Below are 57,671 nucleotides of genomic sequence, written 5' to 3'. Positions count from 1 at the left end.
GTGCGGAGGTGCAGAAACCACTGGCGACGGTGGTGATCGGCGGACTGATCACCGCCACCGTGCTGACCTTGCTGGTGTTGCCGACCTTCGCCGCGCGCATCGCCGGGCCGCGCGTGGCGGGCTGACCCGGCACAGGCCGGCGCGCTTCTCGCGGGAAGCAGCGCCGGCCTGCGCGTCGGCCGTCAGGCCTTCTTCTTGCGCGCGGCGATGTAGGCGCGGATCTGCTGCTGCAGCACCGGCAGCGGCACCGAGCCCTGCTGCAGCACCGCGTCGTGGAAGGACTTGATGTCGAAGTCTGGACCCAGCTCACGCTCGGCTTCGGCGCGCAGATCGAGGATGGTCAGCTCGCCGAGCTTGTAGCTCAGCGCCTGGCCCGGCCAGGAGATGTAGCGGTCGACCTCGGTGGTGACCTCGTGCTCGCTGAGCGCGGTGCGCTCGCGCAGGTAGGCCTGCGCCTGCGCGCGGCTCCAGCCCTTGTGGTGCACGCCGGTGTCGATCACCAGGCGGCAGGCGCGCCACATCTCGTAGCTGAGCCGGCCGAAGTCCTCGTACGGCGTGGCGTAGATGCCCATCTCCTTGCCCAGCTTCTCGGTGTACAGCGCCCAGCCCTCGCCGTAGGCGGAGATGTAGTTCTCGCGGCGGAACGCGGGCTGCGCGCCCTGCTCCTCGGCCAGCGCGCCCTGCAGCGAGTGGCCCGGCGAGGATTCGTGCAGGGTCAGCGCCGGCAGGTTGTACAGCGGCCGCGACGGCAGGTCGTAGGTGTTGAGCCAGTAGGTGCCGACGCCGCCACGGCCGGCGGTCCAGAACGGGGCGATGTCCGCCGGCACCGGCACGATGGTGAAGCGCCCGCGCGGCAGCGTGCCGATGAACTTGCCGACCTCCCCGTCCACGCGCTTGGCGATCCACGCGGCGCGATCGAGCAGCTCCTGCGGGGTCTTCACGTAGAACTGCGGATCGGTGCGCAGGAACTGCAGGAACGCCGGGAAGGTCTTCTGCCCGGCCGGCGCCTGGAAGCCGACCTGCTGGATGATCGCGTCCATCTCCTTCTGGATCCGCGCCACCTCGCGCAGGCCGAGCTGGTGGATCTGCTCCGGGTCCATGTCCAGCGTGGTGTATTCGCGGATCTGCTGGCGGTAGTAGGCCTTGCCGTCGGGCAGGGCTTCGGCGGCGAGCGTGGTGCGCGCCTGCGGCATGTACTCCTGACGATAGAAGGTGAGCAGCTGCGCATAGGCCGGGATCACCTTGTCGCGCAGCGCGGCCTGCGCCTGCGCGCGCAGCTGCGCCTGCTCGGCGGCGGGAATCTGCGCCGGCATCTGCTTGAACGGCGTGTACAGCACCGCCGCGGTCGGATCCTTCAGGTCGGCCACGGTGGCGATGGCGCCATCGCGGCCGTCAAGCACCGCACGCGGCACGCTGAAGTCGCGCTTGAGGCCGGCGCGCATGTTGTCGGTCTGCTGCGCGAAGTAGCGCGGCACGTCCTCCAGCCGCGCGATGTAGGCGCGGTACTCGTCGGGCGTGCGCAGGTTGCGCTGGGCCATGAACGCCAGGTCCGACCAGAACGCGCTGTCGGAATTGAACGGCATCTCGTAGGCGCGCAGGCGCACCGAGGCGGCCAGGTTCTCCACCTGCGGCCGGTACACCGCCAGGTTGACCTGGTTTTCGGGCGAAAGCTGGGCCGCATCGAGCGTGTCCAGCTGCCGCAGCACGTCCTCCCACACCTTCAGGCGCGCCGCCTGCGCCGCCGCGCCGACGTCGGGCAGACGGCGGTTGTCGCCGCTGCTGTCGCTGTCCTCGTCGGCCTGGCCGAGCTGCGCCTGGCGCCAGGCCCACTCCTTCTCGTAGATGGCCTGGAAGCGAGCATCGGCGGCGCTGGCGCTGGCCGTGGCCGGCGTTGCGCTGGACGACGCCGACGACGGCGGTGCGGCCAGTGCGGGCGTGGCCACGGCGAACGCGATCAGCAGGGAAATGGCCAGCGGGGTCTTGGCGAGCATCGGCATGGGGGGCACACGGCGGGAACGGATCGTCGATGATCGCATCACCGCCCGGCCTGGCGGGTGGGCCGGAAGTCCTGTGTGGGGCGATGGCATGCGCTGACGGCATCAGGGCATCTGCTAACGCGCTTTGCCGGAACCAGCGGGCATGCCGTCATTTCGTAGGAGCGGCTTCAGCCGCGACGGGCATTCCCGGTAGTGCCCGTCGCGGCTGAAGCCGCTCCTCCCGTAGGCCTTCCGTACTGATTGGATGCGCCTGAGATCCGCTATACATGCACCTCGCCGCTGGCTGGAAACTCCCCTCGGCCACGACTGCCGCTTCACGAGGGAGAAGCCAGCCACACCGCATCCCAATAAGGATAGTCGCCCAGGCGCGGCACCAGGCCGGCACGCAATGGATTGGCCACGATGTAACGGGCGATGTGCAGGACGTCGTCGTCGCGTCGCAATGCATGATCGTGGAAGCCGCGCGACCAGACGCAACCCCCACGGCCGCGCGCGAGATTCACTGCGCGGGCACACCGCCCCTTGGCCCGCTGCATGGCCTGCGCCAAGGTGGCGTCGGAATGCAGTTCGATCAGGCCATGCCAGTGGTCGGGCATCAGCACCCAGCACAGCAGGCGAGCAGCGGGCCAACTGTCTCGCTCAGCCAGGCATGCCGCCGCCGCACGAGCACATCGCCAGTCCGCGAACAACGGTGCGCGCTCGAACGTCACGGCGGTCAACAAGTAGAGCTGCCCCCGGTCGCTATGGCGTCCGGCACGCAGCGCGCGATGGCCTTTGGCTGATTGGATGTGCATGGCACCAGCATCCAATCCCTCGCAGCGTGGCAACAGCGGGGCATGGCGGTGGCGCTTGTCGGAATAGTGCGCGAATCCATGTCGGAACGGCGCTGGCAGAGGAGGTGCGCGTGCTTGCCGACGTCTCTGCGGGGGCGGCAGGATCCTGGTCGCGGCTGAAGCCGCTCCTACGACGGGGCGAGCCGCGCTCGGAAGCTGTTACGCAACGCCTGCGATCACTCAGGCGCGCCGCACGCTCAATGCGAGGCGCGGTCGCGGTGCCAGCCGCGGTGCTTGATGTCCAGGTACAGGCTGTAGAAGGCGGTGAAGGCGGGGAACAGGTTCTGCAGCACACCCACCGAGTCCTGCTTGGCCGAGAACATGAAGTAGCTCAGGGTCATCAGGCTGCCGACCACGCTCATGTACCAGAACAAGCGCGGGATCACCGGCTTGCCGGCGCGCTTGGAGGCGACGAACTGCACCAGCCAGCGGCCGCCGAACATCAGCGCGCCGACATAGCCGATCAGCTTCCAGCCGGTGACGTGCAGCCCGGTCCAGTACAGCGCCTGGATCGGTTCGTTGAGGAAATGCGCGTCCATCTCAGCGCTCCTGCACCGCGGTGCGGCGGCTGCGCGCGATCAGCCAGGCAACGCCGCGCAGGTCGCGGATACCGACCAGGGCGCGGTTGAGGTTGTTGTACTTGGAGACGCCGGAGGTGCGGTGGCGATGGTTCACCGGCACGCTCAGGGTCTGCCAGCCGGCGCGCTGCATCAGCGCCGGCAGGTAGCGGTGCATGTGGTCGAAGTACGGCAGGTCCAGGAATGCCTCGCGCTCGAACAGCTTGATGCCGCAGCCGGTGTCCGGGGTGTCGTCGCGCAGCATGCGCGCGCGGATCGCGTTGGCCCACTTCGACGCCCAGCGCTTGCTGCCCGAATCCTGCCGCGACACCCGCCAGCCGGCGAACAATTTGACCAACGGCGTCGCTGCGGCACGCGCGGCCAGCAGCTTGGGGATGTCGGCCGGGTCGTTCTGGCCGTCGCCGTCGAGGGTGGCGATCCACAGCCCGCGCGCAGCCTTGACGCCGTTGCGCACCGCGGTGCTCTGCCCGCTCTGGCTGACGTGGTGCAGCACGCGCAGCTCGGGGGTGGACGCCTTCAGCCCTTCGAGCACCGAGAGGGTGTCGTCGCGCGAATGGTCGTCGACGTAGACGATCTCGAAATCGATCGTGCCGCGCAGCGCGGCGACGATCTCGGCGACCAGCGGCGGCACGTTGTCGCGCTCGTTGAACACCGGGACGACGACGGAGAGGGAAAGCTGGCTCATGGATTCGGCAGGGCTGGGCGCGGGGGCGCGTGGGGGAAAAAGCGGGGCATTGTGCCGCGGACCGATGATCCGCGGATGAAGCGTCAGGCGGCGGCGCCGAAGTACTCCCGGCACCAGGCCACCACCTGCGGCAGGCCGACCTCGATCGGGGTGCTCGGATCGAAGCCGAACGCGGCGTGGGCCCGCGCAGTATCGGCCATCGTCTCGATCATGTCGCCCGGCTGCATCGGCCGATACTGTTTCTCGGCGCTGCGCCCGGCGGCGGCCTCGATCACCGCGATGAAGCGCTCCAGTTCCACCGGGGTGTGGTTGCCGAGGTTGAACACGCGGTGCGGCACCGCCTCGGTGGAGGGGTGATCGAGTGCGCCGAGCACGCCGGCGACGATGTCGGCGACGAAGGTGAAGTCGCGGCGCATGCGGCCGTGGTTGAACACCTCGATCGGGCGCCCCGCCAGCACCGCGCGGCTGAACAGCAGCGGCGCCATGTCCGGGCGGCCCCAGGGGCCGTACACGGTGAAGAAGCGCAGCCCGGTGGCGCGCAGGCCGTACAGCTGCGCATAGGTGTGCGCCATCAGCTCGTTGGCAGCCTTGGTCGCCGCGTACAGCGAGCGCGGCTGGTCGATGCGCTGGTCCTCGGAGAACGGCGGCGTCGCCGAATCGCCGTACACCGAGCTGCTGGACGCATAGACCAGGTGCTCCACGCCGCGGTGCCGGCACAGCTCCAGCATGTTGACGAAGCCGACCAGGTTGCTGTCGACGTAGGCATAGGGGTTCTGCAGCGAATAGCGCACCCCGGCCTGCGCGGCCAGGTGCACCACGCGGGTCGGCTGCACCTCGTCGAACAGCGCGGCCAGGCCGTCGCGGTCGGTCAGGTCCAGGGTGCGGATGTCCGCGTTCGCGCACAGCGCGGCGACGCGGTCGCGCTTGAGCTGCGGGTCGTAGTAGTCGTTGTAGTTGTCCAGGCCCACCACCAGTTGCCCGGCGGCGCGCAGCGCACGGACGGTGTGGGCACCGATGAAGCCGGCGGCGCCGGTGACGAGGATGGGCATGGCGAAAGTCCTGGAAAGCGTGGAACGGCGTGCGCGGTATGTGGATCGGAACGGCAGGTCAGAACAGCCCGAAGCGCTTGCGGGCGACGTTGGGCCGGGCGGGATCGATCACGTCCTGCAGGCCCTTGGCGTCGAAGCGGTCCATCAGCGCCTCGGCGCCCTTCTTCAGCTTGAGCGCCATCTCTTCCGGATACAGCGGCACCAGCGTCATGAACACGATGGTCTTGTCGGCATCGACGACCAGCTCCCCAAACGCCTCGGGCGTGCTCACCGGCGGCAGCACGATCGCCCCGTCGAAGCCGACGCCGGGCGCGTACGGCTCGGCCGGGTGACCGTTGGGCACGGTGTGGCCGAAGCCCAGCCAGGTGTCGTACTTGTGCGGCAGCCGCGCCAGGGTCTTGAGCAGGCGCACGGGCCAGTAATGGCGTTCGTCCTGGAAGTCGTCCTGGGTGATCGGCCAGTCGGGCGGCAGGGTCAGCATCAGCTCCATGAAGCGCGGTGCCCCCACGCCCTCGGGCACGGCCATCGGCAGGTCGCTCATCCCCGAGGTGACCAGCCGCAGATACGGCACCTCGTCGGTGGCGGGCACCACGTGCACATCCAGGTGCACGGTGTCGGAGATGATCTCGTGCAGCACGCCGGCGACCGGCCCCAGGTGGCGTTCGATGTGCGCGCCGATCTGCTCCAGGCAGGACTCGCCGCGCGCCGGTGCGAACGGCTTTTCCTCGCGGTGCTGCAGGATCGGGCTGCCGCCCGGGCTGATCTGCGTGTCCTCGTTGCTCATGCAATGCTCCGGTTGCTGGCCAGCGCCGCGGCGCGCGGCCTCAGCGCAGGGTCAGCGGCGCGTCCTTGGCCAGCGCCGCCTTGCGCTCCTTGCTGAACTCCCACCACGGGCGCGGCGTCTCGCCCTGCATGAAGCGCACGATCGACAGGAACACGTCGATCACGCAGTGGTCGTGCACCACCCCGGTGCGCAGGCACAGCTGTGCGTACATGTCGTAGGGATCGCGGCCCTGCAGATGCGCCGGCACGCGGATGCCGATCAGGCGCAGGTCCTTCTCGCAGGCCGGGCCGACGTTGGGCAGGTCGGTCAGGCGCAGCAGGTGGTGACGGTCGACCTTGCTGGGATGCATGGCGGAGGCGGTCCTGGCGGACGCGGGCGGCGGCGCTCAGGCCTGCCGCGGGCGCAGTTTCTCGAGCACGCCGTCCAGCGTGTCCAGGTCGGTGTAGTGGATCACCAGCTTGCCCTTGCCGCCGCGGCCGTGGGCGATGGACACCTTGGTGCCCAGCGACTCGGACAGCTCGGTTTCCAGCGAGGCAATGTCGGCCTGCGGCGCGGTACGCGCCGGCTTGGCCTTGCGATTGCTCGGCACCTTGCCGGCGGCGAACTGCTGCGCACGGTGCTCGACCTCGCGCACCGACCAGCCCTGGTCGGCGGCATCGGAGGCCAGGCGGCTGGCCAGCTCCGGCGACAGCGTCAGCAGCGCGCGCGCATGGCCCATCTCCAGGCGCCGCGCTTCCAGCAGCGCGCGGATCGCCGGCGGCAGTTCCAGCAGGCGCAGCAGGTTGGACACCGACGCGCGTGAGCGGCCCACCGCCTCGGCGGCCTCGGCGTGGGTCAGCGAGAACTCGTCGATCAGCCGCTGCAGCGCCTGCGCCTCTTCCAGCGGATTGAGATCCTCGCGCTGGATGTTCTCGATCAGCGCCATGGCGATGACGGTGCGGTCGTCCAGCTCGCGCACCACCACCGGCACCTCGCTGAGGCCGGCCAGCTGCGAGGCGCGCCAGCGGCGTTCGCCGGCGACGATCTCGAAGCTGCCCGGCGCCAGTTCGCGGGCGACGATCGGCTGGATCACGCCCTGCGCCTTGATCGACTCGGCCAGCTCCTGCAGCTTGGCCTCGTCCATCTCCTGGCGCGGCTGGTACTTGCCCGGCTGCAGCTGCCCGACCGGCAGGCGGCGCAGGCTCTCGCCCGGCTGCAGCTCGGCGGTCGGCGCCGGCGCTGCCGCGCCCTTCGGCCCCAGCAGCGCTTCCAGGCCACGGCCGAGGCCGCGCTTCTTCGCTCCGAGGGCGGGGGGCTTGGCACTCATCAGATGGTCTCCATGGCCGGCATCGGCCGATTGCGTTCGTTGCGGCGGCGCACGATCTCGCCGGCCAGTCCCAGGTAGGCGACGCCGCCGCGCGAGGTGCGGTCGTAGCCGACGATGCTCTGGCCATGGCTGGGCGCCTCGGCCAGGCGCACGTTGCGCGGCACGATGGTGCGGAACACCTTGTCGCCGAAGTGGTTGGTCAGCTCCGCCGACACCGCGTTGGCCAGGTTGTTGCGCACGTCGAACATGGTCCGCAGCACGCCCTCGATCTCCAGCGCCGGATTCAGCTCGGCGCGCAGCGCATCGATGGTCTCCAGCAGCGCGGTCAGCCCTTCCAGCGCGTAGTACTCGCACTGCATCGGCACGATCACCGAATCGGCGGCGGTCAGCGCGTTCAGGGTCAGCAGCGACAGCGCCGGCGGGCAGTCGATCAGGATGAAGTCGTAGGCCTCGCGCAGCGGCGCCAGCGCGGTCTTCAGCCGCTGCTCGCGCGCCGGCTGGTCCATCAGCTGGATCTCGGCGGCGGTGAGATCGATATTGCCCGGCAGCAGGTCGAAACCCTCCGGCGCGGTCACCCGGATCTGTTCGGCGCTGCTCTCGCCGAGCAGCACATCGCAGGTGGAGGCGGCCAGCTCGCGCTTGTCGATGCCGCTGCCCATCGTCGCATTGCCCTGCGAGTCCAGGTCCACCAGCAGCACGCGCTGCGACTGCCGCGCCAGCGACGCGGCCAGGTTGACCGCGGTGGTGGTCTTGCCGACGCCGCCCTTCTGGTTGGCGATGGCGATGATGCGGGCCATGCGGGAGCCTCGTCGGCGATGGGGTGGGACCGGGCATTATGCGGTCACAGCCCCCCCTGGCGGAAATCGGGGCCGGCCGCGGCTGGCGCTCAACCGCGCTCGACCACCACCAGGTGGCGGTCGGCGCCCAGGCCGGGGACCTGCAGCGGGTGCACCGTCGGCGCCACCCAGCCCGGCGGCAGCGCGGCGATCTCCTCGTCCGGGCGCACGCCCTTCATCGCCAGCAGGCGCCCGCCCGGGCGCAGCAGGTGGCCGCCGACGGCGACGATGCCGGCCAGGGTGTCCAGCGCGCGCGCGGTCAGCAGGTCGTAGGCGCCGGCCTCGTCCAGCGCCTCGGCGCGCGACTCGGCCACCCGCGCGTTGTCCAGGCGCAGCTGGCGCACCGCTTCGCGCAGGAACCGCGCCTTCTTGCCGTTGCTTTCGACCAGGGTCACCCGCAGCTGCGGCCGCGCGATCGCCAGCGGAATGCCGGGCAGTCCCGGACCGGTGCCCAGGTCGGCCAGCGCGCCCTCCTGGGCGAACGGCTGCATCGCCAGCGAATCCAGCAGATGGCGGGTCACCATCTCGTGCGGGTCGCGGATCGCGGTCAGGTTGTAGGTGCGGTTCCAGCGCGTCAGCAGCGCCAGGTAGGCCAGCAGCGGCGGCGCCAGCGCGGCCGCGTCCAGGCCCTGCGCGTGCAGGCCCTGCTCGAGCGCGACGCGGACGGAATCGGGAAGAGAGGCATCGGTCATCGGCGGATTATCGCAGGTGCCGCCGCTGCACGAAGCGCGCTGCGCTAAGGCGCGGCCTCGACCGGCGCATCCGCGCACCACGCCAGCGCCGCCCGATAGCCGGGCGCGGCCTCCCATTCGTGCAGGTGCCAGGCCTCGGCCGCGCCCAGGCCCGGGTCGCACCAGACCAGGCGCAGCGCGCCGCCGGCGTCCTCGGCGAAGCGCAGCCGGTGCAGGCCGAAGGCGATGCCGTGGCCATGCGCCTTGAGCAGCGCTTCCTTGGCGCACCACAGGCGGAAGAACAGCGCCTCGCGCGCCGGCATCGCCAGCGCGGCCAGCCGCGCGACCTCGTCCGGATGGAAGAAGCGCTGCGCCAGTTCCAGCAGGCGCGGCCGCGGCCGCTGGCGCTCGATGTCCACGCCCAGCCGCGCGTGCGCGGCGACCGCCACAAGCAGGTAGTCGCCGCTGTGGCTCCAACCGGTGTCCACATGCGCCAGCGGTGCATGCAGGCCGGGCCGGCCGCGGGCGTCGCGTTGCAGCGGCAATTGCGCCGCCGGCACCGCCAGTTCGCCGGCCAGCAGGCGCCGCGCCTGCGCCTCGCCGGAGGTCCGCGGCGGATGCGGGCGCAGCCACAGCGCCACCGGGCCGAGGCGCCAGTCCGGCGGCTCGGCGCCGTCGGCCACGGGCGGCATCGGCGCGCTCACGCCGCGCCCACAAAGCGCAATGGCCGCTGCGCGGCGGGGCCGATGCTATACGGCCGCTTCACGGCGGCGCTCCTTAAATGACGCCCACCCCACCGCTCCTGGTGCGGGCCGAACCGAGGAGTCTGACGCATGGGCATCATCATCTGGTTGATCGTCGGCGGCATCGTGGGCTGGCTGGCCAGCATCATCATGCGCCGTGACGCACAGCAGGGCATCATTCTGAACATCGTGGTCGGCATCGTCGGCGCGCTGATCGCCGGCTGGCTGTTCGGCGGCGGCATCAACCAGGCGATCACCCTGTGGACGTTCCTGTACTCGTTGATCGGCGCCATCATCCTGCTGGCGATCGTCAACCTGTTCACTCGCGGCCGCGCGCGCTGACGCAGCGCCCTCGCCGCTTGCGCAAACGCCCGGTTCGCCGGGCGTTTTGCGTTTGCGGCCCCGCTCACGGCGCAGCGCGGTGGGCCGGATGGCGCACGCCGTCCTCGACCGGCACCGCAATGGCCAGCGCATAGGGGTCCACGTCTTCCAGGCAACCGACGTTGTAGCCGTACAGGCTGGGATCGGAGCGGCGCCGGTGATGCGTGTAGATCCCGCAGGTGCCGCAAAAATAATGCTGCGCGGTATGCGTGTGGAACTGGTACAGGCGCAGCGCCTGCTCGCCCTGGCGGACGTGCAGGGCCGCCAGCGGCACCGAGGCGACGATGGCGCCGCGGCGCCGGCACAGCGAGCAGTTGCAGCGGCGCGGGTCGACGATGCCCTGCGGCAGCTCCAGGTCGATCTGCACCGCACCGCAGTGGCAGCTGAGCCGGTGCAGCGGCGCGATGGCGGTGTCGCCGACCTTGTCGATGCAGCGGCGCACGTGGCGCTCGCTCATGCCGCCGGCTCCAGCTCGACCCAGGCCGGCGCGTGATCGCTGGGGCGGTCCCAGCTGCGCGGTTCGCGGTCGATGCCGGCACCGCGGGTGCGCGCCTTCAGCGCCTCGGACACCAGGGTCAGGTCGATGCGCAGACCCAGGTCGCGGCGGAAGCCGGCCTGGCGGTAATCCCACCAGCTGAAGATGCCGCCGTCGGCATGGTGCAGGCGGAAGCCGTCGTGCAGGCCCAGGCCGAGCAGCTTGTGCAGGGCGCCGCGCTCGGCGGTGGAAGTGAGGATGTGGTTGTCGCTCCACACCAGCGGGTCGTGCACGTCGCGCGCGTCCGGGGCGATGTTGAAGTCGCCCAGCACCACCAGCCGCGGATGCCGCTGCAGCTCGTCGGCCAGCCAGGCGTGCACCGCCTCCAGCCAGCGCAGCTTGTAGGCGTACTTGTCGGTGCCCACGTCCTGGCCGTTGACCACGTACAGATTGACGATGCGCAGATCGCCGATGGTGGCGGCGATCGCGCGCTTCTGCTCGTCCTCCAGGTCCGGCACGCCGATCTGCACGTCGCCGATCGGCAGTCGCGACAGGATCGCCACGCCGTTGTAGGTCTTCTGCCCGGCGAACACGCTGCGGTAGCCGGCCTCGGCCAGCGCCGTGTCGGGAAACTTGTGGTCCTCCAGCTTGGTCTCCTGGATCCCGACCACGTCCGGCGCGAACGCGGCCAGCCACTGTTGCAGGTGCGGCAGGCGCACGTTGAGCGAGTTGACGTTCCAGCTGGCGATCTTCAAGGGAAATCCGGGACGGGGAAGCCGGCCGCTATTCTGACCGCAGCCGCCGCGGCGGCCAAACCGCGGGCACCAGGCCGTTCAGCGCCGCGCGCAGCACTGCGCGAACAGCTCAGGCGCCAGGCTCAGCGCCTGCTGGCGCTGCGCCTCGTTCAAGCCGTCGAGCAGCTCCTCGGCACCGAGCGCCTGTTCCGGCGGCGGAAACGGCCGCTCCGGCGCCTGCCGCGCGGCCAGTTGCCAGGCCGCGGCGTACGGCGGATCGGCCACTGCCAGCCACGGCGCGCGCAGCAGTTGCGCCAAGGCGTCGATCGACATGCGGTCGCCGTGCAGCGCGCGGTCTTCCAGTTGCGTCACCACGTCCTCGGCATCGCGCTCGTCGGCGGCCGACAGCGGAGCGCGTTGCCCTTCCGCGTCGACGCTGCCGGCGCGCGCGACCAACTGCGCCACGCGCTGTGCCAGCAACTGGCGTTGCGCATCGGCATCGCCGCGCGCGGCCGCACTGCGCAGCATCGCCTCGATCTGCGCGGCATCGAGTCCGGCAACGCCGCGACAGGCCGCGAGACGTTGCCATTCGGCCGCCCGGCGTGCCGCGGCGGCTGCGGCGTCCTCGGTGTCTGCGCCTGGCAGCACCGCCGGGCGGGACGGCGGCGCTTGCGCGCGTTGCCGGCAATCCAGCGCCAACAGCGCGGTGGCGGTCAGGCGCCGCGCCTCGCTGGTGCCGGCCGCCAGCGCTGCGTCGGGCGGCGTGGTCGCGGACATCGGCGGTGGCGACGTTGCTGCCGAGCGCGGTAGCGCAGATGCCTGCACCTTGTTCGCGGCACCGGCGGGTGCGGCCGTCGGCGGCATCAGCTTCGTCGCGAGCGCGAACGCGACCAGCACCACCGCGCCACCGCACCAATGCAGCGGACGCCGCATCGCCACCATGCTCAGTGCGCCGCGGCCGTGTAGGCGTCGCGATCGAACGCCATCGGCTGCGCCTGGCGCAGGCGCTGCATGGCGTCGGCCGCGGCCTGCTCGCGCAATTGCAGGTCGATCTGCCCGCGCACCGCGTCGAAGCGCGCCGCGGTCTTCGCATCGAGCCGGATCAGGTGATAGCCGTCAGGGCCGCGCACTGGCGCGGAGACCTGCTCCACCGCGAGTTGGCGGATCGGCGCGTCGAAGGCGTCGGCCAGGTAGCGGCCGAAAGTCGGCGACAGCTGTCCGCCCTCGCTGGCGGTGGCGGTGTCGTCGGACTCGCGCATCGCCAGCGTGGCGAAATCGGCGCCGCCGTCGAGCTGGCGCTTGAGCGCCTCGGCGCGCTGCAGAGCCTGCGCCTCGGTCAGTGTGTGTCCGCTGCGCGGCCCGCCCTGCGGATGCAGCGCGACGAACAGATGGCGCAAGTGGTATTCGGTGTAGTCGTCCGGATGCGCGGCGAACTGCCGGCGCAGCATCGCCTCGTCGATGTGCGCGTCGGCGCTGAGCCGTGCCTGCGCGGCCTCGGCCAGGATCGCGTCGGCGGCGCGGCGCAGGCGCGCGGCCACTACCGGATCGTCCTGCAGATGCTGCTGCCGTGCCTGGTCGAGCAGAATGGCGCGGTCGGCGAAACGGCGCACCACCGAGTCATCGTCGATGCCGGCAGCACCACGCGTGGCATCGCCGGCCAGGGCGCGGTACTCGCTGGCAGTGAACTGTTGCGCGCCGACGCGCAGCACCACCGGGTCGGCGGTGGCGGGTTCGGCGGCCGGCGCAGCCAGGGCGGCGAACGCGGCCAGCGCGCAGGTGGCCAGGGTGATGGACCTGACCACGGCGGATTTGGCGAAAGACAGGGACATGCGCTTCTCCAGGAGAGGGCGGCGCGCGACGCCGGAGCGCCACGGCCGCAAAAGGCGGCCGACGCAGGGCCGGCCGCCAGGACATGCAAGGACTCAGTCGTGCTTGCCGCGCGCCTTCAGGTACGCGATCGCCGCCTTCGGGTCGTCGGTGGTGATCAGGCTGAACGCCTCCTGGTTGACGATGAAGTTGAGATCGCCACGGTTGTCGGCGGTGTCGCGGCCGCCGGAGTAGGAGAAGTACAGGTCCGACAGCTGATAGCAGCAGGCGCCGCTGTTCTGGTAGAACTTCCCGGCCAGCGGGCTGTCCGGAATCGCCTGGAACACGCCCACGCGCACGCCGCGCTCGCGCACGCGGTCGGCCTGGCCCTGCAGCAGGCCACCGAGCTGCTTGACGTTGATCTCCATCGCCTCCTTGGTGTCGCTCCAGGCCGATATGGCGTTGTCGACGTTGATCTTGGTCAGCATGTTGGTGGTGAACACCGGAATGCCGACCATGCTGGTGGTGTCGGCGCGGAACGCCGAGCGGCTCGGGTACAGCGTGGCATTGACCTTGGCGGCGACGAAGTTGGACGCACCCACCGAGAACGCGGCATCGGCCGCGCGCGACACCGCACGCACCGAGGCGGCGTCCTTGATGTCGAACACGATGGGCGTCTTCAGGCCATGCGCCTTGAAGTAGGAGAACAGCTCATCCACGCGCGGCACGTGGTAGCCGGTGGTGGTGCGGCGGTCGGGGGTCAGCAGGAACAGGCCGCTCACCACCGACCACGGGGTCACGGTGATCGACGGGTTGTAGCCCTGGTTGCTCATCGGGTCGTACTTGGTTTCGCCGGCACGGCTGGTCCACACGTTGGTGGTGCGACCGAGGTTCCAGTCGTGCAGCACGACCGGCACGCCGTCGCTGGTCATCTTGATGTCCAGCTCCACGCCGTCCATGCACTGGTCGTTGGCCAGCTGCAGCGCACCGCGCGAGTTTTCCGGCATGTCGGGGAAGTTGCCGTACTTGCCCCACAGACCGCGGTGGGCCAGCACGACGGTGTCGCCGCTGCTGTCGCCGAACAGGATGTTGCTCATCTTGGTACCGACGGTGTCGTTGCAGTTGGCCATGGCCAGCTGCGGCACGACGGCCAGGACCGCCAGGGCGGCGAGCGCGCGGCAGGCGCGCGCCAGGGGCGAGGGAACGAATGCGATCTTCATTGGGCTGCGTCCGGTTCTGAAGGAAAGGGGGAGACACGGGGGGACGAGCGCCGGTCAGGTCGACGCATGGCGGCATCTCGTGTGTTGCGCTCCGCACGGACGTCTCGCGCAGGAGCCTGAGCCGCCGTGATCGGCGGCGGCGTCGGGCGAGAACCTAATAACTTACTGTGAATTATTTATTTCCGGGGTGCGACCCGGTGCTGGACTGTGGACTGCGCCGCGATTTGGGGCCGTGGGTGCAGTGCGTCCCGGTGGCGGGATCGGTCGGACATCTGTGGGGGCGACCGACGCTTGCACAGTCCGTCCGGGTCTGGGCCCAGGCTTGGCACTGCATCGGAGGGCTTCGCCGGTCGCGGCTGAAGCACGCCTCTATTGATCGCTTCCTTGGCGAGACACGCATTTCCCTTGTAGGAGCGGCTTCAGCCGCGAGGCTTTACCGGTAACGCGTCGCGGCTGCAGCCGCTCCTATACGCGCGTGCCTCCTATCGCCACGCCATGCACGCGCGCCCTGGACGTCGGCTACGCCCCCGCTCACCGCACCAGGAACGAGAGCATGCGCGCGATCCGCGCGTACGGCGGCTTCAGCAAATCGCTGCCGGCGCGGCGCGACTGCCACAGGATCGGCAGCGCCTTGCTGAAGGCGTCGAAGCCGGCGCGTCCGTGGTAGGCGCCCATGCCGCTGGGGCCGATGCCGCCGAACGGCAGCGCGTTGGCGGCGAAATGCAGCAGGCTGTCGTTGACGGTGACGCCGCCGGCGATGGTGGCGTGCAGGATCGTCTCGATCCGCGCGCGGTCGTGGCTGAAGGGATACAGCGCCAGCGGCCGGTCGCGGCTGTTGATCTCGGCGATGGCCGCGTCCAGGGAGCGGTAGCTGCGCACCGGCAGGATCGGGCCGAAGATCTCCTCCTGCATCAGCAGCGCGTCGTCGCCCGGCTGCAGCACCAGCGTGGGCACGATCAGCCGCTCGCGCTCGGCGCGCTCGCGCGCCACCGTGGCCAGTTCGATGACCTCCAGGCCGCGCGCGCGGGCATCGTCCAGGTAGCCGCGCAGGCGCCGGTACTGGCCCTCGTTGACGATGCGGGTGTAGTCCTCGGCGCTGGCGAAATCGCCGTAGCGCGCCAGCACCTGCGCGCGCAGCGCCTGCACCAGCGCCGCCTCGCGACCGGCGTCGATCAGCACGTAATCCGGGGCGATGCAGGTCTGCCCGGCGTTGAACCACTTGCCGGTGGCCAGGCGCGCAGCGGCCTGTTCCAGCGGGTAGTCGGCGCAGACGATGGCCGGCGACTTGCCGCCCAGTTCCAGGGTCAGCGGGGTCAGGTTGGGCGCGGCGGCGGCCATCACCTTGCGGCCGACCGCGGTGGAGCCGGTGAACACCAGGTGGTCCAGCGGCAGCGCGGCGAACGCCGACGCCACCTCGGCCCCGCCCAGCGCCACCGCCACCCGCTGCGGCGGGAACACCTCGGCCAGCAGCGACTGCAGGAACTGCGCGCTGCGCGGGGTGTGCTCGGAGGGTTTCAGGTAGACGTGGTTGCCGGCGGCGATCGCGGTGGCCAGCGGGATCAGCGCCAGGTTGACCGGGTAGTTCCACGGCGCGATCACCCCGACCACGCCGACCGGCACCGGCCGCACTTCCGCACGCGCCGGCCACAGCCGCCAGCCGGCGCCGACCCGCTGCGGGCGCATCCAGCGCTTCAGATGGCGCAGCAGGTGATCGATCTCGCCGAGCACGGTCATGCCGTCGGCGATCAGCGATTCGTGGCGCGAGCGGTGGCCGAAGTCGGCGGCGATGGCATCGGCCATCTCCGGCAACCGCCGCTTCAGCGCCGCGCGCAGCCGCAGCAGGTCCTCGCGGCGCTGCGCCCGCTCCGGCTTGGCCGACTGCCAGGCCGCGCGCAGGCGCTGCAGGGTGACTGGCAGGGCGGCCAGCGGCGTGTCGGTGGAAGCGGCATCGGCAACGGAGGTCGGCATGGGCGCACTATACGACGGCGGTTGCGTTGCCTGTCGGCAGCCCGGCGACCGGGCGTCAGGACGGAAGGAAGCCTCCCGTCAGCGGCTTCTGCCGCGCGTCAACCGAACGCCCGCATCTCCGTAGGAGCGGCTTCAGCCGCGACAACCGTTCCCGATGGAGCCACTCGCGGCTGAAGCCGCTCCTACCGTGTGCTTTGCTTCGGCCCGCGATGCTGGCGCGGTTCTCGTTGTGGGAGGGACTTCAGTCCCGACGCGGTGGCGCTGGGGTGAGCGCGATCGGTCGCTTGAACTACGCCGGCTCTTCCAGCAACCACGCCTGCAACTGCGCCAGCGAGGCGACCTGGTGGTGCGGCACGACACCCTCCGGGGCGGCAGCGCCGTGCGCATTGAACCAACAGGTGTGCAGGCCCGCGGCCAGGCCGCCGGCGATGTCCGCCTGCGGGTTGTCGCCGACCATCAGCACCTGCGCCGGCGGTGGGTCGCCGAGCTGCGCCAGCGCGTGCGAGAAGATCCCCGGGTGCGGCTTGGCCACGCCCACCACCTCGGAAATGGCGATGACCTCGAAGCGGTCGTGCAGCCCGGTACGCTGCAGGCGCGCGTTCTGCAGCGCGCCGAAGCCGTTGGTGACCAGGCCCAGGCGCGCGCGCCCACGCAAGGCGTCGAGCAGGTCCATCGCTCCGTCCAGCGGCGCACACAGCTCGGCCATCGCCGCCAGGAACGCCGTGTTCAAGGTCTCCGGCGCGGTCTGCAGGCGCTGCGCCCAGTCGGCGAACCGGCGCTGCTGCAATTGCAGCGCGGTGATCGCGCCGTTCTGGTACTGCACCCACAGTGGCCGGTTGCAGGCGGTGTAGTCAGCGTACTCCGCTTCGCCGAACTGCACGCCATAGCCGGCGAACATGCGCTGCAGGCCGGCGAAGGCGTCGAAGTGGAACAACGTGTCGTCGGCGTCGAACAGGATCCAGCGGTAGCGCATGCGTTGGCACGATGAAGGCAACGGGCGCTCATGGTAACGCCGCCTCACCGCACAGACGACGACGCCGGCCCGAAGGCCGGCGTCGCGTGCGGCGTTGGCCGCGTCCTGCTAGGCGCGCACGCTCAGTGACCGGACCCGCGCGAGGCGCCCAGCCCGGTTTCGGCGCGGATCTGCTGCGCCTTGAACGCGGCGCGTTCCTTGCCGGCCTGCGCGCTGCGGTCCAGCACCGAGAACAGCCAGATGCCGACGAAGCCGATGGTCACCGAGAACAGCGCTGGCGAGGTGTACGGGAACGGCGCCGAGCCGGTCGGGTTGCCCAGCGTGTCCACCCATACCGACGGCGACAGCACCGTCAGCACCAGCGAGGAGATCAGGCCCAGGAAGCCGCCGATCACCGCGCCGCGGGTGGTGCAGTCCTTCCACAGCAACGACAGGATCAGCACCGGGAAGTTGGCCGAGGCGGCGATGGCGAAGGCCAGCGACACCATGAAGGCCACGTTCTGCTTCTCGAACACGATGCCCAGCAGCACCGCGATCACGCCCAGCGCGATGGTGGTGACGCGCGACACCTTCAGCTCCGAGCCCGGGGCGGGATTGCCCTTCTTGATCACCGTGGCGTACAGGTCGTGGGACACCGCCGAGGCGCCGGACAGGGTCAGGCCGGCGACCACCGCCAGGATGGTGGCGAAGGCCACCGCGGAGATGAAGCCCATGAACACGTTGCCGCCCACCGCGTTGCCGACCAGCACCGCCGCCATGTTGGCCGCACCCTTGCCGCCGTGGATGGTGCCGGTGGCGACGTCGGCGAACTGCGGGTTGGTCAGCACCAGGGCGATGGCGCCGAAGCCGATGATGAAGATCAGGATGTAGAAGTAGCCGATCCAGGTGGTGGCCCACAGCACCGACTTGCGCGCCTGCTTGGCGTCGGGGACGGTGAAGAAGCGCATCAGGATGTGCGGCAGGCCGGCGGTGCCGAACATCAGCGCCATGCCGAAGGAGATCGCCGAGATCGGATCCTTGACGAAGCCGCCCGGGCCCATGATCGACAGGCCGGCGCTGGCCGCCTCTTCCGGCGAGGCGCCGCCGTTGGCCGCCACCGCGGTCTTCACCCGCACGCCCTCGGCGAACAGCGCCTCGAAGCTGAAGTTGAAGTGCCACATGATCGCCACGGCCATGAAGGTCACGCCGGTCAGCAGCAGCACCGCCTTGATGATCTGCACCCAGGTGGTCGCGGTCATGCCGCCGAACAGCACGTAGACCATCATCAGCACGCCGACCAGGCTCACCGCCACCCAGTAGTCCAGGCCGAACAGCAGCTTGATCAGCGCACCGGCACCGACCATCTGCGCGATCAGGTAGAACAGCACCACCACCAGCGTGCCGGAGGCGGCGAAGCTGCGGATCGCGGTCGGCGCGAAGCGGTAGCCGGCCACGTCGGCGAAGGTGTACTTGCCGAGGTTGCGCAGGCGCTCGGCCATCAGGAAGGTCAGGATCGGCCAGCCGACCAGAAAGCCGATGGCGTAGATCAGGCCGTCGTAGCCGTTGGTCATCACCGCCGCGGTGATGCCCAAGAACGAGGCCGCCGACATGTAGTCGCCGGCGATCGCCAGGCCGTTCTGGAAGCCGGTGATGCCGCCGCCGGCGGTGTAGAAGTCCGACGCCGAGCGGGTCTTCTTCGCCGCCCACTTGGTGATCCACAGCGTGCCGGCGACGAAGAAGGCGAACATGCCGATCGCCACCCAGTTGGTCGGCTGCTTGTCGGTCTGGCCGACATCGCCGCCGGCGGCCAGGGCCACGCCGGCCGGCAGCAGCGCGGCCAGCAGCAGCAGAAGGAAGCGCAGGTGCTTGCTCATTGGCGGGCGTCCTCGAGGATGTCAGCGGTCAGCTGGTCGTACACGGTGTTGGCACGACGCACATAGATCGCGGTGATGGCGATGGTGAAGACCATCACCCCGATCGCGATCGGGATGCCGATGGTGGTGACGCCGCTGCCCATCGGCTGCGCCAGGAACGCCTTGTCGAAGGCGATCAGGCCGATGAAGCCGAAGTAGGCCAGCAGCATCAGGACGGTCAGCGTCCAGCCCAGCGCGTTGCGCTGGCGCTTGAGCGCGTGGTACTTCGGATTGGCGTCGATCTTGGCGATCAGCGCGTCGTTGGAGAGGGTCATGTGGTGCCTCCGGGGTAGTGACCGCAGCGCGGATCAGAAGCTGTACTTGGTGGTGAACTGCAGGCGGGTGATGTCGCCCTTGGCGCCGCTTTCGATCTCGCGCTTGCCATACATCAGCTCGGCGCCGATATCGACCTTGGGCAACGGCGAGTAGAAGACGTTGCCGCGGATGCTCTGCACACTCTTGGTCACGGCCAGGCCGGTGCGCGCGGTGTCGTTGTCGTAGTCGCTGCGCGCGTAGATCAGGTTGGTGCGCAGCTTGGGCGAGAACGCGTGGCGCCAGCCGACGTAGCCGGCGACTACCCCGACCGTGTCCAGGTCGCGGTCGGCGGCGTCGTACACCGCGTTCTGGGCGATGCCCAGGCCGATGTAGCGACCGATGCCTTCGCCGCCGGTGAGCTGGTAGAACAGGCTGTCGCTGTCGCTGGCCACCCACTTGCCGCCCAGGGTCAGGCCGCCGGAGGCCTTGCTGGCATCGGCGCCGGTGGCGCGGTTGTCGACCTTCTGCTGGCCGACCACGCCGGCGACGCCGAAGCTGCCCCAGTCGCCCTTCCAGCCGTAGCGCACGGTCAGGTCCGGCAGCGCGCCGCGGTCGGAACTGGCGGTGCTGACCACGCCGGCCACGCTGCGCGTGTACAGGGTGGTTTCCGGATTCTCCAGGGCGATGCTGAAGCCGCCGTTGGTGTAGCGCAGCTGCGCCTGGCGCACGAACACCACGCCGTCGGTGGGGCCGATGAAGTCGGCCGCTTCCGGCAGCGCCGCCGGGTCCATGAAGTTGGACCAGGTCTGGCCGGCCAGCCAGTGGTTCCAGTACATGTAGGCATGACGCAGGGTGGCGCCGTAGGTGTTGGTCGCGGTCTGAGTGCCCAGCGCGTTGCCGAAGAAATCCAGTTCGACCAGCGCGCCGGCCTTGTTGCCGCCTTCGGTCACGCTGTCCACGCCGAAGTTGATCCGCGAGAACTTGGCGTGGGCGTTGTAGTCGGTACCGGACTTGGCGCCGCCCACCGGGGTCTGCCCGGGCAGGTACAGCGCGCGGCCGGTGGCGTCGTCGGCGAGCTGGCCGTCGCCGGTGCGGGTAGCCAGGAAATCGGCCTTGATGAAGCCGCCCACCTTGAAGGTAGTGCCGGGCGTGGCCCCCGGGGTGATGGTGGTGACCTGGATCGGCGCCTTGCCGGCCGGCGGCGCCGGGGGTGCAGGTGGCGGCGCGACCTGGGTCGAGCGGACCGCGGCGACCTCGGTCTGGGTCTGCGCGATCTGCCCCTGCTGCTGTTGCTGCGCGGACAGCAGTTGCTGCACCTGCCGCTCCAGCTCGGCCACGCGGGTCTCCAGCGCCTGTTCGCGCGCCGAGGGTTTGCCTTGGGCGAAGGCCGCGCCAGGCGCGACCAGGGCCACCAACAGCGCGGCCGCCAACGGGCGACGCGCCAGGGATGCGATGCGGTTGCTCATTACTCCCTCCCGAATAATGGATGGCCGCACGCATGCGCACGGCCGTAGCCCAGCGTGCGCGACCGCACCGGCCGCGCCTATTGGCCATTAGTCGAACGTCGGCTGAGTTACGACCATCGTCTAAGGCCCGGCGCGTGTGCGCTTAACGCCGGATGCGGCACACTGCGCGTTGACGCGCCGCCGCATGCGGCGCCCCGTTCAATGCAGAGGGAACCATGGCCGATCTCTACCCCGTCGATCCGCAGTTCGCCGCCCGTGCGCGGGTCGACAAGACCCAGTACCAGACCCAGTACACGCAATCGGTGGAACAGCCGGAGGCGTTCTGGGGCAAGGTGGCCGAGCGCCTGGACTGGTTCAAGAAGCCGACCCGGATCAAGGACGTCAGCTTCGCCCTGGACGACTTCCATATCCGCTGGTTCGACGACGGCGAACTCAATGCCAGCGTCAACTGCCTGGACCGGCAACTGGCCACCCGCGGCGACAAGACCGCGCTGCTGTTCGAGCCGGACAGCCCGGACGCGCCGTCCTACCGCGTCACCTATCGCGAGCTGTACGAGCGCGTGTGCCGGCTCGGCAACGCGCTGCGCGCGCTGGGCGTGCAGAAGGGCGATCGCGTCACCATCTACCTGCCGATGATCCCCGACGCCGCGGTGGCGATGCTGGCCTGCGCGCGCATCGGCGCGATCCACTCGGTGGTGTTCGGCGGTTTCGCGCCCAACTCGATCGCCGACCGGGTGATCGACTGCGGCAGCAAGCTGATCATCACCGCCGACGAAGGCCTGCGCGGCGGCAAGAAGATCCCGCTCAAGGCGAACGTGGACGCGGCGCTGAAGCTGCCCGGCACCACCAGCGTGGAAACCGTGCTGGTGGTACGCCACACCGGCGGCGCGGTGGACATGCAGGCCCCGCGCGACCGCTGGTTCCACGACGTGGTCGACACCCAGCCGGCCGAGTGCGAACCCGAGCGCATGAACGCCGAGGACCCGCTGTTCATCCTCTACACCTCCGGCTCCACCGGCAAGCCCAAGGGCGTGCTGCACACCACCGCCGGCTACCTGCTGTACGCCGCCTACACCCACGAGACCGTATTCGACCTGCGCGAGGACGACATCTACTGGTGCACCGCCGACGTGGGCTGGGTCACCGGCCACAGCTACATCGTCTACGGGCCGCTGGCCAACGGCGCCACCGCGCTGATGTTCGAAGGCGTGCCCAATTACCCGAGCGTGTCGCGCTTCTGGGAAGTCATCGACAAGCATCAGGTGACGATCTTCTACACCGCCCCGACCGCGATCCGCGCGCTGATGCGCGAGGGCGAGGCGCCGGTGAAGAAGACCGCGCGCACGAGCCTGCGCCTGCTCGGCAGCGTCGGCGAGCCGATCAATCCGGAAGCCTGGCGCTGGTACTACGATGTGGTCGGCGACGGCCGCTGCCCGATCGTGGACACCTGGTGGCAGACCGAGACCGGCGGCATCCTGATCACCCCGCTGGCCGGCGCCATCGACCTCAAGCCCGGCTCGGCGACGCTGCCGTTCTTCGGCGTGCAGCCGGCCCTGGTCAGCGCCGACGGCGAGATCCTGGAAGGCGCCACCGAAGGCAACCTGGTGCTGCGCGATTCCTGGCCGGGGCAGATGCGCACCGTCTACGGCGACCACCAGCGCTTCATCGACACCTATTTCCGCACCTACCCGGGCAGCTATTTCACCGGCGACGGCTGCCGCCGCGATGCCGACGGCTACTACTGGATCACCGGCCGCGTCGACGACGTCATCAACGTCTCCGGCCACCGCATCGGCACCGCCGAGGTGGAGAGCGCACTGGTCTCCCACCCCAAGGTCGCCGAGGCCGCGGTGGTCGGCTTCCCGCACGACATCAAGGGCCAGGGCATCTACGCCTACGTGACCCTGGTCGCCGAGGAGCAGCCGAGCGAGGCCCTGCACAAGGAACTGGTGGCCTGGGTGCGCAAGGAGATCGGCCCGATCGCCGCCCCCGACCACCTGCAGTGGGCGCCCGGCCTGCCCAAGACCCGCTCGGGCAAGATCATGCGCCGCATCCTGCGCAAGATCGCCGAGAACGCCCCCGACCAACTCGGCGACACCTCGACCCTGGCCGATCCGTCGGTGGTGGATTCGTTGGTGAACGAGCGGTTGACGCGCTGACGCGCGTCGGGATTCGGGAGTTGGATTGGGGATTCGCTAAAGCGGCTTCCCTTCCCGCTCTCGTTTTCCGCACGACGCCGCGCCCTTGCTGTTGCGAATCCCGAATCCCCACTCCCGAATCCCCGCCCCATGCCCACCCTGCTGATCGCCGACGACCATCCCCTGTTCCGCGAGGCGCTGCGTGGGGCGGTGCAGCGGGTGATGCCGGGGGTGCAGCTGTACGAGGCCGACAGCGTCGAGGCGCTGTACGCGCTGGCCGATCGCCACGCCGATGCCGATCTGCTGCTGATGGATCTCAACATGCCCGGCGCGCAGGGCTTCAGCGCGCTGGTGCACATGCGCGCGCTGCATCCGCAGTTGCCGGTGGTGGTGGTGTCCGCGCGCGAGGAGCCGACGGTGATGCGGCGCGCGCTGGACCACGGCGCGTTCGGCTTCATTCCCAAGTCGGCCGACTCGGACACCATCGGCCTGGCGCTGGGCACGGTGCTGGACGGCGAACACTGGGCGCCGCCGGAAGCGCACAACGTACCGCCCACCGACCGCGCCGAACGCGAGGTCGGGCAGCGCCTGCGCGAACTGACGCCGCAGCAGTTCCGGGTGCTGCAGATGCTCGGTGCCGGCAGCCTCAACAAGCAGATCGCGTACGACCTGGGCGTGTCCGAAGCCACCATCAAGGCGCACGTCACCGCGATCCTGCGCAAGCTCGGCGTCACCAACCGCACCCAGGCGGTGCTGCTGGCCGGCAAGCTGGCCATCGACAGCGACACCATCGTGCTGCCGCCGGAAGAGGACTGAGCCGCGGCGGCGCCTGGCGAAGGCGCGAGCGGTGCGGAGGCGGCGCGTGCGCGTCCGTTGTCCGAGCGCACACGGCGCACTGGGTGCCCCGTTGTGGGAGGGCCTTCAGGGCATCCCTAACAACGACGAAGGCCATTTGCAGGAGCGGCTTCAGCCGCGACGGACGTTACCGGGAATGCCCGTCGCGGCTGAAGCCGCTCCTGCAATCGAGACAAGACATCATGCCGAGCCGCGGCGATACCGCGTTATCAGTGTTGTCCTTCAGTCCCGCCGCGCAGCGGCGATGCGTCGGTTGCTGCATGCGGGAACAAGGAGACAAGTCCGTGGCACTGTCCTGAAGGGGCGCACACATTCGCCCACTCGCGCTCTACGGCTGAGCGCCACCGCAGGCAACGACATGGGCGGAGAGGCGAGCATTCTCCGCGTCTCCAGCGCATCTGCCGTACCGCAGCAGAGCCATCGCCGATATAGCCGCAGCTATCAAGATAAGCTGCAGGTTCGCGTGCGTTCCAGGGATGTTCGCCGCAGTTGGCCGCTGTTAGACTGCGCGTCCCCTTGGGGAGTAGCCTGCTGTCCGCCCTGCGCGGACAGCGCCCGTATCAACAGACTCGGCCGATGCGCCGTGGTACGGGCAGCCAGTTCGGTTGGCGAGACCAGCGGCGAGTGCGCAAGGCGAAGGCCGGGCGCGCGCGCTCGTCGTTGTCGCCTGTCCCGGTACGGTCCCCCATGTCGTTTCTTTCGATTCTTCTGCTCGGCATCGCCATGTCGACCGACGCCTTCGCCGCCGCCGTCGGCAAGGGCGCAGCGATGCAGCGCCCGCGCTGGGCCGACGCGCTGCGTGCCGGCCTGATCTTCGGCTGCATCGAGGCACTGACCCCGGCGCTGGGCTGGGTACTCGGCCAGGCCGCGTCCAAGTACGTGGTCGCCTTCGACCACTGGATCGCCTTCGGCCTGCTCGGCGCACTGGGCGTGCACATGATCGTCGCCGGCCTCAAGCCGGAGTCCGACACGCCCCAGGAGGCCGCGCCCAAGCGCCACGGCTTCTGGAACCTGGCCGCCACCGGCTTCGCCACCAGCATCGACGCGATGGCGGTCGGCGTCGGCCTGGCCTTCCTCGACGTGAACATCGTCGAGGTCGCGGCGATCATCGGCCTGTGCACGCTGACCATGGTCACCCTGGGCATCATGCTCGGCCGCGCGCTCGGCGCGCTCGCCGGCAAGCGGGCGGAGATCGTCGGCGGCGCCCTGCTGATCGCGATCGGCAGCACCATCCTGTTCGAGCATCTGCATGGTGCAGGTTGATCGACGTGGCACGTGCTTCGGTCGGGATTGGGGATTCGGGAGTGGGGATGTGCGGCGACGTGCGCCCCCATCCCACACTGCCGCCGTCTTGGGTCAGGCCGGCTTGGCGGTGAATTCGAGATAGGTGGACAGGATGTACTTGTCGCCGCTGTGCGGCGGCAGGCCTGCGTGCAGGAACATCCAGTAGGGTGGGAACACCAGCAGGCGACCGGCGCGCGGCGCGATCTCCAGGTCCAGGTCGAGGAAGCGGGTCTGCCCGCCCTCGGCCACGTCGTTGAGATACCACAGGAACACCAGGTAGCGCCCGGTCTCCGCATCGCAGGCATCGAAGTGCGGCTGGAAGCGCTCGCCGGCGTCGGCGCGGTAGCGCTTGATCCGCAGGTCGGCCAGGCGCGGACGCCAGGGCACCGCGGCGGTCAGGCCGAGATCGGCGTTGTAGCGGGCCAGTGCCGCGCGCACCTGTTCGATGAAGAAGCCCTGGAATGCGGGATCGGCAAGACGGCTGACGTTGAGTTCGGTCCAGGCGCTGTCGTCCAGCCCGGCGCGCTGACCGGCGCCATTGCGGCTGTGCTGGGCCGCGGTCTGTTCGAACTGCGCGATCAGCTGCGCGCAGAAGCCCGGCTCCAGCGCCGCGTCGTAGACGCGGACGTAGTGACGCAGGTCGGTGTGGTTCATGCCCATCGCTACCGTTGCCCCCATAGCAAAACGGCGCGCCCGCATGGACGCGCCGTGGCGCATGCTTCGGCGCCGCCCGCACAGGCGGGCGGCACCGGCTCCACTCAGAAGCGGTAGGTGGCCCGCATCCAGTAGTAGCGGCCGAGCGTGTCGTAGGTGCTCACGTCGGTGTTCGCATTCAACACGTTGTTCTGGTACATCATCGGCGGCTGCTTGTTGGTCAGGTTGTCCACGCCCAGATCCAGGCGCAGGTTGGCCCCGGCCATGTCGTAGCCCACCTGCAGGTTGTGGTACATGTAGCTGCCGTAGTCCAGCACCACGCCCTTGAACGCCGCATCGGCGGACATGTTCTGGCTCAGGTCGCCACTGCCGACCTGCATCTTGCCGATCCAGCGCGTGGTCCAGCTCGCGTCCCAGTTGCCCAGCTTCCAGCCGACCAGGGCATGCGCGCGCCAGTGCGCGTAGTTGCCGTAGGACGAGTTGTAGCGACCGGCCATGTGCACCACCGTGTCCCCGGTGTCGATGTCGTAGCGGTGCAGGTAGGTGCTGTCCACGGCCAGGGTGAACTTGCCGTAGTCGGTGTCGGGCAGCGCATAGCTCGCGCCCAGGTCGATGCCCTGGGTGTTGAGCTTGCCGATGTTGACCACCGGCGTCTGGATGTAGTCGATGTTGCCGGCGCTGACGCTACCCGCCGGATAGCGGTGGATGTAGCTGCAGTACGGGCTGTTGTTGTCGTTGTAGCAGAGGTCGGCCACGGTCTGCGCGGAGATCGGCTGGATCAGGTCGTTGAGCTTGACCTTCCACCAGTCGAGGTTGACCGACAGGCCCGGCACGTACTCGGGGCTGTAGACCAGGCCGTAGTCGAACGAGGTGCCCTTCTCCGGCTTGAGCTGATAGCCGACGTAGGTCGCGCCGGACTTGATGGCGTTGGTCTGCGACAGGCCCGAACCGGTCCAGCCGGCCGGCACGCCAGCACAGGCATTGGCGTTGCCGCTACCGCTGTAGCCGATGCACGGGTCGACGAAGTTCGGCGAGTCGGCGGTCGGGCCCTGGTAGATGTCGGTGATGGTCGGCGCACGGAACACCTGCGCCGCGGTACCGCGCACCATCAGGTCGTGGATCGGCCGCCACTCCACCTGGAACGAGGCGCTGTTGTTGCCCGAGCGCACGCTGCTGTAGTCGGAGTAGCGGTCGCTCAGGGTCAGGTTGAGCGCGCCGATCGGCGAGGACTGCTCCAGCACCGGCATGAACAGCTGCGCATAGGCTTCCTTGACGTTGAAGCTGCCGCTCAGCGGCGAGGCGCAGGCCTCGGAAGAGATGGCGCAGGTGTTGTCGCTGTTGATCAGCGCGTTGGCCGACACCGAGGAGCTCAGGCTCTCCTTGCGGTACAGCACGCCCACCGCCAGCTGCGCGGCGCCGGCCGGCATCTCCCACAGGCTGCCGTTGGCGCTGGCTTCCCACTGCCGCATGATGGTGGTGGTTTCCTGGCGCGGGATCGACTCGTTGCTCTTCAGCCAGGCGACCGTGTTGGCGTTGCCCTGGTCGAAGATGTTGACCTGCCCGCTGTTGATCGCGTTCTGCAGCGCGGCGTAGTCGACGTAGCCGTGGCTCCAGTTGCGCTGGCGGTAGTGGCCGTAGTTGAAGTTGGCGTCCCACACCCAGCTGCTGTCGCCGATGCCGCCCTTCAGGCCGATCACGTCCTGGTCGGTGGCGGTGTCGTAGAAGCCTTCGCGCTGGCCGAGCGAGTTGAAGCGGGTACGCAATTCGTAGCCGTTGGGGCCGAACTCCACGCCGAACGGGTTGTACGGGTTGTTGGCGGCGATGGTAATGCCGTCGTTCTGCGCGTCGAACGGCAGCGGCGCGATCGCGAAGTTGGACATGGTGTGGTTGTGGTAGGCGTTGACGTACGCCTGCATCGAGTCGGTGATGTTGAAGCTGCCGAGCACGAAGCCGCCGACGCGCTGCTGCGGGGTCAGCAACAGGTTCTCCGCCTGGTAGTTGTAGGCGTCGGCCGACGAGCTGTAGCACTTGTAGCCGCCGCTGCCGTTGCTGGTCAGCGCACCGTTGGCGCTGCAGCCGTTGGCCGCCAGGGTCGCCGCCGGCAGCTTGTAGTAGCCGGTCGGCGTGCGGCTGGAACCGCCCTTGTAGACGCTGCCGCTGGACAGGTACATCGCGTACTTGGAGAACGCGCGGTTGGCGGTGGAGACGTCCTTCTGCTTGTTGTAGTCCAGGCCGACCACGACGTTGCCGCGGTCCCAGGTCTTGCCGAAGGTGAAGCTGCCGCCCTGGCGCGCGCCGTCGCCACGGCTGGTCTGGCCGTAGTTGGCCGAGACTTCGCCGCCTTCGAAGTTCTTGCGCAGGATGAAGTTGACCACGCCGCCGATGGCGTCGGAGCCGTACATCGCCGAGGCGCCGACCTTCAGCACTTCGACGTGGTCGATCATGTTGGCCGGGATCGAGTTGACGTCGTTGTTCTGGATGCGGTGGCCGTCGATCAGGATCAGCGTGCGCTCGTCGCCGAGGCCGCGCAGCGAGATGGTCGAGGCGCCGTCGCCGCCGCCGTTGTTGACCTGCGGGTTGGTCGCGGCACCGGCGATGCCGGGCAGCGCCTGCAGCAGGTCGCCCAGGGTCTGCTTGCCGCTCTGCTGGATCTGCTGGCGATCGACCACGGCGACCGGGCTGGCGGTCTCCACATCCACGCGGCGCACCAGCGAACCGGTGACGGTGAGCTTGTCCAGGGTCACCGGCGCGTCGCCGGACGCGGACGCCGCCGGCGTGGCGCTCTGCGCATAGAGCGTGGCGGGAAGCGTCGCCATGGCCAGGCAAACGGCGTGAGCGAGTCTGTTCTTTGCTACGGACATCGGGAAGACCTCATGTGATGTGCGACAAGCGCCGGCTGCACGCAGGCGCGAACCGTCCCGGGCGCGGAAACGCGCGGCGGGTGAAATGGATGCCTCGGGCCAGCGGTCCATTACAGGACCGTCAGGCACTTGTTAGTTTTTTATAAGAAGGGTGTTGTTTCGGTGTGCCAACGTGCGCCAGCCCCTGACAAAAACACCGCTTCAAGCGCGGTACAGCGCACGCTGCGTTTTTGCCGTTCAACCAGCAGACGGGAACGGTTCAGACAACACGCAACGCTCACTCGACGCGGTAGTCCCAGCGTCGCAGGAACGGTTGCAGCAGCGGCAGCACCGGCGCGAAGACGTTGCGGTAGGCGTGCCAGCGGTCCAGGGCCTTGCGGTTGATGCCCTCCACCACCTGCGCATAGCTGGGCGTGCTGATGAAGCCCTTGGCGCGCGCGTGGCGCTGGAAGTCCAGCAACCGCTCCGGCTGCTCCAGCCGCAGGAACTGTCCCAGGCGCGCCACCTGCACCTGCGGATCGGCCACCAGGTCCTCGTAGCGCAGCTCCAACGCGCGTGGCTGCAGCAAGGCAGCGTGGTAGAGCCAGAACTCCATTGCGTCGGCATAGCCGCGCGCCAGCCGCGGCAGGCTGGCACACAGCAGGGCGAACGCCGGCGAGCGGAATGCCTGCATGTAGCAGCTCAGCAGCACGTCGCAGGGGTGGCGCAGCGCCAGGATCACCGGCGCCTCCGGGAACAGGCGCCGGATCAGCGGCAGGCGCAGCAGGTTCAACGGGTTCTTGTCGACCAGGCGCTGGCCCGGCTGCAGCTGCACCACCCCGCGCACCGCCTGCCAGTACTCGGCGCGCAGCGCGTCACAGGCGGCATCGTCGAGCTCGCCCAGCCCATCCGGCCAGGCCACGCCGCGCGCCTCCAGGCGATCGGCCAGCCCCTGCAGGAACGGCCGCTCGTCCATCGCCACCAACTGCGGGTGGGCGTCGAGCATTTGTTCCAGCAAGGTGGTGCCCGAGCGCGGGAAGCCGACCACGAAGATCGGCGAGTCGGCCATGGCCGGTGCCGTCACGGGCCGTGCCGCGGCATGGCGTGCCGGATCCCAGCGGGATTGCGCGACCGGCAATGGCGGTGCGTCCGCCGCCGCCAGCTCAGGCACCAGCGCGGCCAGGCCCTCGACCTGGCCGGCATGGCCCTGCGCGCAGGCCTGCAGCGCTTCGTCGTGAAGGCCAAGGCGGTCGCAGACGCGTGCCAGGGCGAAGAACAGGTTGCTCTGCTTGCGCCGGTCAACCGCACTGCCGTCGGCCAGCAGCCCGCGCAGCAGCGCATGCGCCTGCTGCCAGTGGCCCTCGCGCATGGCCAGCACCGCCAGCGCATTGCTGGCGTCCTGGCGCACGTCCGGGTCGTCGATGCGTTCCGGCGGCGGCAGCTGCGCTGCGGCCTCGCGCGCCTGCGGCAGGCGGTTGGCGCGCTCGAGCACCAGCACCAGCCGCGACCAGGCACGCGCCGGTTGCGCCATCGGTCCCTCGGCACAGGCGCGGAGCAGGTCGCAGGCGGTGTCGGTCTCGCCGCCCTGCGACAGCAGCCAGGCCAGTTCCACGGTGGTGTCCGGATCCAGCGGCGGCCATTGTCGCCAGTCGGCGATCAGAGCCTGCACGCGTTGGAAGTCGCCGCACTCATGGCAGGCCATCGCCGCGTGCACGCACAGCGGCGGCGCCTGCGGCGCCAGCGCGTGGGCATCGAGCAGGTGTTCGCGGGCCGCGGCGTAATCGCCGGCGTCCATCGCCAACAGGCCCAGGTTGTGGTGCGGCAGCGGATCGTCCGGCGCCAGCGCGCGGGCGCGCAGATAGGCCTCGGCGGCCGGGCCGGGTTCGCCGGCTTCGCGCAGCGCCGTGCCCAGGTTGTTCCAGTGCGCCACCTCGTGCGGCTCGCGCTCGGCCAGCGCGCGGTACACCGCGGCGGCCGGTGCCGGCTGGCCCTGCATCTGCAGGCTCATCGCCAGCAGGCTGCTGGCCAGGACATCGTCGGGGCGCTGCCGCAGGTAGGCGCGGGCGCCGCGTTCGAGGATCTGCGCCTGGCCGGCCTCCAGCGCCGCCAGCAGCTCCGGGAGCGGGGGGATCGCGGTGTCGTCCAGGGAGGTCATGCGCAGGCGGGTCGTGGGCGGTCCTCCACCTTAGCCGCCCGCCCGCGCCGTGCGCCACGCCGGCCGCGCCGACGGCTGCCACATAGCCCATACATTGCCGTTACGAAGCCGCGCGACCGCTCCTAGATCGGATCGTGGTAGGCGGTGAGGAAGGCGCGCAGCGAGGCCGGCTTGACCGGCTTGGTCAGCAGCCGGTAGCCGCGCTCGCGGGCCTGGAGCTTCAGTTCGTCGCGGCCGTCGGCGGTGAGCAGCGCGCCGGCCACCGGTCCGGGCATCGCCGCGCGCAGCGCATCCAGGGTCTCCAGGCCGTCGAGCCGGTCGTGCAGGTGGTAATCGACCAGCATCACGTGCGGCGCGCACGCGGCCTGCGCCAGCGCCTCGTCGACGGTGCTCGCGCAGATCACCTCCACCTGCCAGCGGCCGAGCAGCGCGCGCATGCCGTCGAGGATTTCCTGGTCGTTGTCCACGCACAGCACGCGCAGCCCGGCCAGCGAGTCGGCCGCGGCCGCTGCGCGTGGCGCGCGTTGCAGCGCCTGCGGCGGTGGCGCCGCCCGCGGCACGGTGATGGAGAACATGCTGCCGTGGCCGACGCGGCTGCGCGCATCCAGGTCGTGGCCGAGCAGGCGCGAGATGCGCTGGCAGATCGACAGGCCCAGGCCCAGCCCCTGCTCGCCCCAGTCGAACGGCTGCTGGTAGCGCTGGAACTCGTCGAAGATCTGCTGCATGTGGTGCGGCGGGATGCCGGGGCCAGTGTCCCAGACCTGCAGTTCCAGCGCCGCGCCGCGGCGGCGCATGCCCAGCACGATGCGGCCCTGGCGGGTGTAGCGCAGCGCGTTGGCGAGGAAGTTCTGCAGCACCCGGCGCAGCAGCCGGCGATCGCTGCGCACCCACAGCGGCCGCGCGTATACGTGCAGGCGCAGGCCGCGGCCGGCGGCGATCGGGCTGTACTGCGCGGCCAGTTCGCGCAGCAGCAGGCCGGCATCCACGTCCTCGATGGTCGGACGCAGCCCGCCGGCATCCAGCCGCGACACGTCGAGCAGGCCGTCGAGCAGTTCCTCGGCCGCGCGCAACGAGGCGTCCACGCGCTCGGCCAGATGCCGCTGCTCCTCGTTCTGGTGCGCATCGCGCAGGGCCGAGGCGAACAGGCGTGCGGCGTTGAGCGGCTGCAGCACGTCGTGGCTGATCGCGGCCAGGAAGCGGGTCTTGGACTGCTGCGCCAGTTCGGCCTCGCGCGAGCGGTCGGCCACGCGTTGCTCCAGGGTCTCGTTGGCCTCGAGCAACGCCTGCTCGGCGCGCTTGTAGTCGGTGATGTCGTTGTAGCTGGTGACATAGCCGCCGCCGGGCAGCGGCTGGCCGCGCATCTCGATCACCTTGCCGTCGCTGCGGGTGCGTTCGAACACGTGGGGGGTGCCGGCGCGCATGTGCGCGATGCGGCGGGCGATCTGATCCTCCACCTGGCCACCGCCGAGTTCGCCGCGCTCGGCGTTGTAGCGGATCAGGTCGGCGACCGGCCGGCCGACGTAGAGCATGCCGTCCGGATAACCGAACATCTGCTGGTAGCGGCGGTTCCACGCGGTCAGGCGCATCGCCGGATCGACCACGCTGACCCCGGCGCTGATGTTCTCCAATGTGGTGGACAGGATCTCGCGGTTGAAGCGCAGCTCCTGCCCGGCCTCGTCGAGCACCGCCACCACCTCGCCCAGATCCATGCCCGAGCCGCGCAGCAGGCTGGTCAGCACCAGACGCGCGGAGGCCGCGCCGATCGAGGCGGCGAGCAGGCGTTCGGTGAACTGCACCCAGACGCGGTCGGCCACCGCGGTGGGCTGGGGCTCGCGGCCGAGCAGTTGCGCCTGTTCGGCGAAGGCGCGGCGGGCATGACGCTCCCCGACCATGCGCTCGGCCAGCGCCTGCAGGTCCACCACGCGCACCTGCCCGAGCCAGTCGCCGGCCACCGCCGGGCGCTGCGAGTACGGCTCCAGGAACGGCGCCGCGCGCAGGCGCTCGTCCAGGCCCGGGCGCCAGCGTGCCGACACCAGCATCATCGTGCCGACGTTGACCAGCAGCGACCAGAACGTGCCGTGCGCCAGCGGATCCCAGCCGCTCATGCCGAACAGCTGCTGCGGGCGCAGCCAGGAAATGCCGAACGGCCCGTCCAGCAGCCACGCCGGCGCCAGCCAGCCGGCCTGGGTCAGTGCCGGCAGCAGCAGCGTGTAGATCCAGGTGGCGAAGCCCAGCACCATGCCGGTTTCCACGCCCTTGCGGCTGGCGCCGCGCCAGTACAGCCCGCCGATCACGCCCGGCGCGAACTGCGCCACCGCGGCGAAGGCCATCAGGCCGTAGGACGCCAGCGTCGTGTCGTTGCTGCTGCTGCGGTAATAGCCGTAGGCGATCAGTGCCAGCAGCAGGATCGCCAGGCGGCGGATCCACAGCACCTTCGAGGCCACGTCGGCGCCGGCCGCCTGGTGCCCGCGGCGGCGCAGCAGCACCGGCATCACCAGGTCGTTGCTGATCATCGTCGCCAGCGCGATGCTGGAGACGATGACCATACCGGTGGCGGCGGAGAACCCACCCACGTAGGCGACCAGCGCCAGCGCGGTGCGGCTTTCGGCCAGCGGCAGCGCCAGCACGATGCTGTCGTCGGCCACGTCGCCGCCGCCGAACAGCGCGATGCCGGCGGCGGCGATCGGCACCACCATCGCCGAGATCAGCACCAGGTACAGACCGAACAGCCAGCGCGCCTTGCGGATGTCGCCGACGTCGCTGCACTCCACCACCGCCACGTGGAACTGCCGTGGCAGGCACACCAGCGCCAGGAAGCTGAGCAGGGTCTGCGAGATGAAGCCCACCGGCGGGGTGTTCTGGAACAGCGTGCGCGCCGACGCCATCACCTGGCCACCGTCGCGCACGGACAGCCACACGTAGGCGAACACGCCCACCGCCACCATCGCCAGCAGCTTCACCACCGACTCCAGCGCGATCGCCAGCATCATGCCGTGGTGGTGCTCGGTGGCATCGACCTGGCGGGTGCCGAACAGCGTGGCGAACAGCGCCATCCCCAAGGCCACGTACAACGCCGGATCGGCGTAGAACGGCGCACCGGCGCTGGACTGGCCGCTGAGCACCTGCAGGCTCATCGCCACCGCCTTGTACTGCAGCGCCAGGTACGGCACCACGCCGACCAGGGCGATCACCGCCACCAGCGCGGCCAGGCGCCGCGAGCGGCCGTAGCGCGAGGAGATGAAGTCGGCGATGGACACCGTGTTCTCGCTGCGCGCGATCAGCGCCAGGCGCTCGACGATGCGCCAGCCGAACAGCAGCATCAGCAGCGGGCCCAGGTAGATCGGCAGATAGCCGGCGCCGTTGCGCACCGCGCTGCCCACCGCGCCGTAGAACGTCCACGACGAGCAGTACACCGCAAGCGCCAGGCTATACACCGCCGGGCGCAGCCACGGCCGCTCCGGGTACAGCGGACGGCGGTCGCCCCACCACGCCACCGCGAACAGCAGCGCCGCATAGCCGACCGACACCAGCAGCAGGATCCAACTGGAAACCAAAGGCGAGCCCCCTCGACGATGCGTGCAGTCTAGAGGGTGCGATGCGTTTCGGCGTAGTCGGGAGTTCGGCTCGCTGCGTCTCGCTTGGGCTGCGCGTGCGCCGGGCTGGTTGCCGCGAGGCAGATGCGGCGGCTCCCATACGCGTAACCGTGCTCACCTCGGCAGGCATGCCACAGGCTTTACTTCTGCTGTTGCTTTATGGGGCCTCTCGGCGCGGCGGCCACGGCGGGGTGTGCTTGACCAGCCTTCGGCTGTGGTAGAGCGTTTCTTTTGGTTACTTTTCTTTGGCAGAAGCAAAGCTTTCGCCCTACGGCGAGTTACTTTTCTTTGCTCGCGCAAAGAAAAGTAACCAAAAGAAAGCGCGCCCTGCCTACGCGCCCTCCGCGCTGCGCGCTCCGGGTCCGCGTCCAGCACGGGGATCCGCGGAAGGGGCATCCTGCCCCTGCCGCGGACGGCGTACATCCATGTACGCCGCCCTTCGGGTTTTTCCCCGCGCTGGCCGCCGCTTCGGAAGGGAACCCGGTAAATCAAAGGCCAGGGCAACAGCCAAAACCAAAGCCAAGCAACAGCCAAAGCAACAACAACAACAGCCAAAGCAACGGCAACGGCAACGGCAACGGCAATCATGGACCTGCAAGCCATGCGTAGGAGCGGCTTCAGCCGCGACGAACGAGGCCGCGATGGTCTCAAGACCCACCCCGCGCCTCACGCGCTATTCTTCTCCGAGATGTCTTCCTCCCATGGCAGCAACCGCTTCACGCGCCGGCCTACCGGTCAAACGCGGGCGTTATCCCAGCTGCAGCCAGCCGCGGCAGCCCTACCGGCGCTCAGGATAAGATGCGCGCGGTGACCACCCGCGCCCGCCCCTGCTGATGTCCGGCATTCCGGCCGCCGCCGTGCCGACGCCCCCGCCGTCGCTGCAACAGCAGACGCAGCGCCTGCACACTCAATTGCAGCAGGCGCAGACGCGTCAGGCGCAGGCCGAGGTGGAGGTGGAGCGGCATCTGCCGGCGGTGGAGCAGGCGGTGGCCGCGCTCCGGCGCCGCTTCATTGCGCACGCCCGGACCGCGGCACGGGCGGCGGTGCGGCGCGAACGCCGCCGCGCCTGGGGACCGGCGCTGCTGCTGCGGCCGCTACTGCCGGACTGGCGGTGGCGCACGGCGCTGCTCGGCCTCCTGGTGTTGATCCTGCCGTGGACGAGTGCGCACTGGCTGGGCGAGACGCGCGGCTTCCTGGACTGGTGGCGCCAGGTCGGCCTGCACGGCGATGGCAGCCTGCTGCTGCAGAGCCTGCTGCCCTCGCTGCTGGCATACGGCCTGCTGGTCGTCGCCGGCGCACAGTTGCTGGCCTGGCACCACAGCCATGACGAGCGGCGCGCGCTGCAGACGTTCGCACGCCTGCCGCTGGCACTGGTCCAGGTGGCCGACGCCGCGCAACGGGAGCCAGCCGCGATGTACACGGTCACCCGCGCGCCCTGGCCGCAGCGTGCCCTGCAAGGCCGCTGGTCCATTTCCGCCATGCAGGGCGATCTGTCCGGTGTGCGCCTGCTGGCGCTGCACGACGGCGCCGCGGAACCGCGCCTGCTCGCCTTGATCGTGCTGCCCGGCGCCGCCCACGCGGCGGCCTGCATCGTCCTCGACCACAATGTGACCGAAGCCGCGCCGCAGGCCCTGCACGCCGTGGCGCTGGCGCTCGCACAGGACGCCGTGGAGGATGCAGCCCCGATCACCGCGCTGCACGATTACGTGCAGGCCTGGGAGACCGCGCGCGGCCAGCAACGCGCGCTGCAGCAGCGGCTGCAGAGCCTGGATGCGGTGCAGCGGCACTGGGCCGACATCGCCTTGCCCGACGCCACGCTCGATCAGATCCTGAAACTGGTGGACCTGTTCGTGTCCGGGCGCCAGCCGGCGCCCAAGGGGATGCTCCTGCACGGGCCGCCGGGCACCGGCAAGACCCTGATCGCGCGCAAGCTGGCGCGCCACGCCGGCTGCCATTTCGAGGCGCTGGGCGTGGCCGACCTCAAGGCCGCGCACGTCGGCCATACCGGCCCCAAGGTGCAGGCGATCTGGCAGCGCTGCCGCGAGCAGGCACCGGCAATCCTGTTCATCGACGAATGCGAAAGCGTGTTCGCGCGCCGCGGCGGCGCCGACAGCGACAGCTTCGGTGCGGAACTGGTGCAGACCTTTCTCGCCGAATGGGATGGCTTCCATGCCGCGCACGGCCAAGTGCTGGTGATCGGCGCGACCAACCGCCCGGCACTGCTGGACGACGCGATCCTGTCGCGTTTCACCGCCAGCATCGCCATCGGCCTGCCCGATGCCGCGGCGCGCGCCCGCATCCTCGGCGCCGAGCTGCGGCGTGCCGGTTTCGCCCTGGAGCCGGACACGCAGGTGATCGCCGACAGCAGCGGCCTCTCGGGCCGCGACCTGCACACGCTGGTCGCACGGGTCGCCGCCGAGTGCGTCGATGGCGCATTGGACAACGCCATCCTGCTGGCGCAACTGCGCGCGCTGCGCGGCAAAGGTTCCACCGCCGTCGCCACCCTCGGCTGGGACGACATCGTGCTGCCGGCCGCCACGGTCGAGGAGTTCGTCGGCCTGGGCAAGGAACTACGCAATGCCGAGACCCTGGCCACGCTCGGCGTGCCGGTGCCGCGCGGCATCCTGATGGTCGGCCCGCCGGGCACCGGCAAGACCCAGGTCGCGCGGATCCTTGCCAGCCAGTCGGGGCTGGCCTTCATCGCACTGAGCAGCGCCGACCTCAAGGCCGGCTACCTCGGCCAGTCCGGCCAGCGCGTGCAGGCGGCGTTCGAGCGCGCGCGGGCGCAGGCGCCGTGCATCGTGTTCGTCGACGAACTGGACATCGTCGCGCCGGCGCGCGGTGCCGACGGCGACGACGCCTTCACCCGCGAGATCGTCGGCCAGCTGCTGCAGGAGCTGGACGGCGTCGCCAGCCACGCGGGCCAGGTGTTCCTGCTGGCCGCCAGCAACCATGCCGCCGCGATCGATCCGGCACTGCTGTCGCGGCTGGACCGGCAGATCGTCATCGCCTTGCCCGACCACGCGGCGCGCGTCGCCATCGTCACGCGCCTGCTGCGCGGCAAGCCGCTGGACCTCGACGCCGACGCCGCGGCGGCCTGGGTCGCCGAGCGCAGCGAAGGCCACTCCGGTCGCGACCTGCAGAACTGGATCAGCCGCGCGATGCGCCGTGCCGTCCGCCGCGCCCTGCGGGACAGCGACGACGCCTCCGGCACGCGGTTACAGTGGGACGACCTGGTCGAGACGGCGACCGCGACGATATAGACGCCAAGCCGGAAGAGCCAAGCGCGCGCTGTGTAATCGGGAGAGCTGGCCGAAGTCCTGTGGGAGGGGCTTCAGCCCCGACGTGGGGCTCCAGACAGACCTCGATCTCTACGGCGCGCACACCAACAACAGATGCCAGGGCTAGCGCACGACCTCGTAGAGAAGCGCTGCACAACCACACAGCGCCCACGCTGGCATCATGCGCATGACTCCACAGGACCGCACCACGTGACCGAACCCGCCTCATCCCCGCCGCCGCGCGCCGAAGCCATCGTCGTGATGGGCGTGTCCGGCAGCGGCAAGACCAGTGTCGCCCAGGCGCTGGCCGCGCATTACCGGTTGACCTTCCTGGACGCGGACGATTTCCACGGCGCCGCCGCCAAGGCGCAGATGGCGCACGGCATCCCGCTCAGCGACGCGCAGCGCGCGCCATGGGTGGCCACCTTGGCACAGCGCCTGCGCGCATCGGTCGATGCCGGGCAGAGTGTCGTGCTGGCCTTCTCCGGCCTGCGCAAGGCGCATCGGCAACAACTGCGCGAGACAGGCGTGCCGATGCGTTTCGTGTTCCTGCACGCGGCCGCGCATGTCATCGCCGAACGCCTGGCCGCGCGGCATGGTCACTTCATGCCGCCGACGCTGCTGCAGAGCCAGCTCGACACGCTGGAACTGCCACTGGACGAGGCAGACGTGATCTCGGTGGACGTGGACGCAGCGTTCGACCAAGTCGTAGCGGATGCCATCGCGCAGTTGGATGCCACCGTTACGATCGCCTAGGCTGCGTGCCGGTACCGTCTCAGCAGGATAGGCGGTGCCTGTCGCGGTGGTGCCGCAGCATCGGACGCACCAGACAACGCCACCACGCCATCAGGCGCCTCCACGGCGATCTCGACATCGCAGCATCGGGACCGCGCGCATCGACCGCTTGCAGCTCAGCGATGCGGCGCATGCTCGGCATGCCGCACTGGCTCATGGCGATTGGTGAACAACGGCACCAGTTGCCACAGGGCAGAGAGACCGACCAGCGCATAGACCACACGCGACAGCGGTGTGTCCTGGCCGCCGAACAGCGCCGCGACCAGATCGAACTGGAACAGGCCGACCAGCCCCCAGTTGAGTCCACCGACAATCAACAGGACCAGGGTGACGATGTTGAGCACTTTCATGGCGGCATCTCGACGTGGGAGAAGGTGCAGCCTGCGCTGCGCGGCATTCCCTTGATGCGAGTGCGATGTATGCGAGGCATGAACGCTGGCAATGCGCAGATCAGGTTGTCGTGCGGTCTGCTGTCGCCATCGGCCACGTCTCTTCTTGGCTGACAAAGCGACGGGTTCAAGCTTCTAGGTGCTGCTCTTGTTCTCCGCGGGAAAAATCATGACCAACGCACAATCGCCTCCTCCTGACGAGACCTCGCGTCGGGACTGAAGTCCCTCCCACACTGATCATGCTTGCTGCGCTCCGGAAGCCAAGCAGCGTGGCTATGCGCCGTCGCTGCTGACGGGACGGGGTCGCCCAACAGCTTCCGCGTATTGAGACAATGCGGAGGCGGATTTTTCTGTTCTCACGAGCGTTGCCTTTCGCATCCTACGAACGCCGACGGCTCCTACGTAGGAGCGGCTTCAGCCGCGACAAACGAAGAGGAGGCGCCTCAGACACGCTCACATGTCCGAACTGAAATCCCTGCTGGCACCGCTTCGCAATGCTTCTGGTTATGACGGCGGCAACGTACTGTTTTTCTTGCAGCACGTGGAGAGACGACGCGTACAAGCACACGCCTAACCGCGCCGCCTCACCCGCCCCACCACGAAGCGCGACACGTTCGGCTCGTCGGGCACATGCCAACGCCATGGCGCGTCCATCGCCTTGCTGATGCCGATCCGCTTGGTGACGACCGGCGTGGTCGGCGGCGGCGTCCCATCCTGTCCCAGCCACAGGCGCGACTGCCGCGTGGTCAGGTCCAGTCCGTTGTCCGCGCCCGACACGCCCAGCGCCTTGGCCAGGCGTCCTGGCCCACGGGTGAGATCGGCCGCGCGCACCGCGCCGCGGGCCAACTGCATCGCCTCGATCCCGGCCGCCGGCGCCAGGGCGCGGATCAGCACCGCATGCCCCGGCGCGCCGCCACACACCGCATTGAGCGCCCAATGCATGCCGTAGATGAAGTACACATACAAATGCCCGGGCGGACCGAACATCACCCGCGTACGCGGCGTCATGCCGCGGAACGAATGCGCCGCCGGATCCTCCGCGCCGCAGTAGGCCTCTACCTCGACGATGCGACCGCAACGACCATCGGCAGCGATAAGCAGCGTGTTCAATAGCTCCGGCGCCACCACGCGTGCATCACGCGCATAGAACGCACGCGGCAAGGGCTTGGCGGCAAGCAGATCCATGCGGTCAGTCTAAGTCCTGCAGCGAGATCGCGTCGTGAGCCTCGACCGGTGCACACGCATCTCAATGCGTCTCAATCGAACACGTCATCTCGCCAACCGCACCGCATGCTGCTCCTAGTGGGAGGGACTTCAGTCCCGACGCATGGAGGTGCACTAGATCGTTCCTCTTACTACTCTCCGTGGCGCAAAGCGTCGCAGTTAGCGGTCATGGGCCCTTTCTGAAGCCTCCTCGCAGTTTTTGTGCTCGGCCAATCCGCCGCACCACATGCTGTTGTGGGAGGGACTTCAGTCCCGATGCATGGAGTCTCCAGGACCAGGATCATTGTCCTGGCCCCCGATCGCGGCAGCGCATCGCTGTGAGCGGTGGCGGTCCTGTATCGAGGCATCAGCGCGGGTACAAAGCATATTCGTCGCTGTGACGGCGACCAGACCATGCCGCAGCCGCATCAGGGTACAGGGCACATCACATGCCCTGCCAATTCCGCTCGAAGCATCGCCAAACGACGTCCGCCTCCCCAACCTGTCCCACTCACTCCGGCGGAACGTTCAACTCCTTCAACAGTTGCGGCGCCCGATACACCTTGGCCATCAACCAGCGCAGATAGCGCATGTCCACGTGGATCGCCCGCTTGTAACGTGGGTCGTACCACCAGCTGGCGCTGACCGCCTCCCAGTTGCTGTCGAAGTTCAGCCCGATCAACTCGCCGCGCGCATTGAGCACCGGCGAGCCGGAGTTGCCGCCGGTGGTATCCAGGTTGGTCAGGAAGTTCACCGGCTGCGTCTTCGACTGCGGATCGGCGGTGCTGCCGAAATCGCCCTTGGCGATCGCCGCCAGCAGCGGCTTGGGCGCATCGAACGGTTCCTTGCCGGTGTTCTTCTCAACGATACCGGCCACCGTGGTCAGCGGCGCGAAGCTGACCGCATCGCGCGGTGCCAGCGGCTCGACGCGGCCATAGCTGATCCGCAGCGTGCTGTTGGCGTCCGGATATACCGCACGACCCTGCTGCTTGCGCCAGGCGAACAGCGCACGCATGTAGGCCGGGCGCAGCCGCAACTGCTCGCCCTCGCGTGCCTTGCGTTCGTCGTCCAGCCGCAGCTGCGCCGGCACCAGCGTGGCGGCCAGCGTCAGCAACGGATCGGCCGCAGGCGCCTTGCCCTCGCGCGCGGCAGCGAAGCGGGACAGGCGCTCGGCCTCGATGCCCAGCGCAGTGCCGGCATACGCCTTGTCCAGCGCCGCCTGCAATTGCGCCGGGGTCCGCCCGAAGGCCGCATCGAACTCCGGCACACGCTGCGCCTCCGGCAGCTGCTGGTAGCGAGTCAACAGCGTCGTCAGCAGTTCCTTCTCCACGGCTGGCGAGTAGCGCCGCTGCACCTGCTTGAGCATCCCCTCGATCAGCGCCAGGTCGCGCTGCTGATAGCCGCTCTCGCGCCGATCATCCGGCTTGGCCGCCTCCAGCCGCAGTCGCTCCAGGGTCAATGCCGAGCGCAGCGCCTGGGTCTGCGTGGCGATCAACCCAAGCAGCAGATCGCGCTCGCGCAGCGCCGAGGCCTGACCGAGCAATTTCTGCAGCGTTGCGATATCGCGTGCATCGCTGCCACGGGTGGCTGCGAGCATGCCGCGCTCGTCCTCCGCGCGCAGCCGCACCGCATCGCTGCGCTGCAGCCCTTCCAGTTCGCCGGCGGCCCGCTTGCGGTTGTTCTTCAGCGACTGCAACTGTGAGGCGTAGCGCGTGCGCGCCTCCGCGTCGGCCTTGCCCGATGCTTCGATCACCTCGATCAACTGGTCCAGCACCGCCACCCGCTGCGGCAGCGTCGCCTCCACCTGCTCGGCGAACTCGGCCGCCGTGCGATGCCGATAGGTGATGCCCGGATAACCGGCCAGCATCGCAAAATCGCCGGCCTTCGGCCCATCGGTGGCGATCTGCAGGTGCGCCGGCGGCTGGTAGGGCACGTTGTCGGCGCTGTAGTCCGCCGGCTTACCGTCATTACCCACGTAGGCGCGCAGCAACGTGAAATCGCCGCTGTGCCGCGGCCACATGAAGTTGTCTATCTCGTCGCCGTAGTTGCCGATCGCCCGCGGCGGCGCGTACACCAGGCGCACGTCACGCAGTTCCAGCTGGCGAATCCGATAGAAGTCCGTGCCGTAATACATGTTGGCAACGCTGCAGCGCACTCCGGCCTCGCGCTCGCAGTCGGCGACGATGCGCTTGCTCGCCGCATCCACCGCATCGTAGTAGGCCCGCCCGGTCTTGCCCTTGGCCGGCCCCAGCACCTGATCGGTGACCTTGTCGAAGCCCACCGTCACCAGCACCCGGAAATCCGGATTGGCCGCGCGCTCGTCGGCTCGATTCCGCGCGATGAACCCGTTCTCGATCAGGTTCTCCTTCGCCGAGGTGTTGTACTGGATCACCCCGTAGGCGACATGGTGATTGGTCAACAGCAACCCATCCACGGACACGAACGCCCCGGTCCCGCCACCAACCTTCACCACCGCACTCAGCGGCGGTTGTGTCACCTCGGCCAGCGTCTGGGGATCGCCCTGGAATCCCGCCTCGTGCAAGGGCTTGGCCAGCTCTGGCATCTGGGAGGGCATCCACATGCCTTCGTCGGCGTGGGCATTGGCGGTGAGGGCGAGACTTAGTGTCAGTGAGGCGGCAAGGGAGTTGGGCAAGTGCATGCGGAAATCGAGGCAAAGAACGTAACCACGACCTTAGCCGGCCGATGCGGTGGCAGCAACCAAGACGCCGATCCATTCATCGATGGATGTGGTCTTTACCTAGAAAAATCGAGAATTCTCCTAGGGAAAAAGAACGCAATTCAAGTCACTTCCCACAATCCGAGAGACAGATGTCTGCTAATGAGTAAGTGACCTGACTCGTTACCCACCAAAAATGTATATGGAATTTAATTGAGCCCCAATGCACTCATATATTAGCTTTTCTTTGGACGGCCCGAATAGCGGCTATTTGCAACTTTTCGACATAATTCTCCATTTCAAAACGCCGCGCCCTATTCATCAGTTCGGCCAGACAAGCATCATATTCTTCCGCAGTTGAATATTTAGACAGTGCAAACGGCAAATTATGGAAAATATCGGCCATCTTTTTTATAAACCCCATTGAGTTTGAAGCTCTAATTTCGATAAGTGCCGCGCCAAGCATAAAATGCAAAACCGCATTAATATCAACGTCGATATTCTCTTTCACCACATGTCTCCATAGGGCCCCAGGGGGTCATCATCTACATTATCCGGCCTCTCTGGAAGCTCATCTACTGGAATTAGAGTGTTATCAGGCCAGCCGCGAGACTTTGCCTCATTTATGCGGGTATTTCCATCAAGAACTGTATTTCCACGTACAGTTACCGCATCTCCATTTTTAGGGTTATTTATAGCATTACGAAGCTCTTCATCGGAAAGCCCAGGGATAGCAGGGTCATTTTGCGGATGGTCAGGCGCGTGTGTTGGTTCCAAATCCCCTAGCTCTCTTACTCCTTGCTGACCCTCATTTCCAGACGAATCCCCTTCACTATTCTGTATAAGATCATGCGCCCTCTGAATTGTATTTGTGAAATTAGCGACGCTACCTATTAAGTCCATCGCCATGTTCATTAGAACATATTCAGGCAAATCCTTAAACACAACTTCGCCTACCGTCCCATGGAAATGGCATATCTTGCCGTCACATTCCCATTGACGCCCATCCGGATCTTTGAGTAGATACGGATTATTTGCTACGTAAACGTATCTATTAAAATTTCTGACATTTGATTCATAGGGCGTGACTTGGTCTACGGAGAGAAATCGCCCGAGCCCCTGATCGTAATATCTTTGCTGCATATACGTCAGCCCAGTCGCAACGTCCATGACGTGCCCTGTGTAACCCGGAGAGTCTGTCGCCGGATGGTTCAGCAAGCTTCCATATGGTTCATACTCATTTCTGCCAACAACATTTCGATCCTTATCCGTAATGAGCACAACGGATCCCAATCTATCCGTATGGATGTACCGGACCGTTTGCGCCGAGGCACCGAATGCAATGAGCAATGAAAGAACAGCTAGAGCCATAAGGCGTATTGCTGCACAAGTCCTGTGGAAATTTGACATCACTCGTCCTTGCGAGTTGGAACCATAGATGCGCGATGTAGAGTCGACTTTTATCATGGAAGTCGGATCGACAGCGCTTCCCCTAGCAACATTACGGTGCAACGCACCCAACGAAATCTGCATGCAGACTCCGCCATAGCAGGCTTACTTCAAGTAAACCTCGACGATGTCGCAGCCATTGGTCTGAACATCGATCTTGCGCTTGTTCACCAATGCCGTCATCAAAACGGCCAGCAGCGCCTTACCGCCGGGTTGTTCTTCTTGAAAATGCAGGACGTGGTTTCCGGATGTGGCCTTGCATTCTGCTGGTGTATCTGACAGCCAGACAAAATGGTCGGCATGGGCCTGATAGGTACCCACCTGCACGACGTCGACGTTTTGCATCGATTCGTTTGCTGATGCTGATCCGCTCAGACTGGCAAACAGTAACAGCGCTGCCCATGTAGTTCTCATGGCTCTTTCTTCTCTTTCGTTAATGGTCGTGTTTTCCGGATGGCTGGCTCGTTTGCACCTTGACCAGTTCAATCAACCATATAGATGAATTTTCCGGTACACGACGTATCGTTGTCGTCCATGATCAAGGTCACACGCTTCCCACTGACGAATGCCGACATCAACATTGCGTAGATCGCCTTGTTGTTCTCCTGGTCCTTTGCCCAATAAACCGGCTTTCCGGCGGGGCATGTGGTGTTTCCTTCGCTCAAGAGAAAAGGGATTTGGGTAGGCATGTAGGTTGCCTCGATCTGCGTTACCTTGCCCGTGATGAATTGCAAGGCACTCGCCGAATCGCTGTAAGACATCCAGAACAGCGCACATGCCAACATCAATATCCAACGCATAAAAATTCCATCCCGGAAAATTAAAGATTATTTTGCGGATGCTGTTCTTTCGGCACCGCGACCTTCAACCATTCAACAGCAGCTGATACAGCAATGGCACGATATCCACTGCTGGCCGCTGGTCATGCGTCACGTTCGAAGCCGCGGTGCAGTTGCCGTCCGCCGTGCATGCAGTCACGCGATACGAATAGGTCCCTGCCGGCCTGGCCAACGAGGTCCAGTTGCCCTGGCTGCCGTCATACACCGAGGTCCAGGTGACACCATCCACGCTCTCTTCCACCACATAGCGGGTCGCGCCGGAGACCGGGTTCCAGTTCACGTAGTCCTTGACTGAAGCAAGTTGACCCAGCGGCCAGTCGGCTTCGGCAACCAGGCTGCCGCCCAGTAGGATGTAGTCGGTGGACTTGGACTTGCGCTGATTCTTCTGGAAGCGCAGTGCCCCAGACTGGTCGTACAGCGAGCCGATGTTGCCGGCGCTCTGCAGCGCCAACGTGCGGCGGCCGTTGCCGTCGTAGCGATAGGTCTCCTTGCCGGTCGCCTGGCGCAGGCGGTTGCCGTAATCGAACACGAAGGCCTGGCCATTCTTGTTGCTGAGGTTGCCTTGCGAGTCATAGCTCATGCCGATGACCGTGCTGCCGCCGCAACTGCCGGTCTTGACGTTGGTGAGCTGCCAGTTTGCGTCGTAGCAGTAATAGTGATCACGGCCCGGCGCGACGACGTGGATCAGGTTGTCGAGGACGTCGTAGCTGTAGCTTGCAGGCGTGGAACCGAACATCGCAGACTTGGTGGAAGTCAAGCGATCCAACCCGTCGTAGGTCATGTCGCGATTGCCGCGCCCACCGCGACCGGTGGCGCCGTCACTGATCCCGGCGACGTTGCCGTTGGCGTCGTAGTCGTAGCCGTCGCTGAGGAGCGCGATATCACCGTAGGCATCACGGCTGGTATCCGGCAACTGACGCGCGTTCTGCGTCATGGTGTGGACGATGCCGTTGCCGTAGGTGAACTGCTTGATCGCGCCGTTTGGATAGTAGCTTACGCCAGTGACGTAGCTGCCCGCCTGCGTCGGTTGGCCCAGGGCATTGGGCGCGTAATCCACCATCTGTCCCGATGGATACCGGTGCGCGGCAAGATTGCCATTGGCATCATAGGCGTAGCCCAGCGCCCAGGTCTCGCCATCGGCCTGGCCCTGGCTTTCCGCAATAAGCAGGCGGCGCTTATTGTAGGCGTAGCTATTGTAAGTGGCGACGCCGTTATTGGTGGTGGTGATCTGCTTGACCGCCCCATCCGGCCAATAGCTCCAGGCCTGGTTGCCGTTGCCATCCGGGAAGCTCAGCGCCCTGATCCGGTTGCGCACGTCGTAGCTGCGATCGACCCGGCGGCCGGAGGCGAAGGCGGAATCCGCATCGCACGATGTAGTGCTGGGCAACGCCAAGCCCGCCGCACTCCACACCAGATTGCCGGCAGCGTCGTAGCCATTGGCGGTGGCACCGGTTTCCGGTTCCACTGTCTTGCACAGTTGCCGATAGGTGTCGTAGACGTAGCTGCGCGTAACCGCCACGGCGCCGTTGGCGTCGTGGCGGCGGATGGAGAGCGGCTTGCCGAAGATGTCCCGGTTGATGTCGGTGTAGGCCCCTTCGGGATGTTGGATCCAAACGGGCTTCGTGTAGTCAGGTTGGTCGAAGACTTGGTAGCCGGTCACCGTCTGGTTACCACGCGGATCTGTCACCCGCGTCTTATTTCCCTGCAAGTATTCCGTCAGCGTTGTAAGCAACCCCTGCTCGGAATTTTGCGAAACGGAAACTGGCCGACCGAGTACGTCATAGCTTGTCCATTTTCCCGTGGTCAAATTGTCCGAGGCACCAACATAAGAAGCGAAAATCTGCCTACCATCGCTGTCGTAGGCAAATCGCTGAAATCGCTGGGTCGATGCAATGTCGGTAGCATCGTATTCTCTCGTCAAGACCGGTCGCCAGAATGCATCGAGATAGATTTCTCTTCTCGCATTCCCGGTGGTTATTGTTTGCCGCCAATGACCGGCCGCCAGACCATATTCACTGGCATTAACTTGTTCAATCAATCGACTTGTAGCACTCCAAGTGACATTATCATTTGTAGGATATGACGTACCTGCCATCCTCCCCATTATGTCGTATGAATAGCTAGTGATGTAGCCGTTTTCATCCGACCTTGCCGTAATCCAACCATCATCGTTGACTTTAAGCGCAACTGAAGAATTGTCCGCAAAAGTTACTGCTTGCGGCGTGCCTCGCTTCCAGTTAGCGAACCTTGTAACATTTCCATTCGCGTCAGAAACTGTCGCCATAGTGCCGTCTGGGTTGTAACTAAATGACTTCTGCAATTTTCCGTAGCTATATTTTTTAATTAAATTTGCCGTCTCTGCATCGTACTCAAACTCTGATTCTATTATGCCCGTATTAATATTGACTTCTTTTTCTAGCTGGCCCAGCACCCATTTAGAGCGACTGTCCATGTAGTCAATATTATCGCTACGGCTAGTCCAAGGACTTGTACGAGTGAACGAGATCGGCCGGGCCAAATTATCAAATTTCTCAACGGAATAGTAGTACAAGTCGCCATCTTGAAATATTTCCCTCTCCAAGCGAGGAGATATAGATGTGACTTGTTCTTTATTGATATTTTCGAGAAACGCATCGCCGGCGACATTCGGCCAAGGACCGGAGTTTGGTCTAGCATATGCGTATTTTTCAGAGCGAGCCAGGGCTGAGCCCACGTCACCTGAATATGTCTCATATTTCAGAAGAAGACTCTCCGTAGAATCGTAACGATTGCTAAATGTATATCGCGTTATTGATCCGTTTGGCTGCTTCACATCTGTCCACACTGTATCCGTGCAACCAGCGCTACAGTCCTTACTCCAGCTATTCCCGGGGTCAGAATAGCGATAAATCCACTGTTGTTCGTTGACGCCAGGCCCGGACATTTTTTTAGCAACCAAGTCTAGAACGTTATACAAATTTCTTATTTTTACGTAGTTGAACTTGCTGTCTTGATATTGTTTTCCACAATCAAAGGGAACATAGGATCGACCTCTAACAAGCGATCCAATAGTAAAAGTGCCGACGAGCCCAGTGGGGTGGCGGATGACTACTTCGAAAGTATCTGAGGATTTGGAGAAAGAAGAAGCGCAGTCATCCAAGCTATATGCAGAGTAAGACCCCCATTTAGACCCTAGTCCATGGGTTATAAAAGGATTATAAGCTGAATTAGGAGCACTGATGCTCCAGAATGTTTGATCTGGCAAAGTGACTGAAATTAAGGACCCGGGATTTTCTGAATCAGTGCTATACGCGTATCTCCATGTTCTTGATGGAGCATCCGAAGCCTGAATGGTTGCAGAAATAACCCTGCTATTTTTAGACTTTGATGTAAGATTTCTCTGCCATCCGTCCCAGCTTTCATAAGCTAAAGTTAAAGTCCTTCCGTCGCTGGACTGAATCTTGGTCAGATTCCCAGAGGGGTCGTATTCATATGACAGACTATTTCCATAGCGATCCTCGACCCGAGTCGCCATCATTATCGCCATCTGTCTCCCCGCGTCCGAAGTGCGAGGCCCCCGTGTTGCATCGGCGTATTCACGGTATATAAGCCAATTCATCCAATACTTCGTCCCCTCGGGAGAGACCACTAAAAATCCTTCTCCAGTTTTATCACTGAAGCTATTGCCACCTGAGTCATTTGCAATATTTGGCAGGCAGGCTACTACCCAATTTTTTTTAGTAACAATGGGGAACTCAAGCTTGCTGCCATCGGCTCCAATCATTTGGGGCACATTCGTATTATTGGGGTCACGCTTTAACAAATCTTGGCGCCCACTTCCAGGTATCTCCAGCTGGTATCCTCCCCACCATTGATCAGCGGTCAGATATACGCTTGAATGGTGTTCTCGCACAACAAAAGAGACATCAGGCGCCCTGCTAAAGTTACTGCAGCGCTTGTTACTAAAGAAGTCATTCTCTGGCACAGTAATTGTGCGAATGCTAGGCACCTCTAGCCACCAATCACCAAAAGCCCGGTCATCAACGAGGTCGTTGGCACTAAGCTCGCGTATCAATTGGATAGGCAAACCAATTCCTGGCTGATCAATATCAGTCTGCCGGAATGAAATCTGACCGGTATATAGATCAACATTCTCACCAAACGGGCTATTCCCAATTGGCTTTAAATCTTGGGAACTGCGAATTCGAGTAACAAATTCATCTTCTGGCGTTACTGCCGAGAGCGCTTCTTTGGTGCCAAGTAAAAACAGACAAAAAAGAAGGGCGATATTACGCCCTCCCTGCCGATGAATGAACATTAATCGCCCCTTTAGCCACCGGCGCGACGCCGGCAGTTACATAACTTGCATGGTATTCGAGAAATTTGTCAAGAAAATTTCACGCCTCGACCTCCCCAGTCCAAGCACTACTTCTCCTTCCGCCAATTCACCGACCCACGGTTCTCCACCGTGCTCGATTCCACCTCGGCATCGAAGCCGCGGCCCAGCAGGTATTTCAGCGTCAGCACCGAGCCGCTGCCGATCAGCGACACGCCGTAGCTGACGTAGAGTTTCGGCGAGAGGTATTTGCCGAAACCCACGACCGAGCCGCCGAGGGTGCGCGACTGGCTGACGCCGGCGTCGTCGAAGCCGAGCCTTGCGCCGAGTTGCGAGGCGAGCAGGCCGCTGCCGGCCGACAGGGCGCTGGCCGCGGCGGTGACCTGGTCGGCTTCGGCGCTGCTGGTGTTGCTGAGGCTGCGGCCCAGCACCAGGTAGGACATCGCTTCGGATTGCGACATCGACGGGTCCGACCACACATCCGCATGCGGAGCGGTGGCGCGTCCGGTGACGTCAATGCCGGCGGTGACGTCGCCGACCTGGCGCTGCGCGCGGATGTTGATGCGCGGGTCGGAGACGATGTTGTTGCTCCAGGTGAGCTGGCCGCGGGTGATGGTCAGGTCCTGCCCGTACGCCTTGTATTTGCCGCTGACGTCCAGCCCGCCGGTGGCGGTGGTTTCGCGGCCCGGCCGCGAGCGCACCTGCATGGCGCCGGTCAGCGCGCCCTTGAGGCCAAAGCCGGCCATCTTGACCTGGTCGCCCAACGTCACGCGCAGGTCCATCTCCAGCGGCGAGGTCGGCGTGGCCTCGGGGTCGGCCGGGTCCAGCACCACCACGTCCTCGGACAGCGAGGTGCCGCGGTCCAGCCGCTCCAGGTCGATGTCGGCCGAGGGCACGGTGACCTGGCCGCTCAACATCATGGTCTTGTTGGCGATGCCGAACTGCAGGTCGGGATTGGCCACCGCGCGCAGTTCGGCTGTGTTGGAGACCAGCACGTTGGTACCGCGGATGTTCAACTGCAGCGGCGTGCGGTCGCCGTACCAGGACAGCCCGCCATCGACGTTGAGCGTGCCCTCGCCGGACTTCACCGAGGCAACGATGCGCGCCGAGCCGTCCGGCTGCGCGTCGAAGCGGCCCTTGCCTTCGCTCAGGGTCAGGCCCAGCGCCGGCAGTTCGCCGGTGAAGTTGCTCAGCGTGGCGTCGCCACCCATCGCCGGCTGCGAGCGGGTGCCGCGCAGGCTGACATGGCCTTCGACCAAGCCCTTGGGCCGCACCAGATCGGGCGAGAACAGCTCCAGCCAGTACAGCCGCGCCATGTTCATGTAGATCTCGCCATTCAACGGCGCGTACGCGTCCCAGCCGGTGTCGACGGTGGCGTCGACGAAGCCGTCGCCCTGGAAGCCGATGCCGAGCTTGGAATGGATGTGCTGGGCGCTGAAATCGGTGACGAAACTGAACTGGTCGTAGCGCACCAATTCGCCGCGGGCGTTGTCGCCCAGGCGCAGGCCGCCTTCGCGCGAGGCCAGGCGCAGCGAACCCTGCCAGGCGTTGCCGGCCGGCTTGAAGCTGCCGTCGATGGACAGGTCGCCGCGCAGGTACATCTTGCGGCCGTTGCTCGGCGGCAGCCATGGCTGCACCAGCGCCAACGGCAGGGCGTCGCCGCGCAGGGTCAGGCCCTGCTTCGGCCAGTCGGCGGACACGCACAAGGCACCGCCGCTGCCCGGCGCCAGGCAGCTCTCGGACAGGCTGAAGGCGCTGCCGGCCACGCTGAAATTGGCTGCCTGCCGCAACTGCCACGGTTCGCCCTTGGCCGGCGCAATGCGCAGCGTGTTCAAGGCGCCCTGCCAGCGCGTGCCGTCGCGACGCACCTGCCCAGCCAGGGCCAGCGCACCCATGTCGTTCTCAGTCTTGGCATCGAGTTGCAGGTTCTCGACCGCGCCGCGTGCATCCACACTCAACGTCTGCAGCAGCACGCCGGCATTGATCGCGCTGCCGCGCAGGGCCAGTTCACCGCCGTTGCCGCGCCAGGGCAGGCGCCCGCGCAGGCTGAGGTTGTCGGCGCTGTAGCTATCCCACTTCAGGCCACTGCCGGTGAGGTCGGCGGTGAGGTCGGGGGCATCGCGGCGGCCCTTGATCTGCATGCTGCCGCGCAGGCTGCCGGCGCCGCCGGGCAGCAGGTCGGCCAGTTGCAGCGGCTGCAGTTGCGCGTCGATGTCGAGCTGGTCGCCGACCTTGCCCTGCGCCTGCAGACGGCTGTCGCCCAGGCTCAGTTGCAGCTTGCCCTCGCCCTGGCTGCCCTGCAGCGCGAGCTTGGCGTTGGCGTCGAGGGCGCGGCTGCGCAGGCGCCCGTTCAAGCGCGGGATATCGAGCGTGGCCTGGTAGCCGGCCGCGCTGCCGTCCGGCCGCGCAGGCAACTGCTTGCCCTGCGAGGCGAAGGTGCCGGACAGCTTGCCGTCCCAGCCCGGCGCGAAGTAGCCCGGGTCGAATCCGGCCAGCGTGCCTTGCACGTCCCAGTTCAATTCCGGCACCCAGGCCACGTTGCCGCCCAGGTCGAGCGTGCCGCTGGGCATGGTCGCGCGCACCTGCTTCAACTGTGCCTGGCGATCGTCGCCGCGCACGTCCAGTTGCAGCTTGGCGCTGTCCTTGCCGCGGGCGACGGTGGCCTCGCCGTAGGTGGCCCATTGCTTCATCGTGCCGGCCACGCCCAGGTTGGCCTCGACCAGCTTGATCGGCACCGCCGGTGCGTCCGGGGTGGACGGGTCCGGCGCGGTGGCGAAGCTCATGCCGCTGGCGTTGACCGCGAAGCGCAGCTGCGTGTTGTTCGGGTCGCGCAGATCGGCGGTGCCGCGCAGGCGCAGTTGCCCGTCGAAGGCGCGCAGTTGCAGCGGCGCGACGGTGAGTACCTGGTTGTCCAGGCTCAGGTGCGAGGGATCGAGCACGAGCTTTTGCCCGTCGCGCGACAGCTCGCCCTGCAGATCGGCGTTGCCGCCCTTGCCGTTCGCACGCAGGTCGAAGGCCAGCGGCACCGACGCCGGCGCATCGTCGGCCGGTGGCACCAGCAGCGACGGATCCAGCGCCTTGCTGCTGGCGGCGAACTGCCACACCGGATCGGTGCGGCCGGTGAACACGAGGGTGGCACGCAGCGGCGCCGGCGCATTGCCGGCGATCGCCACTTCCATCTTGTCCAGGTCGCCGCGCGCGACCAGGCCCAGGCGCGCCGGGGTGCGACCACGCGCCGCCGGCAGCACCGCGCTGGCGGTGAGGTCGGCCTTGTAGTCCTGCCCCGGCAGATAGTCGCCATTGGCGCGGAAATCGCCGCGGTCGCTGTTCACCACCACCTGGGTGGCGTGGAACTCGCCGCTGGCCACTTCCACGCCGCCGCGCAGCGTGCGGATGTCGATCATCGGCTGCTGCGCCTGGGTGATGCGCAGGCCATCGATCGCGATGCGGTCGGCCTGCAGGGCCAGCGGCACTTCGATCTGCGGCAGCGACTGCGGCCAGCGCGGCAGTTCGAATGGTTCGTCGCTCTTGGCCAGGTTGAGCGTGGCGTTGGTCAGTTCCAGCGCATCCAGTTGCAGCTTGCGCCCGAGCAGCGGACGGATGTCCGGATCCAGGTAGGCGCGCTCGGCGGTTAAGTGGATCTCGTTGTAGCGGAAGTCCAGGTTGTGCAGGGTCAGCGGACCGGCCAGGGGCCCTTCGGCGCGATCCCAGGTGAGCGTTGAGCCGGCCGGCAGCCGCGCCACCACCTGCGCCAGCAGCACGTCGCGCCCGGCCACGGTCTGCAGCAACCAGTACAGCGCGATCACCGCCAGCAGCACCAGGCCGGCAATGGTCAGCGCCGAGCCCCACCAGAACCGCTTGCGCCGGTAAAAACGCGGGCGCCGCGGCGGCGGCGCGGCAGGCGACGTCGGCTCGATCGGCGCGCTCACAGGTTGGCTCCGATGTTGAGATAGAGCTGGAACTGCGAATCCGGATCGTTGAGGCCGTGGGCGATGTCCACCCGCACCGGGCCGACCGGGGAGCGCCAGCGCAGGCCGAAGCCGACGCCGGTATGCCAGTCAGGGGTATCGTCGAACGCGCTGCCGCTATCGACGAACACCGCCCCACCCCACGGCCCGCCCTTGAAGTAGTGCTCGTACTCGGCACTGCCGGTGAGCACGTGTTTGGCGCCGAGCGCGAAACGGTCCGGCCGCGGCGTGCGCGGGCCGACCTCGCGGAACGCGTAGCCGCGGATGCTGTTGTCGCCGCCGGCGAAGAACCGCAGGCTCGGCGGCATCGCTACCAGCGCGTCGGTCCAGGTGCTGCCGGCTTCGCCGCGCAGGATCAGGCGGTCGTTGTCGCCGATGCCGTGGAACCAGTTCACCCGCATCTGCGCCTGCACGAAACTGGCATCCGAGCCCGCGCCCTCGGCACCGCCGCGCAGGCTGATGTTGCCGCTGAAGCCCTTGCGCGGGAACACCTTGTCGTCCACACCGACGTAATCGGCTTCGATCTGCGGATAGAACAGCGTGGAAGTCTGGTACAGCGCGCCGTCAAAGACCTCGTCGGTGGCGTAGCGCCAGCGTTCGCGCAGCGCATTGATCGAGGCGATGGCGGTCCAGTGCTCGTTGATCTGGCCGCTGCGGCTGCCGGTGAGCTTGACGTTGCGCAGGTCGATGTAGTCGGTCTGCTCGTCGTAGACGCGCAGCGAGGTGGTGTACCAGCCGTCGAGCCAGCGGAACGCCGGGATCCGGTAGCTGGTGATGAAACTCTTGCGCTTCTGCGCGTAGTCCAGCTGGGTGCTGAGCTTGTGCCCGCGCGCGTTGACGTAGCGGCGGTCCACACCCAGGCGCACGCCGGCGCCGCTCTCGCTGCCGTAGCTGAGGCCGGCGGTGTAGATGCTGCGCTTGGCGCGGGTGAGGTTGACGTCCACCGGCACGTCGCCGTTGGCGTCGGCCTCCTCCGGCTTGGGCTGGATGTCGATCACGCTGAAGTAGTCGAGCTTGACCAGCGACTCGCGCAGGCGGTCGAGCTTGCCCTCGTGGTAGTAGCTGCCTTCCTTCCAGTACACCAGCGGATCGAACAGCTTCTGGTTGAAGTAGTCCTGGTGGAAGCGGATCGGGCCCATGTTGTAGCGGCGGCCGCTGTCCCAGCTCAGGTCGATGTCGGCGGCGTGGTCGGCGCGGGTCACCTCGACCTTGCGCTGGGTGAAGTCGGCATCGAAGTAGCCGCGCTCGGCCAGGCGCCGGGTGATGGTGACCTTGCTGGTCTCGTAGACGCTGCTGACGAAGATGTCTCCCTTGCGCGGGCGGAAGTTCTTCAGGTCGTCGCCCAGGTAGCGGTCGTCCTCGGCCGGGCCGGTGATGCCCACATGGAAATTGCGCACCCGGATCGGCTCGCCCTTGTCCACGTGCACCACCACGGTCAGCTTGTCGTCCTGGCGCGGCGCCTCGACGGTGATGGTGGGGGTGAAGTAGCCGAACGGCTCCAGCGCCTGCCGTGTCTGCCGCTCGGCCTGGCTCAGCAGGTACTCCAGGCGCGACTCGCCCTGGTCCTTGCCGATGGCGTCGTACAGCGACAGCGAGACCTGGATGTTCTCGATCATCGCCGCGTCGTCGTCCTTGTTCAGGCCCTGGATCTGCACCTTTTCGATGACGCCACGGGCCTCGGCGAGGCCGGCCAGGGAGAGCAGGGACAGGAAGGTGGCGAGACGGGGGATGGGTCGCATGGGCGTCAGAATACCGGCACCCCATGTGAAGCTGTTAACTAGACGTTTGTTATGCGTGACCGGGATGTCGGACGCGCGGCATTGCGCAGGGGCATTTCGTGCTTCCCGGGCTCACGGCATCAGAGCGTCTACGCCAGGAACCGCGCTGCGCCTGCGCCCTTGCCAAGCCGTGGCGACGGCGCCACGCTGGCGCCCCAACCCGCAGGAGCGCCGCATGTCCACCGTGATCGAGACCGCGCGCCTCGTACTGCGCCGACTGGACCCCGCGCGCGACGCCGCGCCGATGCTGGCCCTGCTCAACGACCCCGGCTTCCTGGCGCATATCGGCGACCGCGGCGTGCGCGACGAAGCGCAGGCCAGCCGCTACCTCACCGACGGCTCTGTGCGCAGCTACGCCGAGCACGGCTTCGGCCTGTATGCGGTGGAGCGCCGCGACGACGGCGCCTGGCTCGGCGTGGCGGGGCTGGTGCTGCGGCCGACCCTGCCCGCGCCCGATCTGGGCTATGCCCTGCTGCAACCTTATGCAGGCCAGGGCTACGCCAGCGAGGCGGCGCGCGCGGTGTTGGACTACGCGCGCAGCGTGCTGGCGCTGCCACGGGTCTACGCCATCGTGGCCCCGGGCAATGCGCGCTCGCTGCGGCTGCTCGCCGCGCTAGGCTTCGTCGCCCAGGGGCGTGTGCGCCTGAGCCCAGAGGCGGCCGAGGTCGAGCTGTATCGTTGCGAGTTGGATGCGCCCGAGGAGCACGCCTGAGCATGGACACCCTGCACACACTGCGGCTGTTCGCCAACTACAGCCACTGGATGAACCAGCGTCTCTACGCCGCGGCCGCGACCCTGCCGGACGCCGCGATCACCGAGCCGCGCGGTGCCTTCTTCGGGTCGCTGCTGGGCACGCTCAACCATCTGGTGGTGGCCGACACGATCTGGCTGCAGCGCTTCGCCCAGCATCCGGCACGGCACCCGGCGCTGCAGGCCATCGCCGCCACGCCGGTCCCCACCGCCCTGGATGCGCCGCAGGCCGACTGCCTGGCGGATCTGCGGACGCAGCGCGAGGCGCTGGATGCGACGATCGCCGAGTGGATGTCGCAACTGCATGCCGACGACCTCGATGTGGCGCTGCGCTATCGCAACACCCGTGGCGAATCGCACGGCCGGCGCTTCGGCGACCTGCTGCTGCACTTCTTCAACCACCAGACCCACCATCGCGGCCAGGCCACCACCCTGCTCAGCCAGGCGGGTGCCGATGTTGGTGTCACCGACATGCTGGCGGTGATTCCGCAGGTGGAGGCGGGGTGATCTTGCGATCGCGGGGCGCTGCGCTTGATGAGTGCCTTTGGGCGTTTAAGGCACCTCTGGTAACGCGCCTTTGCATCGGCCGCCTTTGCCGCGGCTTTGCGGGTTCTGTCGTCGCGCTTGTAGGAGCGGCTTCAGCCGCGACAGACGATCCAGGAAATGCGCGTCGCGGCTGAAGCCGCTCCTACAAGTGAGCGTCCGTAGTTAAGTGGAGGCTCTCCTAGAGGCACGCCAGCGCTGCGTCACTCGGACGCGAGCTGCGCCTGCAACTGCGCCACGATCTCGCGCAACTCCGCCACCTCGGCCTCCAGCGCCTGCACCCGGCCTTCCAACTCGTCGTTCCCCGACGCCGCCGGCCGCGCCTTGAACGTGGCCGCCAACGCTTCCGCATCCACCGGACCGGTGAGCAAGTGCATGTAACGGTCCTCACGCTGCCCGCTGGCACGCGGCAACTGCAACGCCAACTGACGCTGCGCCAGTCGTTCCAACTGATGCCGGACGTCGTCCGCATCGGCGAAGCGCGCCATGCGCTCGGCACGCGTCAGCAACTCATTGGCCGTCTGCGGACCGCGCAACAGCAGCAGGCCGAGCAAGGCCACCTGTTGCTGGGTCAGATCCAACGCTGCGGCCAACCGATGCTCGTAGCGCTCGGCGCGCGAAGAGAACTGCTGCCGCACCAACCCACGCCCCTCCAGTTGCCGCAGCGCATGCTGGACATCGCCCGGACTCAAGGTCATCACCGGCTCGCGAGAGGTTTTCTGATTGGCCGCCACCACCGTCGCATTGACCGTGAGCGGATACGCATCCGGCGTGGTCGCCTCCTTCTCGATCAGACAGCCGAGGGCGCGGGCTTCGATGGTGGAGAGAACGGGGATGGTGGGGGTGTCGGTCATGGTATTGGCTTCTTGCTGGTCAGGGGCGAAGCATACTGCTTGAGAGTTTCGGCTCTGCGGGCTGCTGCCGTAATGATCTCGGTGCCATGTCCTTGCGCTTGCGCGTCTCCAGGGTGGTGCTGCTGTCGACCGTGGTCAGGGTGGTGCTGTTGAGGTCGTTGCCGGCAAACACTGCCAGGCCGTTGCCGGCGTCGAGCTTGGCGGCGGTCAGGTTGACGTCGTGGCCGGCGCTGAGCACCAGGTTGCCGCCGGCGGTGAGCGCCTGCTGGTCGATGTCCTGGGTCGTGGTGGTCGTGACGACCCTGGTCTTGCCCTGGCGGGTCTGGTCGGTGACGGTGCGGCTGTCCTCCAGTACCGAGGTCACGTTGAGATCGTGCCCGGCCGCGGCGATCAGGTTGCCATCGGCCTTCACTTGGGCCTGGCGGATGGTGAGGTCGTTGTCGGCGGCCAGTTGCAGGCTGCCGCCGGTGGCGATGCTGGTGCGCACCGTGGCCTTGCCGTTGGCGTCGGTGACCGGGGTCAGCGACAGGTCGTGGCCGGCCAGCAGGATACCGTCGCTATAGCTGACGTTCTGCATGCCCAAGATAAACTCGTGCTACTGCCGAGCAGGCCACTCGACTGATCTGGTTTTTAAAGAGCTGAATTGTGCCGGCGGTTAA

45 protein-coding genes and 1 pseudogene (1 of these 46 only partly in view) are annotated in these 57,671 nt (G+C 67.2%); 9 read left to right on the top strand and 37 right to left on the bottom strand.

Annotated elements, in window-relative coordinates; translation table 11 throughout:
• Positions 1–125, top strand: the final stretch of a protein-coding gene (locus tag PIQ37_RS12085; protein ID WP_342073654.1) for an efflux RND transporter permease subunit. Its footprint begins 3,085 nt before the window's first position; 125 of the gene's 3,210 nt are visible here — the last part of the coding sequence; its start codon lies off the left edge, out of view; it ends in the stop codon at positions 123–125.
• Positions 126–182: 57 nt separating this feature from the next.
• On the opposite strand, the gene PIQ37_RS12080 is transcribed toward PIQ37_RS12085, so the two are convergent.
• The 11 genes from PIQ37_RS12080 to PIQ37_RS12030 all read right to left on the bottom strand — a co-directional run bounded on the left by PIQ37_RS12080 (position 183) and on the right by PIQ37_RS12030 (position 9,431).
• Positions 183–1,991, bottom strand: coding sequence for a DUF885 domain-containing protein (locus PIQ37_RS12080; protein WP_407137015.1), 1,809 nt, complete (start codon positions 1,989–1,991; stop codon positions 183–185).
• 320 nt (positions 1,992–2,311) lie between these two features.
• Positions 2,312–2,791 (bottom strand): REP-associated tyrosine transposase, encoded by a 480-nt coding sequence (locus tag PIQ37_RS12075; protein ID WP_342073652.1) that lies wholly within the window; start codon positions 2,789–2,791, stop codon positions 2,312–2,314.
• A 236-nt stretch (positions 2,792–3,027) separates the two neighbouring features.
• Positions 3,028–3,369, bottom strand: a complete 342-nt coding sequence (locus PIQ37_RS12070; RefSeq protein WP_152181456.1) for a lipid-A-disaccharide synthase N-terminal domain-containing protein — start codon at positions 3,367–3,369, stop codon at positions 3,028–3,030.
• A gap of 1 nt (position 3,370) precedes the next feature.
• Positions 3,371–4,093, bottom strand: a complete 723-nt coding sequence (locus PIQ37_RS12065; protein WP_342073651.1) for a glycosyltransferase family 2 protein — start codon at positions 4,091–4,093, stop codon at positions 3,371–3,373.
• A gap of 83 nt (positions 4,094–4,176) precedes the next feature.
• Positions 4,177–5,142, bottom strand: a complete 966-nt coding sequence (locus PIQ37_RS12060) for an NAD-dependent epimerase/dehydratase family protein (protein ID WP_342073650.1) — start codon at positions 5,140–5,142, stop codon at positions 4,177–4,179.
• A 58-nt stretch (positions 5,143–5,200) separates the two neighbouring features.
• Positions 5,201–5,926: a suppressor of fused domain protein gene (locus PIQ37_RS12055; protein ID WP_342073649.1), complete on the bottom strand. Its 726-nt coding sequence runs from the start codon at positions 5,924–5,926 to the stop codon at positions 5,201–5,203.
• A 40-nt stretch (positions 5,927–5,966) separates the two neighbouring features.
• The gene (locus tag PIQ37_RS12050) at positions 5,967–6,275 is read right to left on the bottom strand and encodes a helix-hairpin-helix domain-containing protein (RefSeq protein ID WP_017908743.1); all 309 of its coding nucleotides are present in this window, start codon (positions 6,273–6,275) and stop codon (positions 5,967–5,969) included.
• Between the two features lie 36 nt (positions 6,276–6,311).
• On the bottom strand, positions 6,312–7,232 hold the full coding sequence (locus PIQ37_RS12045; protein WP_017908742.1) for a ParB/RepB/Spo0J family partition protein: 921 nt from the start codon (positions 7,230–7,232) through the stop codon (positions 6,312–6,314).
• Entirely contained in the window at positions 7,232–8,029 is a 798-nt protein-coding gene (locus PIQ37_RS12040) for a ParA family protein (protein WP_342073648.1), read from the bottom strand. Before PIQ37_RS12040 ends, PIQ37_RS12045 begins: the two co-directional genes overlap by 1 nt.
• Positions 8,030–8,118: 89 nt before the next feature.
• Positions 8,119–8,760, bottom strand: a complete 642-nt coding sequence (gene rsmG / locus PIQ37_RS12035; protein WP_043093832.1) for a 16S rRNA (guanine(527)-N(7))-methyltransferase RsmG — start codon at positions 8,758–8,760, stop codon at positions 8,119–8,121.
• Positions 8,761–8,804: 44 nt separating this feature from the next.
• On the bottom strand, positions 8,805–9,431 hold the full coding sequence (locus tag PIQ37_RS12030) for a 4'-phosphopantetheinyl transferase family protein (protein ID WP_342073647.1): 627 nt from the start codon (positions 9,429–9,431) through the stop codon (positions 8,805–8,807).
• A 141-nt stretch (positions 9,432–9,572) separates the two neighbouring features.
• On the opposite strand from PIQ37_RS12030, the gene PIQ37_RS12025 reads away from it, so the two are divergent.
• Positions 9,573–9,824, top strand: coding sequence for a GlsB/YeaQ/YmgE family stress response membrane protein (locus PIQ37_RS12025; protein ID WP_017908994.1), 252 nt, complete (start codon positions 9,573–9,575; stop codon positions 9,822–9,824).
• A 64-nt stretch (positions 9,825–9,888) separates the two neighbouring features.
• Here PIQ37_RS12025 and PIQ37_RS12020 read toward each other — a convergent pair whose 3' ends face one another.
• The 10 genes from PIQ37_RS12020 to PIQ37_RS11975 form a co-directional block, all read right to left on the bottom strand.
• Positions 9,889–10,320, bottom strand: coding sequence for a GFA family protein (locus PIQ37_RS12020; protein ID WP_342073646.1), 432 nt, complete (start codon positions 10,318–10,320; stop codon positions 9,889–9,891).
• Positions 10,317–11,093, bottom strand: coding sequence for an exodeoxyribonuclease III (gene xth, locus PIQ37_RS12015; protein ID WP_342073645.1), 777 nt, complete (start codon positions 11,091–11,093; stop codon positions 10,317–10,319). The genes PIQ37_RS12020 and xth overlap by 4 nt, the downstream gene beginning before the upstream one ends.
• A 78-nt stretch (positions 11,094–11,171) precedes the next feature.
• Positions 11,172–12,005 (bottom strand): hypothetical protein, encoded by an 834-nt coding sequence (locus PIQ37_RS12010; RefSeq protein ID WP_342073644.1) that lies wholly within the window; start codon positions 12,003–12,005, stop codon positions 11,172–11,174.
• Between the two features lie 11 nt (positions 12,006–12,016).
• Positions 12,017–12,901: a peptidylprolyl isomerase gene (locus PIQ37_RS12005; protein ID WP_342073643.1), complete on the bottom strand. Its 885-nt coding sequence runs from the start codon at positions 12,899–12,901 to the stop codon at positions 12,017–12,019.
• A 93-nt stretch (positions 12,902–12,994) separates the two neighbouring features.
• Entirely contained in the window at positions 12,995–14,098 is a 1,104-nt protein-coding gene (locus PIQ37_RS12000) for a glycerophosphodiester phosphodiesterase family protein (RefSeq protein WP_342073642.1), read from the bottom strand.
• Between the two features lie 531 nt (positions 14,099–14,629).
• The gene (locus PIQ37_RS11995; RefSeq protein WP_342073641.1) at positions 14,630–16,066 is read right to left on the bottom strand and encodes a coniferyl aldehyde dehydrogenase; all 1,437 of its coding nucleotides are present in this window, start codon (positions 16,064–16,066) and stop codon (positions 14,630–14,632) included.
• A 289-nt stretch (positions 16,067–16,355) separates the two neighbouring features.
• A complete protein-coding gene (gene yjjG / locus PIQ37_RS11990) occupies positions 16,356–17,039 on the bottom strand; it encodes a pyrimidine 5'-nucleotidase (RefSeq protein WP_342073640.1) in 684 nt (227 codons plus the stop codon).
• A 122-nt stretch (positions 17,040–17,161) separates the two neighbouring features.
• The gene (locus tag PIQ37_RS11985) at positions 17,162–18,892 is read right to left on the bottom strand and encodes a cation acetate symporter (RefSeq protein ID WP_342073639.1); all 1,731 of its coding nucleotides are present in this window, start codon (positions 18,890–18,892) and stop codon (positions 17,162–17,164) included.
• On the bottom strand, positions 18,889–19,206 hold the full coding sequence (locus tag PIQ37_RS11980) for a DUF485 domain-containing protein (RefSeq protein WP_017911420.1): 318 nt from the start codon (positions 19,204–19,206) through the stop codon (positions 18,889–18,891). The genes PIQ37_RS11985 and PIQ37_RS11980 overlap by 4 nt, the downstream gene beginning before the upstream one ends.
• Positions 19,207–19,239: 33 nt before the next feature.
• Positions 19,240–20,652 carry a DcaP family trimeric outer membrane transporter gene (locus PIQ37_RS11975; protein WP_342073638.1) on the bottom strand — a complete coding sequence of 471 codons (1,413 nt, stop codon included), beginning with the start codon at positions 20,650–20,652 and terminating at the stop codon, positions 19,240–19,242.
• Between the two features lie 215 nt (positions 20,653–20,867).
• Here PIQ37_RS11975 and acs point away from each other — a divergent pair, with 215 nt between their 5' ends.
• From acs to mntP, 3 genes are all read left to right on the top strand, one after another.
• Complete coding sequence (acs, locus tag PIQ37_RS11970; RefSeq protein ID WP_342073637.1) at positions 20,868–22,811, top strand: acetate--CoA ligase; 1,944 nt, start codon at positions 20,868–20,870, stop codon at positions 22,809–22,811.
• 129 nt (positions 22,812–22,940) lie between these two features.
• Positions 22,941–23,606 carry a response regulator transcription factor gene (locus PIQ37_RS11965; protein WP_342073636.1) on the top strand — a complete coding sequence of 222 codons (666 nt, stop codon included), beginning with the start codon at positions 22,941–22,943 and terminating at the stop codon, positions 23,604–23,606.
• Positions 23,607–24,332: 726 nt separating this feature from the next.
• Positions 24,333–24,908, top strand: coding sequence for a manganese efflux pump MntP (mntP, locus tag PIQ37_RS11960; protein WP_342073635.1), 576 nt, complete (start codon positions 24,333–24,335; stop codon positions 24,906–24,908).
• Between the two features lie 93 nt (positions 24,909–25,001).
• Here mntP and PIQ37_RS11955 read toward each other — a convergent pair whose 3' ends face one another.
• From PIQ37_RS11955 to PIQ37_RS11940, 4 genes are all read right to left on the bottom strand, one after another.
• Positions 25,002–25,589: a 2OG-Fe(II) oxygenase gene (locus PIQ37_RS11955; RefSeq protein ID WP_342073634.1), complete on the bottom strand. Its 588-nt coding sequence runs from the start codon at positions 25,587–25,589 to the stop codon at positions 25,002–25,004.
• Positions 25,590–25,687: 98 nt separating this feature from the next.
• The gene (locus tag PIQ37_RS11950) at positions 25,688–28,399 is read right to left on the bottom strand and encodes a TonB-dependent receptor (protein WP_267108906.1); all 2,712 of its coding nucleotides are present in this window, start codon (positions 28,397–28,399) and stop codon (positions 25,688–25,690) included.
• A 322-nt stretch (positions 28,400–28,721) separates the two neighbouring features.
• Complete coding sequence (locus PIQ37_RS11945; protein WP_342073633.1) at positions 28,722–30,578, bottom strand: sulfotransferase; 1,857 nt, start codon at positions 30,576–30,578, stop codon at positions 28,722–28,724.
• Between the two features lie 122 nt (positions 30,579–30,700).
• Positions 30,701–34,132: a hybrid sensor histidine kinase/response regulator gene (locus PIQ37_RS11940; protein ID WP_267120392.1), complete on the bottom strand. Its 3,432-nt coding sequence runs from the start codon at positions 34,130–34,132 to the stop codon at positions 30,701–30,703.
• Positions 34,133–35,004: 872 nt separating this feature from the next.
• Here PIQ37_RS11940 and PIQ37_RS11935 point away from each other — a divergent pair.
• Positions 35,005–37,434, top strand: coding sequence for an AAA family ATPase (locus PIQ37_RS11935; RefSeq protein WP_342073632.1), 2,430 nt, complete (start codon positions 35,005–35,007; stop codon positions 37,432–37,434).
• 228 nt (positions 37,435–37,662) lie between these two features.
• Positions 37,663–38,208, top strand: coding sequence for a gluconokinase (locus PIQ37_RS11930; protein WP_342073631.1), 546 nt, complete (start codon positions 37,663–37,665; stop codon positions 38,206–38,208).
• Between the two features lie 155 nt (positions 38,209–38,363).
• On the opposite strand, the gene PIQ37_RS11925 is transcribed toward PIQ37_RS11930, so the two are convergent.
• From PIQ37_RS11925 to PIQ37_RS11880, 10 genes are all read right to left on the bottom strand, one after another.
• Positions 38,364–38,597 (bottom strand): DUF378 domain-containing protein, encoded by a 234-nt coding sequence (locus tag PIQ37_RS11925; protein WP_342073630.1) that lies wholly within the window; start codon positions 38,595–38,597, stop codon positions 38,364–38,366.
• 609 nt (positions 38,598–39,206) lie between these two features.
• Complete coding sequence (locus PIQ37_RS11920; RefSeq protein WP_342073629.1) at positions 39,207–39,821, bottom strand: DNA-3-methyladenine glycosylase; 615 nt, start codon at positions 39,819–39,821, stop codon at positions 39,207–39,209.
• Between the two features lie 529 nt (positions 39,822–40,350).
• On the bottom strand, positions 40,351–42,498 hold the full coding sequence (locus PIQ37_RS11915) for a S46 family peptidase (protein WP_342073628.1): 2,148 nt from the start codon (positions 42,496–42,498) through the stop codon (positions 40,351–40,353).
• 247 nt (positions 42,499–42,745) lie between these two features.
• Positions 42,746–43,027, bottom strand: coding sequence for a hypothetical protein (locus tag PIQ37_RS11910; RefSeq protein WP_131721675.1), 282 nt, complete (start codon positions 43,025–43,027; stop codon positions 42,746–42,748).
• Positions 43,024–43,926, bottom strand: coding sequence for an RHS repeat domain-containing protein (locus tag PIQ37_RS11905; RefSeq protein ID WP_228136086.1), 903 nt, complete (start codon positions 43,924–43,926; stop codon positions 43,024–43,026). The genes PIQ37_RS11910 and PIQ37_RS11905 overlap by 4 nt, the downstream gene beginning before the upstream one ends.
• A gap of 144 nt (positions 43,927–44,070) precedes the next feature.
• Positions 44,071–44,379: a hypothetical protein gene (locus PIQ37_RS11900; RefSeq protein ID WP_342073627.1), complete on the bottom strand. Its 309-nt coding sequence runs from the start codon at positions 44,377–44,379 to the stop codon at positions 44,071–44,073.
• Positions 44,380–44,447: 68 nt separating this feature from the next.
• Positions 44,448–44,765 (bottom strand): hypothetical protein, encoded by a 318-nt coding sequence (locus tag PIQ37_RS11895; RefSeq protein WP_048492070.1) that lies wholly within the window; start codon positions 44,763–44,765, stop codon positions 44,448–44,450.
• A gap of 64 nt (positions 44,766–44,829) precedes the next feature.
• Complete coding sequence (locus PIQ37_RS11890) at positions 44,830–49,101, bottom strand: RHS repeat domain-containing protein (RefSeq protein ID WP_342073626.1); 4,272 nt, start codon at positions 49,099–49,101, stop codon at positions 44,830–44,832.
• A 107-nt stretch (positions 49,102–49,208) separates the two neighbouring features.
• Complete coding sequence (locus PIQ37_RS11885) at positions 49,209–53,048, bottom strand: translocation/assembly module TamB domain-containing protein (protein ID WP_342073625.1); 3,840 nt, start codon at positions 53,046–53,048, stop codon at positions 49,209–49,211.
• Positions 53,045–54,826 (bottom strand): autotransporter assembly complex protein TamA, encoded by a 1,782-nt coding sequence (locus PIQ37_RS11880; RefSeq protein WP_342073624.1) that lies wholly within the window; start codon positions 54,824–54,826, stop codon positions 53,045–53,047. The genes PIQ37_RS11885 and PIQ37_RS11880 overlap by 4 nt, the downstream gene beginning before the upstream one ends.
• A gap of 214 nt (positions 54,827–55,040) precedes the next feature.
• Here PIQ37_RS11880 and PIQ37_RS11875 point away from each other — a divergent pair, with 214 nt between their 5' ends.
• On the top strand, positions 55,041–55,577 hold the full coding sequence (locus PIQ37_RS11875) for a GNAT family N-acetyltransferase (protein ID WP_342073623.1): 537 nt from the start codon (positions 55,041–55,043) through the stop codon (positions 55,575–55,577).
• A 2-nt stretch (positions 55,578–55,579) separates the two neighbouring features.
• Complete coding sequence (locus tag PIQ37_RS11870) at positions 55,580–56,122, top strand: DinB family protein (protein ID WP_342073622.1); 543 nt, start codon at positions 55,580–55,582, stop codon at positions 56,120–56,122.
• A 239-nt stretch (positions 56,123–56,361) separates the two neighbouring features.
• On the opposite strand, the gene PIQ37_RS11865 is transcribed toward PIQ37_RS11870, so the two are convergent.
• Together PIQ37_RS11865 and PIQ37_RS11860 are read right to left on the bottom strand one after the other, a co-directional pair.
• Complete coding sequence (locus tag PIQ37_RS11865) at positions 56,362–57,012, bottom strand: YceH family protein (protein ID WP_342073621.1); 651 nt, start codon at positions 57,010–57,012, stop codon at positions 56,362–56,364.
• A gap of 94 nt (positions 57,013–57,106) precedes the next feature.
• Positions 57,107–57,559: pseudogene (locus PIQ37_RS11860) on the bottom strand (hemagglutinin repeat-containing protein); the annotation flags it as partial.
• Between the last annotated feature and the right edge of the window lie 112 nt (positions 57,560–57,671).

Origin of the sequence: Xanthomonas protegens (assembly GCF_038442435.1) — a bacterium.
In the GTDB taxonomy this organism is placed as follows: domain Bacteria; phylum Pseudomonadota; class Gammaproteobacteria; order Xanthomonadales; family Xanthomonadaceae; genus Xanthomonas_A; species Xanthomonas_A sontii.
Note: the sequence above shows the minus strand (reverse complement) of the source record. Positions and strands in the feature narration are given on the sequence as shown.

Excerpts from the sequence above, each read along its gene's own strand:
- PIQ37_RS11950 (WP_267108906.1), bottom strand. The coding sequence starts at position 28,399 with ATGGCGACGCTTCCCGCCACGCTCTATGCGCAGAGCGCCACGCCGGCG.
- PIQ37_RS12050 (WP_017908743.1), bottom strand. The coding sequence starts at position 6,275 with ATGCATCCCAGCAAGGTCGACCGTCACCACCTGCTGCGCCTGACCGAC.
- PIQ37_RS11945 (WP_342073633.1), bottom strand. The coding sequence starts at position 30,578 with ATGACCTCCCTGGACGACACCGCGATCCCCCCGCTCCCGGAGCTGCTG.
- PIQ37_RS11985 (WP_342073639.1), bottom strand. The coding sequence starts at position 18,892 with ATGAGCAAGCACCTGCGCTTCCTTCTGCTGCTGCTGGCCGCGCTGCTG.
- PIQ37_RS12030 (WP_342073647.1), bottom strand. The coding sequence starts at position 9,431 with ATGCCGCCCGTGGCCGACGGCGCCGAGCCGCCGGACTGGCGCCTCGGC.
- PIQ37_RS11890 (WP_342073626.1), bottom strand. The coding sequence starts at position 49,101 with ATGTTCATTCATCGGCAGGGAGGGCGTAATATCGCCCTTCTTTTTTGT.
- PIQ37_RS12025 (WP_017908994.1), top strand. The coding sequence starts at position 9,573 with ATGGGCATCATCATCTGGTTGATCGTCGGCGGCATCGTGGGCTGGCTG.
- PIQ37_RS12010 (WP_342073644.1), bottom strand. The coding sequence starts at position 12,005 with ATGCGGCGTCCGCTGCATTGGTGCGGTGGCGCGGTGGTGCTGGTCGCG.
- PIQ37_RS12070 (WP_152181456.1), bottom strand. The coding sequence starts at position 3,369 with ATGGACGCGCATTTCCTCAACGAACCGATCCAGGCGCTGTACTGGACC.
- PIQ37_RS12055 (WP_342073649.1), bottom strand. The coding sequence starts at position 5,926 with ATGAGCAACGAGGACACGCAGATCAGCCCGGGCGGCAGCCCGATCCTG.
- PIQ37_RS11915 (WP_342073628.1), bottom strand. The coding sequence starts at position 42,498 with ATGCACTTGCCCAACTCCCTTGCCGCCTCACTGACACTAAGTCTCGCC.
- PIQ37_RS12000 (WP_342073642.1), bottom strand. The coding sequence starts at position 14,098 with ATGAAGATCGCATTCGTTCCCTCGCCCCTGGCGCGCGCCTGCCGCGCG.
- PIQ37_RS12065 (WP_342073651.1), bottom strand. The coding sequence starts at position 4,093 with ATGAGCCAGCTTTCCCTCTCCGTCGTCGTCCCGGTGTTCAACGAGCGC.
- rsmG (WP_043093832.1), bottom strand. The coding sequence starts at position 8,760 with ATGACCGATGCCTCTCTTCCCGATTCCGTCCGCGTCGCGCTCGAGCAG.
- PIQ37_RS11920 (WP_342073629.1), bottom strand. The coding sequence starts at position 39,821 with ATGGATCTGCTTGCCGCCAAGCCCTTGCCGCGTGCGTTCTATGCGCGT.
- PIQ37_RS11975 (WP_342073638.1), bottom strand. The coding sequence starts at position 20,652 with ATGAGCAACCGCATCGCATCCCTGGCGCGTCGCCCGTTGGCGGCCGCG.
- PIQ37_RS11935 (WP_342073632.1), top strand. The coding sequence starts at position 35,005 with ATGTCCGGCATTCCGGCCGCCGCCGTGCCGACGCCCCCGCCGTCGCTG.
- PIQ37_RS11865 (WP_342073621.1), bottom strand. The coding sequence starts at position 57,012 with ATGACCGACACCCCCACCATCCCCGTTCTCTCCACCATCGAAGCCCGC.
- PIQ37_RS11925 (WP_342073630.1), bottom strand. The coding sequence starts at position 38,597 with ATGAAAGTGCTCAACATCGTCACCCTGGTCCTGTTGATTGTCGGTGGA.
- PIQ37_RS11905 (WP_228136086.1), bottom strand. The coding sequence starts at position 43,926 with ATGTCAAATTTCCACAGGACTTGTGCAGCAATACGCCTTATGGCTCTA.
- PIQ37_RS11900 (WP_342073627.1), bottom strand. The coding sequence starts at position 44,379 with ATGAGAACTACATGGGCAGCGCTGTTACTGTTTGCCAGTCTGAGCGGA.
- PIQ37_RS11880 (WP_342073624.1), bottom strand. The coding sequence starts at position 54,826 with ATGCGACCCATCCCCCGTCTCGCCACCTTCCTGTCCCTGCTCTCCCTG.
- mntP (WP_342073635.1), top strand. The coding sequence starts at position 24,333 with ATGTCGTTTCTTTCGATTCTTCTGCTCGGCATCGCCATGTCGACCGAC.
- PIQ37_RS11870 (WP_342073622.1), top strand. The coding sequence starts at position 55,580 with ATGGACACCCTGCACACACTGCGGCTGTTCGCCAACTACAGCCACTGG.
- PIQ37_RS11895 (WP_048492070.1), bottom strand. The coding sequence starts at position 44,765 with ATGCGTTGGATATTGATGTTGGCATGTGCGCTGTTCTGGATGTCTTAC.
- PIQ37_RS12005 (WP_342073643.1), bottom strand. The coding sequence starts at position 12,901 with ATGTCCCTGTCTTTCGCCAAATCCGCCGTGGTCAGGTCCATCACCCTG.
- PIQ37_RS12060 (WP_342073650.1), bottom strand. The coding sequence starts at position 5,142 with ATGCCCATCCTCGTCACCGGCGCCGCCGGCTTCATCGGTGCCCACACC.
- yjjG (WP_342073640.1), bottom strand. The coding sequence starts at position 17,039 with ATGCGCTACCGCTGGATCCTGTTCGACGCCGACGACACGTTGTTCCAC.
- PIQ37_RS11875 (WP_342073623.1), top strand. The coding sequence starts at position 55,041 with ATGTCCACCGTGATCGAGACCGCGCGCCTCGTACTGCGCCGACTGGAC.
- PIQ37_RS12040 (WP_342073648.1), bottom strand. The coding sequence starts at position 8,029 with ATGGCCCGCATCATCGCCATCGCCAACCAGAAGGGCGGCGTCGGCAAG.
- PIQ37_RS12020 (WP_342073646.1), bottom strand. The coding sequence starts at position 10,320 with ATGAGCGAGCGCCACGTGCGCCGCTGCATCGACAAGGTCGGCGACACC.
- PIQ37_RS12080 (WP_407137015.1), bottom strand. The coding sequence starts at position 1,991 with ATGCTCGCCAAGACCCCGCTGGCCATTTCCCTGCTGATCGCGTTCGCC.
- PIQ37_RS11965 (WP_342073636.1), top strand. The coding sequence starts at position 22,941 with ATGCCCACCCTGCTGATCGCCGACGACCATCCCCTGTTCCGCGAGGCG.
- acs (WP_342073637.1), top strand. The coding sequence starts at position 20,868 with ATGGCCGATCTCTACCCCGTCGATCCGCAGTTCGCCGCCCGTGCGCGG.
- PIQ37_RS12075 (WP_342073652.1), bottom strand. The coding sequence starts at position 2,791 with ATGCACATCCAATCAGCCAAAGGCCATCGCGCGCTGCGTGCCGGACGC.
- PIQ37_RS11995 (WP_342073641.1), bottom strand. The coding sequence starts at position 16,066 with ATGCCGACCTCCGTTGCCGATGCCGCTTCCACCGACACGCCGCTGGCC.
- PIQ37_RS12045 (WP_017908742.1), bottom strand. The coding sequence starts at position 7,232 with ATGAGTGCCAAGCCCCCCGCCCTCGGAGCGAAGAAGCGCGGCCTCGGC.
- PIQ37_RS11955 (WP_342073634.1), bottom strand. The coding sequence starts at position 25,589 with ATGGGCATGAACCACACCGACCTGCGTCACTACGTCCGCGTCTACGAC.
- PIQ37_RS11980 (WP_017911420.1), bottom strand. The coding sequence starts at position 19,206 with ATGACCCTCTCCAACGACGCGCTGATCGCCAAGATCGACGCCAATCCG.